The organism is Vibrio sp. OPT41 (assembly GCF_015163595.1).
In the GTDB taxonomy this organism is placed as follows: Bacteria; Pseudomonadota; Gammaproteobacteria; order Enterobacterales; family Vibrionaceae; genus Vibrio; species Vibrio alginolyticus.
The window spans coordinates 61,552-119,222 of the sequence record NZ_JADDYH010000036.1 but is presented as its reverse complement, the minus strand read 5'-3'; the positions used below and the strand labels follow the sequence as shown (position 1 = coordinate 119,222).

The 57,671-nt window shown below is 42.4% G+C and carries 52 protein-coding genes (1 of these 52 running past the window's edge); 28 read left to right on the top strand and 24 right to left on the bottom strand.

From position 1 onward, the window contains the following. On the top strand, positions 1–438 hold the 3' end of the coding sequence (locus IQP38_RS14860; RefSeq protein ID WP_017634619.1) for a diguanylate cyclase. 522 nt of this gene lie to the left of the window's left edge; only the last 438 of its 960 coding nucleotides appear in the window; the start codon falls outside the window, past its left edge; the stop codon is at positions 436–438. A 247-nt stretch (positions 439–685) separates the two neighbouring features. On the opposite strand, the gene IQP38_RS14855 is transcribed toward IQP38_RS14860, so the two are convergent. Further along, positions 686–1,921, bottom strand: a complete 1,236-nt coding sequence (locus IQP38_RS14855) for a sensor domain-containing diguanylate cyclase (RefSeq protein WP_193837697.1) — start codon at positions 1,919–1,921, stop codon at positions 686–688. Between the two features lie 253 nt (positions 1,922–2,174). Between IQP38_RS14855 and IQP38_RS14850 the strand changes: the two genes are divergently transcribed. From IQP38_RS14850 to IQP38_RS14805, 10 genes are all read left to right on the top strand, one after another. Further along, complete coding sequence (locus tag IQP38_RS14850; RefSeq protein ID WP_053303639.1) at positions 2,175–2,543, top strand: late competence development ComFB family protein; 369 nt, start codon at positions 2,175–2,177, stop codon at positions 2,541–2,543. Positions 2,544–2,584: 41 nt separating this feature from the next. After that, the gene (locus IQP38_RS14845) at positions 2,585–2,866 is read left to right on the top strand and encodes an HlyU family transcriptional regulator (protein ID WP_005376244.1); all 282 of its coding nucleotides are present in this window, start codon (positions 2,585–2,587) and stop codon (positions 2,864–2,866) included. Between the two features lie 434 nt (positions 2,867–3,300). Beyond that, a complete protein-coding gene (locus IQP38_RS14840; RefSeq protein WP_064354790.1) occupies positions 3,301–4,857 on the top strand; it encodes a Re/Si-specific NAD(P)(+) transhydrogenase subunit alpha in 1,557 nt (518 codons plus the stop codon). 8 nt (positions 4,858–4,865) lie between these two features. After that, positions 4,866–6,242 carry a Re/Si-specific NAD(P)(+) transhydrogenase subunit beta gene (gene pntB, locus IQP38_RS14835; RefSeq protein ID WP_005376248.1) on the top strand — a complete coding sequence of 459 codons (1,377 nt, stop codon included), beginning with the start codon at positions 4,866–4,868 and terminating at the stop codon, positions 6,240–6,242. 155 nt (positions 6,243–6,397) lie between these two features. Next, complete coding sequence (vxrA, locus tag IQP38_RS14830; RefSeq protein WP_025767766.1) at positions 6,398–7,852, top strand: sensor histidine kinase VxrA; 1,455 nt, start codon at positions 6,398–6,400, stop codon at positions 7,850–7,852. After that, complete coding sequence (gene vxrB, locus IQP38_RS14825; protein ID WP_005376251.1) at positions 7,827–8,489, top strand: response regulator transcription factor VxrB; 663 nt, start codon at positions 7,827–7,829, stop codon at positions 8,487–8,489. Before vxrA ends, vxrB begins: the two co-directional genes overlap by 26 nt. A gap of 6 nt (positions 8,490–8,495) precedes the next feature. Continuing rightward, positions 8,496–9,377 carry a DUF2861 family protein gene (locus IQP38_RS14820; RefSeq protein ID WP_005388048.1) on the top strand — a complete coding sequence of 294 codons (882 nt, stop codon included), beginning with the start codon at positions 8,496–8,498 and terminating at the stop codon, positions 9,375–9,377. Between the two features lie 60 nt (positions 9,378–9,437). Then, a complete protein-coding gene (locus tag IQP38_RS14815; RefSeq protein WP_064354789.1) occupies positions 9,438–10,559 on the top strand; it encodes a conjugal transfer protein TraF in 1,122 nt (373 codons plus the stop codon). Between the two features lie 41 nt (positions 10,560–10,600). Beyond that, the gene (locus IQP38_RS14810; RefSeq protein ID WP_005376257.1) at positions 10,601–10,762 is read left to right on the top strand and encodes a YoaH family protein; all 162 of its coding nucleotides are present in this window, start codon (positions 10,601–10,603) and stop codon (positions 10,760–10,762) included. Between the two features lie 873 nt (positions 10,763–11,635). Next, positions 11,636–12,025, top strand: a complete 390-nt coding sequence (locus IQP38_RS14805; protein WP_017634770.1) for a universal stress protein — start codon at positions 11,636–11,638, stop codon at positions 12,023–12,025. A 91-nt stretch (positions 12,026–12,116) separates the two neighbouring features. On the opposite strand, the gene IQP38_RS14800 is transcribed toward IQP38_RS14805, so the two are convergent. Both IQP38_RS14800 and IQP38_RS14795 read right to left on the bottom strand, forming a co-directional pair. After that, entirely contained in the window at positions 12,117–12,329 is a 213-nt protein-coding gene (locus IQP38_RS14800; RefSeq protein WP_005376260.1) for a hypothetical protein, read from the bottom strand. A 296-nt stretch (positions 12,330–12,625) separates the two neighbouring features. Next, complete coding sequence (locus IQP38_RS14795; protein WP_025998628.1) at positions 12,626–13,465, bottom strand: LysR family transcriptional regulator; 840 nt, start codon at positions 13,463–13,465, stop codon at positions 12,626–12,628. Positions 13,466–13,546: 81 nt separating this feature from the next. Here IQP38_RS14795 and IQP38_RS14790 point away from each other — a divergent pair, with 81 nt between their 5' ends. Then, on the top strand, positions 13,547–13,897 hold the full coding sequence (locus IQP38_RS14790; RefSeq protein ID WP_064354788.1) for a hypothetical protein: 351 nt from the start codon (positions 13,547–13,549) through the stop codon (positions 13,895–13,897). Positions 13,898–14,584: 687 nt separating this feature from the next. Here the strand turns inward: IQP38_RS14790 and yciH are convergent. The 4 genes from yciH to IQP38_RS14770 form a co-directional block, all read right to left on the bottom strand. Then, positions 14,585–14,896, bottom strand: a complete 312-nt coding sequence (yciH, locus tag IQP38_RS14785) for a stress response translation initiation inhibitor YciH (RefSeq protein ID WP_005376292.1) — start codon at positions 14,894–14,896, stop codon at positions 14,585–14,587. 1 nt (position 14,897) lies between these two features. After that, positions 14,898–15,284, bottom strand: a complete 387-nt coding sequence (locus IQP38_RS14780; protein ID WP_005376294.1) for a DUF3319 domain-containing protein — start codon at positions 15,282–15,284, stop codon at positions 14,898–14,900. Positions 15,285–15,412: 128 nt separating this feature from the next. Further along, positions 15,413–16,402 (bottom strand): D-alanine--D-alanine ligase, encoded by a 990-nt coding sequence (locus IQP38_RS14775; protein ID WP_193837696.1) that lies wholly within the window; start codon positions 16,400–16,402, stop codon positions 15,413–15,415. 149 nt (positions 16,403–16,551) lie between these two features. Continuing rightward, positions 16,552–17,121: an SPOR domain-containing protein gene (locus IQP38_RS14770; protein WP_064354783.1), complete on the bottom strand. Its 570-nt coding sequence runs from the start codon at positions 17,119–17,121 to the stop codon at positions 16,552–16,554. 236 nt (positions 17,122–17,357) lie between these two features. Between IQP38_RS14770 and IQP38_RS14765 the strand changes: the two genes are divergently transcribed. Next, positions 17,358–19,991: a bifunctional acetate--CoA ligase family protein/GNAT family N-acetyltransferase gene (locus IQP38_RS14765; protein WP_053303618.1), complete on the top strand. Its 2,634-nt coding sequence runs from the start codon at positions 17,358–17,360 to the stop codon at positions 19,989–19,991. 77 nt (positions 19,992–20,068) lie between these two features. Here IQP38_RS14765 and IQP38_RS14760 read toward each other — a convergent pair whose 3' ends face one another. Beyond that, on the bottom strand, positions 20,069–20,956 hold the full coding sequence (locus IQP38_RS14760) for a LysR family transcriptional regulator (RefSeq protein ID WP_033907071.1): 888 nt from the start codon (positions 20,954–20,956) through the stop codon (positions 20,069–20,071). Positions 20,957–21,187: 231 nt separating this feature from the next. On the opposite strand from IQP38_RS14760, the gene IQP38_RS14755 reads away from it, so the two are divergent. Beyond that, positions 21,188–23,326: a TonB-dependent hemoglobin/transferrin/lactoferrin family receptor gene (locus tag IQP38_RS14755; protein WP_053303617.1), complete on the top strand. Its 2,139-nt coding sequence runs from the start codon at positions 21,188–21,190 to the stop codon at positions 23,324–23,326. Between the two features lie 335 nt (positions 23,327–23,661). Here the strand turns inward: IQP38_RS14755 and galE are convergent, their stop codons facing one another. Next, complete coding sequence (galE, locus tag IQP38_RS14750; RefSeq protein WP_005376309.1) at positions 23,662–24,678, bottom strand: UDP-glucose 4-epimerase GalE; 1,017 nt, start codon at positions 24,676–24,678, stop codon at positions 23,662–23,664. A 54-nt stretch (positions 24,679–24,732) separates the two neighbouring features. Beyond that, positions 24,733–26,691 (bottom strand): diguanylate cyclase domain-containing protein, encoded by a 1,959-nt coding sequence (locus tag IQP38_RS14745; RefSeq protein ID WP_064354780.1) that lies wholly within the window; start codon positions 26,689–26,691, stop codon positions 24,733–24,735. Positions 26,692–27,010: 319 nt separating this feature from the next. Here IQP38_RS14745 and IQP38_RS14740 point away from each other — a divergent pair, with 319 nt between their 5' ends. From IQP38_RS14740 to IQP38_RS14730, 3 genes are read left to right on the top strand one after another with little or no spacing between them, the layout of a single operon-like run. Further along, on the top strand, positions 27,011–27,766 hold the full coding sequence (locus IQP38_RS14740; protein WP_064354779.1) for a 5-oxoprolinase subunit PxpA: 756 nt from the start codon (positions 27,011–27,013) through the stop codon (positions 27,764–27,766). Continuing rightward, complete coding sequence (locus IQP38_RS14735) at positions 27,766–28,449, top strand: 5-oxoprolinase subunit B family protein (RefSeq protein WP_064354778.1); 684 nt, start codon at positions 27,766–27,768, stop codon at positions 28,447–28,449. The genes IQP38_RS14740 and IQP38_RS14735 overlap by 1 nt, the downstream gene beginning before the upstream one ends. Further along, on the top strand, positions 28,446–29,381 hold the full coding sequence (locus tag IQP38_RS14730; protein ID WP_064354777.1) for a biotin-dependent carboxyltransferase family protein: 936 nt from the start codon (positions 28,446–28,448) through the stop codon (positions 29,379–29,381). Before IQP38_RS14735 ends, IQP38_RS14730 begins: the two co-directional genes overlap by 4 nt. A gap of 28 nt (positions 29,382–29,409) precedes the next feature. Here the strand turns inward: IQP38_RS14730 and IQP38_RS14725 are convergent, their stop codons facing one another. From IQP38_RS14725 to IQP38_RS14715, 3 genes are all read right to left on the bottom strand, one after another. Then, positions 29,410–30,849, bottom strand: a complete 1,440-nt coding sequence (locus IQP38_RS14725; protein ID WP_064354776.1) for an FAD-dependent oxidoreductase — start codon at positions 30,847–30,849, stop codon at positions 29,410–29,412. A 352-nt stretch (positions 30,850–31,201) separates the two neighbouring features. Then, positions 31,202–33,658, bottom strand: coding sequence for an ABC transporter permease (locus IQP38_RS14720; RefSeq protein ID WP_064354775.1), 2,457 nt, complete (start codon positions 33,656–33,658; stop codon positions 31,202–31,204). Then, positions 33,658–34,350, bottom strand: coding sequence for an ABC transporter ATP-binding protein (locus IQP38_RS14715; RefSeq protein WP_005376323.1), 693 nt, complete (start codon positions 34,348–34,350; stop codon positions 33,658–33,660). The genes IQP38_RS14720 and IQP38_RS14715 overlap by 1 nt, the downstream gene beginning before the upstream one ends. Here IQP38_RS14715 and tesA point away from each other — a divergent pair. From tesA to IQP38_RS14695, 4 genes are all read left to right on the top strand, one after another. After that, complete coding sequence (tesA, locus tag IQP38_RS14710) at positions 34,349–34,951, top strand: multifunctional acyl-CoA thioesterase I/protease I/lysophospholipase L1 (protein WP_054575991.1); 603 nt, start codon at positions 34,349–34,351, stop codon at positions 34,949–34,951. The genes IQP38_RS14715 and tesA overlap by 2 nt on opposite strands. An 82-nt stretch (positions 34,952–35,033) precedes the next feature. Then, a complete protein-coding gene (fabV, locus tag IQP38_RS14705; RefSeq protein WP_064354774.1) occupies positions 35,034–36,233 on the top strand; it encodes an enoyl-ACP reductase FabV in 1,200 nt (399 codons plus the stop codon). 180 nt (positions 36,234–36,413) lie between these two features. Next, the gene (locus IQP38_RS14700; RefSeq protein ID WP_005376326.1) at positions 36,414–38,327 is read left to right on the top strand and encodes a sensor domain-containing phosphodiesterase; all 1,914 of its coding nucleotides are present in this window, start codon (positions 36,414–36,416) and stop codon (positions 38,325–38,327) included. A 71-nt stretch (positions 38,328–38,398) separates the two neighbouring features. Continuing rightward, a complete protein-coding gene (locus tag IQP38_RS14695) occupies positions 38,399–40,054 on the top strand; it encodes an ABC-ATPase domain-containing protein (RefSeq protein ID WP_064354773.1) in 1,656 nt (551 codons plus the stop codon). Positions 40,055–40,133: 79 nt separating this feature from the next. Here IQP38_RS14695 and IQP38_RS14690 read toward each other — a convergent pair whose 3' ends face one another. Together IQP38_RS14690 and IQP38_RS14685 are read right to left on the bottom strand one after the other, a co-directional pair. Beyond that, a complete protein-coding gene (locus tag IQP38_RS14690; RefSeq protein ID WP_064354772.1) occupies positions 40,134–40,754 on the bottom strand; it encodes a DNA-J related domain-containing protein in 621 nt (206 codons plus the stop codon). Positions 40,755–40,882: 128 nt separating this feature from the next. Next, a complete protein-coding gene (locus IQP38_RS14685) occupies positions 40,883–41,722 on the bottom strand; it encodes an isopenicillin N synthase family dioxygenase (protein ID WP_005386285.1) in 840 nt (279 codons plus the stop codon). Between the two features lie 242 nt (positions 41,723–41,964). Here IQP38_RS14685 and IQP38_RS14680 point away from each other — a divergent pair, with 242 nt between their 5' ends. Then, positions 41,965–42,561 (top strand): DUF2238 domain-containing protein, encoded by a 597-nt coding sequence (locus tag IQP38_RS14680; protein ID WP_017821932.1) that lies wholly within the window; start codon positions 41,965–41,967, stop codon positions 42,559–42,561. On the opposite strand, the gene cutA is transcribed toward IQP38_RS14680, so the two are convergent. The 5 genes from cutA to IQP38_RS14655 all read right to left on the bottom strand — a co-directional run bounded on the left by cutA (position 42,523) and on the right by IQP38_RS14655 (position 45,568). Beyond that, positions 42,523–42,855 (bottom strand): divalent-cation tolerance protein CutA, encoded by a 333-nt coding sequence (gene cutA / locus IQP38_RS14675; RefSeq protein WP_054575994.1) that lies wholly within the window; start codon positions 42,853–42,855, stop codon positions 42,523–42,525. The genes IQP38_RS14680 and cutA overlap by 39 nt on opposite strands. 14 nt (positions 42,856–42,869) lie before the next feature. Next, positions 42,870–43,121 carry a hypothetical protein gene (locus IQP38_RS14670; protein WP_005376334.1) on the bottom strand — a complete coding sequence of 84 codons (252 nt, stop codon included), beginning with the start codon at positions 43,119–43,121 and terminating at the stop codon, positions 42,870–42,872. Next, positions 43,105–44,814, bottom strand: coding sequence for an SgrR family transcriptional regulator (locus tag IQP38_RS14665; protein ID WP_017821931.1), 1,710 nt, complete (start codon positions 44,812–44,814; stop codon positions 43,105–43,107). The genes IQP38_RS14670 and IQP38_RS14665 overlap by 17 nt, the downstream gene beginning before the upstream one ends. A gap of 79 nt (positions 44,815–44,893) precedes the next feature. Continuing rightward, complete coding sequence (locus tag IQP38_RS14660; RefSeq protein ID WP_005376338.1) at positions 44,894–45,127, bottom strand: DUF3389 domain-containing protein; 234 nt, start codon at positions 45,125–45,127, stop codon at positions 44,894–44,896. A gap of 6 nt (positions 45,128–45,133) precedes the next feature. Next, positions 45,134–45,568: a hotdog fold thioesterase gene (locus IQP38_RS14655; protein WP_005376340.1), complete on the bottom strand. Its 435-nt coding sequence runs from the start codon at positions 45,566–45,568 to the stop codon at positions 45,134–45,136. Positions 45,569–45,769: 201 nt separating this feature from the next. Here IQP38_RS14655 and IQP38_RS14650 point away from each other — a divergent pair, with 201 nt between their 5' ends. Further along, entirely contained in the window at positions 45,770–46,558 is a 789-nt protein-coding gene (locus tag IQP38_RS14650; protein WP_017634168.1) for a M48 family metallopeptidase, read from the top strand. A gap of 76 nt (positions 46,559–46,634) precedes the next feature. On the opposite strand, the gene IQP38_RS14645 is transcribed toward IQP38_RS14650, so the two are convergent. After that, on the bottom strand, positions 46,635–47,663 hold the full coding sequence (locus IQP38_RS14645) for a site-2 protease family protein (RefSeq protein WP_005376346.1): 1,029 nt from the start codon (positions 47,661–47,663) through the stop codon (positions 46,635–46,637). A gap of 422 nt (positions 47,664–48,085) precedes the next feature. Here IQP38_RS14645 and IQP38_RS14640 point away from each other — a divergent pair, with 422 nt between their 5' ends. The 4 genes from IQP38_RS14640 (at position 48,086) to IQP38_RS14625 (ending at position 52,943) form a co-directional block, all read left to right on the top strand. After that, a complete protein-coding gene (locus tag IQP38_RS14640) occupies positions 48,086–49,321 on the top strand; it encodes an outer membrane protein transport protein (protein WP_005376347.1) in 1,236 nt (411 codons plus the stop codon). A 20-nt stretch (positions 49,322–49,341) separates the two neighbouring features. Next, positions 49,342–51,750: a VolA/Pla-1 family phospholipase gene (locus tag IQP38_RS14635; RefSeq protein ID WP_005376348.1), complete on the top strand. Its 2,409-nt coding sequence runs from the start codon at positions 49,342–49,344 to the stop codon at positions 51,748–51,750. A gap of 136 nt (positions 51,751–51,886) precedes the next feature. Beyond that, complete coding sequence (locus IQP38_RS14630; protein WP_005376349.1) at positions 51,887–52,096, top strand: YgdI/YgdR family lipoprotein; 210 nt, start codon at positions 51,887–51,889, stop codon at positions 52,094–52,096. A gap of 289 nt (positions 52,097–52,385) precedes the next feature. Further along, positions 52,386–52,943, top strand: a complete 558-nt coding sequence (locus tag IQP38_RS14625; protein ID WP_005376350.1) for a PhnA domain-containing protein — start codon at positions 52,386–52,388, stop codon at positions 52,941–52,943. 185 nt (positions 52,944–53,128) lie between these two features. Here the strand turns inward: IQP38_RS14625 and IQP38_RS14620 are convergent, their stop codons facing one another. From IQP38_RS14620 to IQP38_RS14610, 3 genes are all read right to left on the bottom strand, one after another. Further along, positions 53,129–53,320 (bottom strand): hypothetical protein, encoded by a 192-nt coding sequence (locus IQP38_RS14620; protein ID WP_005376351.1) that lies wholly within the window; start codon positions 53,318–53,320, stop codon positions 53,129–53,131. Between the two features lie 279 nt (positions 53,321–53,599). Then, positions 53,600–54,619 (bottom strand): TerC/Alx family metal homeostasis membrane protein, encoded by a 1,020-nt coding sequence (locus IQP38_RS14615; RefSeq protein WP_062730983.1) that lies wholly within the window; start codon positions 54,617–54,619, stop codon positions 53,600–53,602. Between the two features lie 622 nt (positions 54,620–55,241). Then, positions 55,242–56,984: a bifunctional metallophosphatase/5'-nucleotidase gene (locus tag IQP38_RS14610; RefSeq protein WP_169628839.1), complete on the bottom strand. Its 1,743-nt coding sequence runs from the start codon at positions 56,982–56,984 to the stop codon at positions 55,242–55,244. Between the two features lie 268 nt (positions 56,985–57,252). On the opposite strand from IQP38_RS14610, the gene IQP38_RS26460 reads away from it, so the two are divergent. After that, positions 57,253–57,671: DUF2813 domain-containing protein (locus tag IQP38_RS26460; protein ID WP_228010074.1), on the top strand; the 419-nt coding region annotated here is incomplete at its 3' end.

The following is a 57,671-nucleotide window of genomic DNA, read 5'->3' as shown; positions in this document are numbered from 1 at the left end:
TGGCATGGCCGTCACAATATGCCAATGGCTTTGATTCTATTGGACGTCGATTTTTTTAAACCGTTTAATGATAATTACGGTCATATTGAAGGCGACCGTTGCTTGCAAGCGATTGCGAATCAACTAAAGGCGACGTTTTGTCGCTCTGGGGAATATGTAGGTCGATATGGTGGAGAAGAGTTTGTTGTGTTGCTAGGGTGTACCGACACTCAAACAGCAGAAAGAGAAGCCGAGCGTATACAAGAGGCTATGTATTTTCTCGATTACCCACATGAGTATTCTAGTGTGTCAAATAGAGTGACAGTGTCACAGGGTGTTTTTGTTTTTCAACCAACAGGGAAAGAAGTGCAATCAGACTTGTATGCAACCGTTGATAAAGCACTATATACATCAAAATCTTTGGGAAGAAACACACATACTGTAGTTAATTCTTTTTAAAACAAAGTCTTATGAATACCACTTTTTTGTTGCGTTGTCACGTTTTGGTAATTCTTTTAAAGTTAACTCAAGTAAGATAAGCAAACAGTACGAACGGATGTCGCAATCGGGCGTATACCTTATACCTTTGATTAGATAGATAACATCGGGATAGTGGCAACGATGAGTGCAGTTGTTATGCTGATGGGGAAGTTCGGTTTTGTTTTAAACCCGGACAAGCTTGTTAACTTTCACTATTGGTGAGGGTCTAACGAAGCTTTATGCAGTTACGTCCGGCCTTTTTCGCTTTGTAAAGTGCTTCGTCCGCTAATTTAATGACGTCCAGAGGAGCTTGCCCATTCCGGCTATCAGCAACTCCGAAACTTGCGGTAACAAAAACCGACTTTCTTTTCGAACTGTTGCTACCACGACGTTTTTGTCCTTGTTTATGGTTCTCAGGGCGAGATTCTTCATCGCGTAATATCATCTCGTATTCTGCAATCGATTTACGAGCTTCTTCCAAAAAGTTCTTACATTCGTCAGCGTATTTGCCTTTAAAAACGATGGTAAATTCTTCTCCGCCAAATCGATAAACTTTTGCGCCTGGGGTTTTAGTGAGGCGCGAAGCGACCATTTTTAGAACGTCATCACCAGTATCGTGACCGTAGGTGTCGTTAAACTTTTTAAAATGGTCAACATCAAGCATTGCGATCGTGAACTTCTTACCCATGTGTTTTAGATCGAGATCAAGTGCACGTCTGCTCGGAATCAGCGTTAGGCTATCGGTGAAAGCCAGTTGATGGCTAGCGGAAGCGGCATAAATAATGATAAGCAGCCCTGTTAGCGTAAACATGGTGCTTGATATGTACTGCACATCAAAGAAAATGAACGTCGCAGACGCCAATACCATGGCAGAGTAGGTCATCGCATGGATAATTTCATTCTTCTTTAAAACAAGAATTCCAAGAAAACAGACAATACCCACGCAATATAAAACAAGAATTAAAGGCAGTTTAGAGACCGTCGGTACAATAAATAAAATACCGCTTGTCCATTGTTCAAACCCTCCTTCAACGTAATATGCTAGCGTTAGATAAGACCAAAGAACGAACATTGCTAACATCAAGATGTAAGTCAACATGGCTCTGGAGTCAAAACCTTCTTTACTAAACAAAAATACCGTAAGAAACGAGACAGGAAGTAACGTGGCTAAAATGGTTAGCTCAAGTAAAGCGGTACCACTTTGAAGCGGGACTTGTAGGCGGTGCTGTATCACGAAATAGGCTAGCAACATTGCCAAGCACACCATGGACTCTCTGCCTTGCTTAAATGAATAACAAAGGAGTAGCGCACAACCTAATAGTATATACGGCAAGTTTGCGGCAATGCCCCAGTTTGCCTGAGTCATCTGAATAATGCTGTCCATGCCCGAACTCACTATGCCCAGTAGCAAAAAAGGGAATAAGAATCTGAAGCCTGATGAAGTCATTGACGATGAGGACATCTATTACAAACTGCCTGAAAATAGTTGACTATATAATTGGTTAGGTAAATCGTTTTATCAATATGGATATTTATCCGTTATTGAATTTCGAACTTTGAGAACTAGCAAGAATACGTCTATTTGTTCCTTTTCCCAAGTATTTTGGAAGACATTACGGCAAAAAGAGAGAGATTGATTAAATTAAGAGCAATCAATAAGTTGTTATAAACAAGTCGTTGCTATACTCATTTCATAGGAAAAAGGAGATTTACAGATGCAGATAAGCTCAGATGTGCACAATTACATGGAAACCTTAGTAGGCCAGGTTCTCAGTTTGCCCGAATTTTTAGAACAGTATGACAACGAACAGTTAGCCGATATTGCTTGCCTTGCGCTTATCCAGCTCAAGCCTGTCTATATCCGTCATGATATTGATTTTTTGTCTTCACTTCCTGAACAAAAATTAGGCCAGTTTAAGCAAAGCGCGGATATAGCGGTGAAAAACGCCGCAGAAATGGTGAAAGAAGACAGGCGTAAGAACCGAGAGTATGATGTGCCTGTAATTTTTTCCCATACTAGTTATGATGATGATAAAGAGTTGGATTGGTATGAAAAACCGATCCTTAACGTTAATATTAAGTAAGAGTCGCTCAGTTGACTAGTGAGCTGACCCAAGGAGGAATCGTGGGATTTTTTTCGCGTTTGTTTGGTGGTAGTGAGAAAACGGTTGAAGCCAAAAATATCGAACCAGTTGAATATAAAGGTTTCCTTATTTACCCAGAGAGCCTTTCAGAGGGCGGACAATATCGCATCGCTGGTCGAATAGAAAAGCATGACAATGATGAAGTGAAAACACATCGGTTTATTCGCTCCGATTTGCTTGGCTCAGAGCAAGATGCCAATGACCTTATGTTGAAGAAATCTCAAATGTTTATTGATCAAATGGGCGATAAAATCTTCGACTAGCAATTTACTGCAATTTGATTCCAGTCATCTTAAAAAGAGCCATTAGTGTATATGCTAGTGGCTCTTTCTTTTTAACGCTTAAATCTCTGTTAAGTCAGTATTTAATCGTTACCTGATTAGACCTCAGTCTAGTACGGTGTTGCGTTGTTATTTTTCGTGCACAGAGCGACAATCATTCATTACTTAGCGTTATATGTAATGAAATTTAGTATTTAAATTACAAAACACTTGAAGTAATGAGACGCGTTCGATACAAACAGAATAATAACAGGGCTGTTAGTCAAGGTGTTATTGTGCAAATGGGTGTCCCCAAACATCATCTTTCGTTTGCAATTGTCTTGCGTGGTAAACAGATAGAAATAAAAAAGAATTAGAGTAGAGCGACGCTCTGTTTTGGGACTAATTTATTGATATGTATACAAGGAGTATGCGTTTTGCAAATCGGTGTACCTAAAGAGATACTCGCGGGTGAATCGCGAGTGGCTGCATCGCCGAAGTCGGTTGAGCAGTTAATAAAATTGGGATTCGATGTCGCGATTGAATCCCAAGCGGGGGTGCTAGCGAGTTTCGATGATGCCGCTTATGAAGCAGCTGGTGCGAAAATCCTTTCTAGTGAAGAAGTTTGGGCATCTGGCCTTATTTTAAAAGTTAATGCGCCAATTGTGGATGATGAGCAAGGCATTGACGAAATTGCGTTACTGCAAGATGGAGCAACACTGGTTAGCTTTATTTGGCCGGCTCAAAATGCTGAGTTGATGGAACAACTTTCAAGTAAGAACATTAACGTTCTTGCCATGGATTCCGTTCCTCGTATCTCACGTGCACAAGCCTTAGACGCGCTATCTTCGATGGCTAATATCGCTGGTTATCGTGCAGTGGTTGAGGCAGCTCATGAGTTTGGTCGTTTCTTTACAGGTCAAATTACGGCTGCCGGTAAAGTACCTCCAGCGAAAGTATTGGTTGCGGGTGCTGGCGTCGCTGGCTTGGCGGCTATCGGTGCTGCAGGTAGCTTAGGTGCCATTGTCCGTGCGTTTGACGTCCGCCCAGAAGTAAAAGAGCAAGTTGAATCGATGGGCGCTGAGTTCCTGACCGTTGACTTTCAAGAAGAGTCAGGCTCTGGGGATGGCTACGCAAAAGAAATGTCTGATGACTTCAACAAAAAAGCGGCAGAGTTATACGCAGAGCAAGCTAAAGATGTTGATATCATTATTACGACCGCGCTCATCCCTGGTAAACCTGCGCCGAAGTTGATCACCAAAGAAATGGTCGACAGCATGAAAGCGGGCAGTGTAATTGTCGACTTGGCAGCTGCTAATGGTGGTAACTGTGAATATACAGTGAAAGACCAAGTTATCATGACGGATAACGGCGTAAAAATTGTTGGTTACACTGACATGGTTGGTCGTTTGCCAACACAATCTTCTCAGCTTTACGCGACAAACCTTGTCAATCTTCTAAAACTGCTGTGTAAAGAGAAAGATGGCAACATCAATATTGATTTTGAAGATGTTGTTATCCGTGGCGTTACCGTGGTGAAAGAAGGTGAAGTTACTTGGCCAGCGCCACCAATTCAGGTTTCAGCTCAGCCGCAAGTGAAACAAGAACAGCCTGTGAAGCCAGAGCCTAAAGTAGAAGAACCTACGTCTCCAACGAAGAAAATTATTGGTATGGCAGCGGCTGTTGGAGCCTTTGCATGGGTTGCATCGGTTGCTCCAGCAGCGTTTCTTTCTCACTTTACTGTATTTGTTCTAGCGTGTGTTGTCGGATACTACGTAGTATGGAATGTTACCCATGCACTTCATACTCCACTAATGTCAGTAACGAATGCTATCTCTGGCATTATTGTCGTTGGTGCATTACTGCAAATTGGACAAGGTAATGGCGTCGTTTCATTCCTATCTTTTATTGCCGTATTGATCGCGAGTATCAATATCTTCGGTGGTTTCACCGTCACCAAGCGTATGCTTGAAATGTTCCGCAAAGATAAATAGGAGTCACAATGTCTGCAGGATTAGTACAAGCAGCTTACATTGTTGCTGCATTATTTTTCATCATGAGTTTGGCGGGGCTTTCAAAGCAAGAGTCTGCTCGTAATGGTAACTACTACGGTATCGCTGGTATGACGATCGCGCTAATAGCGACGATCTTTAGCCCAGATGCGCAAGGTTTTGGTTGGATCATTATCGCGATGGCGATAGGTGGTGCGATCGGTATTTTCTATGCGAAGAAAGTAGAAATGACCGAGATGCCAGAACTGGTTGCGATTCTACACAGCTTTGTAGGTTTAGCTGCGGTTTTAGTTGGCTACAACAGTTACCTAGATGCGCCAGAAGCAGCAACACATGCTGAGCATGTTATCCACCTTGTAGAAGTATTCTTGGGTGTGTTCATCGGTGCCGTAACTTTCACCGGTTCAATTGTCGCATTTGGTAAGCTGCGTGGTGTGATTTCTTCGTCGCCACTTAACCTGCCTCATAAGCACAAAATGAACCTCGCAGCGGTTGTTATTTCTACGCTTCTTATGATCTACTTCGTAAAAGCAGATGGCAGCATGTTCGCTCTTATTGTGATGACTTTGATCGCGTTCGCATTCGGCTACCATTTAGTCGCTTCAATCGGTGGTGCTGATATGCCAGTTGTTGTCTCTATGTTGAACTCATACTCAGGTTGGGCAGCAGCGGCAGCAGGTTTCATGCTCGCAAATGATCTATTGATTGTAACAGGTGCTTTGGTAGGTTCATCAGGTGCGATTCTTTCTTACATCATGTGTAAAGCAATGAACCGTTCGTTTATCAGTGTTATTGCCGGTGGTTTTGGTCAAGAGATAGTGATTTCAGGTGACGAAGAGCAGGGCGAATATCGTGAAACAACGGCTGAAGAAGTTGCAGAGATGTTGAAGAACTCAAAATCAGTAATCATCACTCCAGGATATGGCATGGCAGTAGCTCAGGCACAATACCCTGTTCATGAAATTACTGATGTACTTCGTTCACAAGGTATTGAAGTTCGCTTTGGGATTCACCCAGTAGCGGGTCGTCTACCGGGGCATATGAATGTGTTACTCGCTGAAGCAAAAGTACCGTATGATATCGTTCTTGAAATGGATGAAATCAATGATGACTTTGCAGAAACCGATACCGTATTGGTTATCGGTGCTAACGATACGGTCAACCCAGCCGCACTGGAAGATCCGAACAGCCCAATCGCTGGTATGCCCGTATTGGAGGTATGGAACGCGAAAAACGTAGTGGTATTCAAGCGCTCAATGAATACTGGTTACGCAGGAGTACAGAACCCACTGTTCTTCAAAGAAAATACATCAATGCTATTTGGTGATGCGAAAGAAAGTGTTGAGTCTATTTTTAAAGCACTTTAACCATTCTTGATTTAAAACTATACAGGGTCAGCAATCGCTGGCCCTTTTTTGTTCCGTTTCAATGTTATAGTAATGCAAATCCTTCTGTTAGCAGATGTCAATTGCTTGTAGATTGATGTATAGTTTTGGCTAATGTAACAAGTGACGGTAACAGTTTGATTAAAAAGTTTTTGCTCGGTTTTGCAACTGTATTGCCGCTTTTTTCGGCACCTGCATTTTCCGATTCACTACCAGAAAGAATAGATACGTTTACAGAGCTATTTAACTATGAAGTAGCTCTTAAGTCGTACGATATTCGTATTCTGCAATCAAATTATCCTACCAAGTTACTTGCGCCAGATTCGCTTCTGCCGCAAACGTCTGACTATCCGTTAAAAGATATCCAACAGCTTTACAGCTTGGCGAATACTTGTCGTGGCAAATTACCATTAAGTCCTTTAATTACTGAGCCTTTAGTATTTACAAGGGCGATTTGTAAAGGGACGCAGCTGACACCTCGTTGGTTCTCGCGTAGTGGTCTCATTCACCCTGGTGGTGGGACGTATGCGGCACGTTATGTGGATAAGTATCCAGAACTCAAACCCAAACTATCTCAGTACATGCATATAAAAGAGCGTGATAACGAGGAAGGGGATGAGTTGCTAGAAAGCTTGAAAAACATGGATGACGACGCCATTAATGCTTTGATTGCAGGCGCGAGCATGTTTATTGAAGGTAACGAACTTTGGTTAAGACGTGGTGACCGTTACTTTGTTTTCGAGAAAGATATCTGGCAAGAGAACGTAGCGAATGCGGGTCTGTCATACGCTCTAGCGTCTCAAAGCAAAAGTTGCTTTGTTAAACGAGGTAATATTTGTTGGGATGTAGAAGATCACTCGCAAGTTTTGCGGATCAGTATGATCATACTGGTAATCGCCAATATTCTTTTGGTGATTGGTTGGGCGGTGTACCGTTGGAATAGTAAGCGAGAAGAACTACGTAGTAGAATGCTCGTGTTGCAAATTTTAACGCATGAGCTCAGAACACCGATTGCATCTCTGTCACTAACGGTTGAGGGCTTTCGTCGAGAGTTCGAGCATTTGCCTGAAAGTGTGTATGACGAATTCCGCAGATTGTGTGAAGATACGCGCCGCCTGCGTCAATTGGCAGAAGCGAGTAAAGATTATTTGCAATCTGATAACCAAATGCTTGCAACAGACTGGGTACCATCCGTTGCAGATTGGTTAGAATTTAAGATCGAAGAAGAATTTGATAGTGCCGTGCTTTTTAACATCAATGAAGATGTGGCTGCTAAAGTTAATGTGTACTGGTTAGGAACTTGTATCGATAACTTGCTTCGTAATGCGCTTAAGTACGGTGTCGCACCGGTTGAATTGGATGTCTCAACTAGTGAAGAAAAAATAGTATTCCAAGTCCGAGATGCAGGAGGCCTAACGGCTAAAGATTGGGCAAATTTGAAGAAACCGTTCGTAAGTAAGAGCGGGTTAGGACTTGGATTAACAATCGTTGAATCTATGGTAGGCCGCATGGGCGGAAAAATGTCCTTAATGGGACCACCTACAACTTTTATATTGGAGATACCTTGTGAAACAGACACTGCTTCTCGTTGAGGACGATAAAAACTTGGCTGACGGCCTGTTAGTAAGCCTGGAACAAGCAGGATATGAGTGTTTACATGTGGAGCGTATTGCAGACGTAGAGCCACAATGGAAAAAAGCTGACTTGGTAATTCTCGATCGCCAACTCCCAGATGGTGACTCTGTACAATGTCTCCCAGAATGGAAACAGATTAAAGACGTACCAGTTATCTTGTTAACGGCACTTGTTACCGTAAAAGATAAAGTTGCAGGCCTTGATTCCGGCGCGAACGACTACTTAACAAAGCCTTTTGCTGAGGCGGAGCTTTTTGCGAGAATCCGTGCACAGCTACGAGCACCGGATTCAGCAGAACAAAGCAACGCTGATAAAGTGATTACAAAAGACTTAGAGATTGACCGCTCGACTCGTGAAGTGACTTATAAAGACGAGCTAATTACGCTTACTCGAACAGAGTTTGATTTGCTGCTATTTTTGGCGTCAAACTTAGGTCGCGTGTTTACTCGTGATGAGCTGCTTGACCACGTTTGGGGTTACAATCACTTCCCGACAACACGTACGGTTGATACACATGTACTACAGCTTCGTCAAAAACTGCCAGGACTGGAAATTGAAACACTTCGTGGTGTTGGCTACAAGATGAAAGCATAAGTCGTAATGAAAATACTACTCCCTGTAGTTGTCTCATTAGCGTTAGTGAAACCAGTCCATGCGATGGACTGGTTTCAAACTAACACGCCTTTAACACAGGCACATCAACACTTACTTGAAGATGATCTTGCGGGTATGTTCAACTCTCTTGTTGAACTCTGGCAAACGGAACCAAGTAAAGATTTGACTCCTCACCTTAATGATCTTCTTGGTCAGTCACTATCTAAAAACTGTGGCAAGGCTCTCACTGGTGTAACGCTGCCTGATTGGATAAGTGGTGTGAACGTTATTCGTCAGACTATTCAAAGCCCTGGGCGAGATACATTTAGATTGGTGATCAAGCTAAGAGCTACAACTGACATCGAAAATATTTCATTTAATCGATGGGTGGATGATTCTATATCCGCGGACAGTTCATTCAGCTATGAACAACAGCCGAACGGGACAGAACTTGCCAACGAGCGTAGTTACTCGAAACGCTATAACTTAACAGGCAAGCTTGAAGCTGGTTTATATCACTTAACCGTTGTTTCTACTGATAAACAAGAGTATCGAACTTGGGTAATACTTGGAGATTCAAACTCTTCTCAATATGTTCGTTGGACATCTAAAGAGAATTGGAAAGTAGAAAAGAGCGCACTTCGTAATCCCCATTGTCCATTACCGCAACTTGAAGTTGGTTTGTATGACTACATTGATGGCCAGTACGAGCAAATGTGGAAAAAGACTTATGAGTCTAACTATCCAAATTCATTGGAGCTAGCGGGTGTCCCAAACGATAGATACGTATTGGCGGTAAGTATCAATAGTCGCCGTTGGCAGGGCGATATAATTGTTGAGCAGGCTCAAACTATTAGCCGAACCTATGATCTTTCCCAGGAAGAATAGTTAAAGAAATACTACTTGTGCCGATAAAGGTTCAGGACGAACTAAAATCACAAGTGTAGTATGAAAAACAAATATAAAATTCTTGCCACTTCTGTTGCTACTATTCTTTTCGCTAATGCTGCCTCTGCTGCTACTTATGCGATAGAGGCTCGTAGTGATGCAATGGGTGGCGTTGGTACCGTATCAGCAACTTATCTAACTGCGCCTTTTTTCAACCCCGCTCTTACTGCGATTTATCGTCGAAATGACGATGCAGGCATGATCGTGCCAAGTTTTGGTGGCAGCTACGATGATCAATATGATCTAGTTGATGAGATCGAACGCATCAGCAAATTAACAGACGTCGATGAAATCAAAAAATCGATGGATGCTATCGATGGGAAAAAGACAGACTTTGATCTTGGTGGTGTCGTTGCCATTGGTATCCCCAACAAATTCTTATCTGCAACTGCATACGGTAAGCTATACACTGAATCATTCGTACAACCAAATGTTGATACCTTAGGTACTAATCCATTAGATGATAGCTATGTACAAGGTGTTTCTATTGGCGTGGCTGAAGCTGGTATTTCACTTGCTAAATACACTAATTTCATGAACCAACACCTTTCTTTTGGTGTTACTCCTAAACTTCAGCGTATATACACGTACTCATACGCCACGAGTTTTCAGAATTTTGATACTAAAGACTTACGTGAAAATGAGACCGCGGAAACGATGTTTAACTTAGACGCAGGCGCACTTTGGTTCTTTGGCCCATATCGTCTCGGTATTTCAGCAAAAAATTTGATTGGAAGAGACGTTAAAACAAAATCATTCCAGTATGGCAGTGATACGATAAAATCATACGAATATAGCATGCGTCCTGTATACACTGTTGGGGCTGGGATTGTTGCCGATTACTTTACGATGAGTGTTGACTACGATCTCAACGAAGAAAAACGTTTTTCATCCTTTGATGATAATACGCAAATGATTCGAGCTGGTATTGAATTTGATATTTTGCGTCAAATGGCATTACGAGCAGGGTATATGAAGAACTTAGCTCGAAGTAATGACGAAGGAACCATGACTGCTGGTATCGGGTTGTCTCCACTTAAGTTGTTCGAATTGGATATCGCAGCTCAGTACACAAACGAGAACGCTATGGGGGCATCCATTAATTTCCTTGCTACCTATTAATTGAATCGTTATAGTCAGCTCCTCAAAATGAGGAGCTTTTTATGTTTGACGATTTACCCCCTCTATCTCACCAAGAGCAACAACAAGCTGTAGAGAGAATTCAAGAATTGATGGCGAAGGGCACAAGTACTGCAGAAGCTATCAAAATTGTTGCAGAACGGATTCGATCTGAGTACGCAGAAAAACAACAGCAACAAAACTAATCAATTCATGGACAGGGCATACGCCCTGTTTTTTTGCCTTTCTATTTTCTATTCCTTTACATTCCCAAACACCACCCTGGTTACGCTGTAACTACAATTTACTATACCTATATGATTTTAATCTTGTTCAATTACCTTTAAGACTAAATAGTGAGTTGGTAAAATTTTACCTCATTATGTTAACCTTGGTTTGCATAGTGCAGGTAATTAGGCATTTTTTAAAGAACTTATAAATTAAACTCTATTATATCAATTGTTTACCTCGGTCTTTTAATCTGCCAACCATATTGGTCGCGATTGATCTTGTAATTTAATTACAAAGCCCAAGAGAGCTTCGTTCTCAGACAGAAGATTATGCTAAAAAAAGAAAAAAGAGACACCGTAACTTATAACGATAATTAAACTAGAGTTATTAAATAAGCGATATAAGAACAGTAAGCACTCGCAGACATATGTAATAGATGAATCGAAATTCATCTTATTGAGCTGCTTTTTTAGCCGAAATACGTCTCCTGGATTTGAGCGGAGCGTTACATATTGAATATGCTTAATCTAAAGTAGTTTTACTAAACTAGGCGACGTTGAAGTGGATAATATGAATCCTCAAGAGTAGTAGAAATCAAGAGCAGTAACGCGCATTACAACGTAACGTTTCCTGGCATCCTTCCTGTTAAATAGTCCGATAATTAGAGAAGAAATTGGAAAAACATCGTTTATCTTTGGATGAGAGGAAGCAACAAGGTTGCAATGAAAACTATTTGCCTGTTTTAAACTAAACTCCTTTAACTATCATGTAGCAGTAGTTTTGATGTTGTGTTCGCTCTATGTGGACTAGACTTAATATGAGAACAAAAACTAACCTAGGGAGGAATGATGGGTTATAAGCACGTTTTGGTTGCTGTCGACTTATCTCAATCTAGCCAAGCCGTTATCGAAAAAGCAATAATGCAAGCAGATAACTCAAGCAGCAAACTCTCATTTGTTTACGTAGATGTTGATCGGATAGTCATGGAAGCGAAGGAAGAGCAAGAATTGGAAAGAAGGCTGCAAGAGCTCGCTGATAAATGCTTATACCCAGTAAACGAGACTATGGTAGTAATCGGCGATCTTCATATAAAACTATCGGGAATCGTCAAAAAAGAGGGGATAGATTTAGTTGTCTGTGGCCATCATCACAACTTATTGAGTCGCTTTTTTTCATCGATACCAAAGGTTGTGAACGAGGTTGAAGCTGATTTATTAATCGTCTATTTAGATGAGTGATCGACAACTCTTGTTCGCACTCATCATTTTTTTGTCACTAAAAAGCCGAACATAAACGTTCGGCTTGGTATATCGGTGAGAATAAAAGTTTTTAGCCAGGAATGATTGATGCCTCATGAGATAAAACAGATGCAGACTCCGCGTTTGACTGCAGATCAAAATGTACGTTAACTTGCACGCCTTCTCGCTCAAAAGTGACATCATCAAAATCGGTCATAGCGATTTTGAATCCATTTCTAGCAAAAAAGCCAGTCACCATAGTTCGCTGCTTAATTTCTAATGCAGACGCGAGTAGCTTATCCATGGCATTCTCCTTGGTTATTGTGGGGATATGGGTAGAAGATACACATAGATTGGTATGAAATCAATTTTATATAAAGTTGCTTTTGATGAAAATTTTAATGTAAGTCAATCTATCGTTTACCCCACGTGATTTATTCCACGCAAAACCTTGATAACAAGACGGCAGAGCACCTCACATTGTGATAGCAAGCATAAAGATGGGGGTGTTAATAAATACCGCCGAAACAATATGTTACAAAGATTAGCGTTAGGCCTAGTTGAGTAGACAACGCAAAATTCTAAATCTGAACAACCGCCCTAAAATGACTCACTCTTCAATACTTGTGATAACTCAGACCTAATAAAAGTAGATATCTCAGCTAGCTTTCTTGGCAAAGGGTTTTGATAAGGGTAGGCAATATACATGGAACGTTCTATATCAAAAGTTTGCGATATTCGGATGTTTTTGTCTATATAGTTACTTTTAATAAGATAGTTTGGAATGACACCAACCCCAACTCCCTCAGAAACAAAGTTTATTAAAATAGAGGTGTTATCAACTTCGATAACATCAGTATATTGATTTTTAATTGATTCCTTATTCGAATGATGTTTGTAGATTAATAGTGTTTTGTTGTTGGCATTACTTACCCTAGATATCAAAACATCACTATAATCACCAATTTTATGTGCAATAAGAGTGTCATCAATAACATTATTAAGCCTAATCGCTAAATCTACATTGCTTTCTAATAAATTTTCTACATTGTTACTTGACGATATTTCAAAATCAACTTTTGGATATCGTTCTTGTAAGTCTTTAAGAACAGAACCAAAAATAGAAGAGGCTATAGAGTTGGGCATTGTGATTTTAAACTTTCCATCAATGCATTCACTCAACGAGCTAGCTCTGTAATTTAACTCGTGCAAACTCTCTAACGTCTTGATAGCAAGCTCTCTAATGCTTTCGCCATGATCAGTTAAAACGAGTTTCCTTGTTGTCCTGTGGACGAGTGTTACACCAAGTTGTTTTTCTAATGCTGCTAGCTGCCTGCTGACTTGAGCTTTCGACTTTCCAAGTTCTTTTGATGCCTCTGTAAGAGAGAGGTGTTTACAAATGGCTGCAAAGCAGATCAACTCATTGTTCATCAATTCCATGATTGTTACCTTTTTGCAACTCTGAGTCACGTTGTCTTTTAACTGGTGGGAAAGTATAACTTGCTTCATCGGAGGGGGACAATGATATTTAAAAGCCGCCATGAAATAAAGGCAGACTACTATCTTAATAAAATCATATTGAATATTAAGTTAAACCGATATCCTGAAGAAATTAACTCAATCGGATTAAATATAGAAAATAAAGATTTAAAAATAAAGAATTTGTCTCGTGAAATTACTAAGTTGGATTCGGGTGATTTAATTGTTGATTGTGCATCATTGATAATGACTCATTACATATCGAAAAAAGTAATAATAAAAGTTGAAATTGATTTTTTAAATTATAAAGTTAAACGTGTAAGGATATTAAAATATGAAGACTGCAATACAAAATTCGAAAAGATCTGTTTATCAGAAAGATACATTGTATAGAATAATAAATAATATTAGTACTTTGTATACCAAATCACTAGTAAAATTATTTGGTGAAGAGTTGAGAATCCATCATTGCAAACATAAGATTAATGTAAGAACCACTAACGAGTTGAGTGAACATATGAAGAAAGATCTAGGTATAGATTGAAAAGTAGAGAGTTTACATCTGTTAGATTCCTTGTTCCTATAAAGATAATCTAGTACTTACACGTTAGGGTTAAGCAAACGCGTATCCATGTTGACTCATATTGAATGAGCAAGATGCAAAACCAACGTGCATGGTGTCGGACGTAACCAAAGATACAGTTCAAGTGGTCGCTGTGGTGGAATCGAAGTTCATGGCCCATACAAGACAGCTGATGAAGCCTGCAAGGTCGCAAAAGCCAAATACGGGGTAAGCAAGCTGACATCGCCACTGCTAATCTTTTAACCCTGGAGTGCGTATTATATGTGTTATGTTAAATTGTATGTCGTCGTACGCTAAATGCTGTCTGAGTATGCTCCTATTCCCCTGCAGATTTTAAATTTAAGGGCCTTACTGTGAGCATTAAACATAATCGTTATTTACCATAAAATAGCTAATATCGATCTATCAATCTACGATTGCTTGCCCTTCAATTAGCAACTTATAAAAAATGGCGTCTATTTCTTTAGACGCCATTTTTGTTTACTGGAAATATTAAATTAGCCACCGGCTAATTTGACTGTCATGCCTTTCTTTTCAAGATGTGCCTTGATCTTGTCTCTAGCATCACCTTGAATCTCGATATTGCCATCTTTTACAGAGCCACCACAGCCACAGACTTTTTTGAGTTCTGCCGCTAATAACTTTAAAGGTGCATCATCCAAGTCTAAACCTGTAACAATGCATACGCCTTTACCTTTACGGCCTTTCGTTTGGCGCTGAATCCGAACAACACCATCGCCTTTAGGGCGAGATACTTTTTCTTCTTCCGGTTTAATTCGACCGGTCTCTGTTGAATATACCAGAGTCATTCTATTGTTTCTTTTGTTGTTGAGCTTGCATCGCTTTTTGCTTTGCAACCAAATAAGCTTCGATATGGCGTTGAATAGCGGCTTTACTGCCCTTAATCAGTTTACCATTAAACATACAGTACCAAGAGTTAGGTTGGCCTGTATCGTTTTGAATAGTATAGCCGTTAAAGACCTCTGATTTTGCAACACCAGTTTGCTGCACTCTTTGCCCGAGTGAAGCAAACTCTTTGGGATCAATAATCGATGCGGTGTCACACCACCAATCAATGCTTTTCTTTACCGCCGTCAAACTGCCCTGTAAAACGTGGTTCTTGATTTTAACCTTCCAAACACTGCCATCTGATCCGACTGACTGCAGGTTAAAACCTCTATAATTTGAAATCGCCATACCACTGAGTCATCTGTTTAATGCGTTGATATAATCATAATTGCTACTGAGCAATATTCAAATACGGCTTGAATAATCCTTGCTCTAGAAAACAACTTGTATCATAAAACGCGTCTCGATAACGTTAATCACTTTGCACTGTTTATACAATCTTCCAAGAACTCATGAAATTTGTGCCCGTTGTTTTGAAGCATTTTAGGGAACATTGAGATCGGAGTCATTCCTGGAAATGTGTTTACTTCGTTTAAGTAAATCTCATCATCTTCCGTTAGGAAAAAGTCGATACGAGATAAATGACGAAGATTCATTTGTTTAAATACCGTCTCTGACGCGTGTTGGATGGAATCTAATTGTACTTGAGTTAGATTCTTCGCCTCAACTTCTGTGAGCGAGTGACTTGAACTGCTGTACTTTTCATCGTACGAGTAAAAAGCACCATCAGGCGCGATGACCTCGCCTGGCTTAGTGATATGTAGTTGGCCATTCATCTCATATGCAGCAACTTCAAGTTCTCGAGGTTTTACTGCTTTCTCAACCAACACTTGGTCAGAAAACCCAAAAGCATCATTTACTGCATTAGAAAGCTTGTCTTTTCCTGTGACACTGTAACAGCCAACGGAAGAGCCTTGGCGAGCGGCTTTAACAAAAACTTTTCCCCACTTTTCAAAGGCTTTATGAGCTTGAACGTGAGCTTCTTCATCGTTTCGCGTTAAGAATAAGTATGGCGTATTGGGTATGCCGATAGCGTCGTACCAAAGCTTAGATGTGATTTTATTGAAACTATTGCTACTCGCTTCTGGCCCGCAGCCAAGATAAGGAATACCTGCGATTTCAAACAGAGATTGAATGTCGCCTGTTTCGCCAGGAAAACCATGTATACAAGGCACGATGAAATCAATGGTTTGATTAGATTCACTTGAGCACAACTGCTTGGTATTGAGATCCAGGTAAACCAACTCACCTTGGTTGGCCATCCAACCTTCGTTTTTTATTTCTACGCGTGTAACGTGAACGTCTTCAATAAGATTTAGTTGTTGTTCGACAAAGTTTGCAGACAATAATGAAATCTCGTGCTCAGAAGAGCCACCGCCGCATAGTAAAAGAATATTTTTAATCATGAATCCATCTTTCCGTGACCTACAAAAGATACTATTTATTATGATAAACCTTTGAAGTGTGACGTACAGTAATTTTAATGTGAGGAATGTTGTTCGAATAGGATTTGAGCAAATAAATAAGGGAGCTATTCGCTCCCTTATTTTATGTGTTAATTTAATTTGTTAAGCGTTGGGTAAGCTGAGTTTTTGATCGCATCAATGCTTTTAACAAATGGCCTTAACTGCTGAAATTGAGCTGGCAAAGTCGAAATCGCTTGCTTGGCTTCTGCGCTTGTTGCGTAGTCTCCGTATAAAACTGAGAACCACTTAGTACCGTTTACAACTTTGTAGTTTTCCCAAATTGGCTGACCGTTCTGTGGCAGCTTATTTGCAAACTGATCGACTTTAGCTTGGCTACCCACAGCTGCGACTTGAATGGTATAGCCGAATCGTTGAATGCCAGCTTGCTTTTTACTTGGTGGTACGATCTTAACTGGCTTCGCCTGCTCTTTTGGCGTTAGCTTGACTACTTTCTTTTCTTCAGGCTTTGCCGTCATTTTCACAACAGTTGGTTGTATGTCTTTTTCTACTACAGCGTTTTCAGACGCCATAATTGGTTTAGAGATACGATCTGATTTGTAGTCCTCTCGGTAACTTTCTGAGGTCACATCCGTGATGTAAGTTTCAGATGCACAAGCAGAAAGCAGAACTGACAAGCCGATGATTGCGATTTTTTTCATGAAGTAACAAATGCTCTGGATAAATATTACGATAAATCATGCCGATAGCAGGGCCGTTTATCAAGCATCAAATACAATAATCTGTGATTTTGATGTGATGAATAACACAAACTCCATAAGCATCGTACACATTTTCTGCAATGTCTGGTCTGAAGATGTTTTATCAGTAAATTATTCGTTTATGATTGATATGAAACCGAGAAGCCAACGTGACTTACAAACGGCTAGGAGTCAGCATGAATAAACTAAATAAACTCTTTAAACCCAACTCTGTGGCCGTTATTGGGGCATCTCAAAAAGCATTGCGAGCAGGACATGTTGTGATGCGCAACCTTCTACAAAGTGGATTTGGTGGCGCGATTATGCCAGTAACGCCGCGATATAAAGCCGTATCTGGCGTGATCGCTTACCCTGATGTAGCTTCCCTGCCCTATACGCCAGATATTGCAATTTTGTGTACGAACGTTTCACGTAACGAGCAATTGCTTAAAGAGCTAGATGAGAGAGGCACACCGTTTGCGATTGTTATCTCTGATGACCCTAAGCCTTTAGATATCTCATCATTGAACATTCGAGTTTTAGGCCCAAACAGCTTAGGTATCATTCTTCCTTGGCACAATTTTAACTGCACGTTTTCCCCTGTCGCAGCTAAACCCGGAAAAATTGCTTTCATCTCACAATCCGCGGCGGTTTGTACCACGGTTTTAGACTGGGCAAATGATAAGAACATTGGTTTTTCTTCGTTCATTTCAATTGGGCGTGGACAGGATATCGATTTTGCAGATTTGCTCGACTATTTGAGTATGGATGGAAACACAGAAGCTATTCTGCTTTATGTTGATAATATCCAAGACGCTCGCCGATTTATGTCTGCTGCGCGAGCCGCTTCACGTAACCGACGTATATTGGTGCTAAAAGCGGGCCGCTCTAAAGAGATGAATACTTTTAAGCAGCAAGACGGAGATACACTTGACGTAATTTACGATTCTGCTATTCGCAGAACTGGTATGTTACGAGTCAGCAATACGCATGAGCTTTTTGCCGCGGTTGAAACACTCACGCATTCTGTGCCACTTCGTGGAGAGCGTTTAGCGATCATCACCAATGGCGGCGGCCCTGCTGTTATGTCCGTTGATACTTTGATTGAACGTGGTGGCCAACTCGCAACGCTTGATGACGCTTCCATTGAGCAATTACAAGCAGTACTTCCATCCAACTGGCGTGCTCGAAATCCAATTGATCTGTCTGGTGACGCAACCCAAAAACGCTATATTGATACCATTAACGCACTGATGAATAACGACTGTGCAGATGCGATATTGATTATGCATAGTCCTTCTGCTGTTTCTGATCCTCTTGAAACTGCTCAAGCCGTTATTAATGCAATCAAATCTCACCCTCGGCATAAGCATTTTAATATCTTGACCAACTGGTCAGGAGAACAAACGTCGAGAGAAGCGCGACTGGCATTTACTCAAGCAGGTATTCCAACCTATAGAACACCTGAAAGTGCAGTTGTAGCATACATGCACTTGGTCGAATACAGACGAAACCAGAAACAACTAATGGAAACGCCAACGACGGCAGAGCCATTACATTCTGGAAGTGTGAGTTCAGCAAAAGAGTGGGCAAATGAACGACTACTGGATAAAAATACAGTCACCTTAGATACGCATCAAACCAGCCCATTATTTAAGCTGTTCGGGTTTAACGTTTTGCCTACGTGGATTGCATCTGACGACATTGAAGCTGTTCATATGGCAGAAAATATTGGATATCCTGTTGCGGTAAAATTGCGTTCTCCAGACATTCCTCATAAATCGGATGTTCACGGTGTTGCTCTAAATTTAAGAAACAGTCGAGAAGTTTCCAACGCAGCGCTATCCATTTTAGATACCGTAAAGCTCAGTTACCCTTCCGCCAATGTACATGGGCTGTTGGTACAAGGGATGGCAAAGCTCGGCAGCGCTGAAGAGCTACGGATTAGTATTGCAGTAGATAAAGTCTTTGGACCAGTGATCTTGCTTGGTCAAGGCGGCTCTGAGTGGAATATCGCCCAAGATGCCGTCGCTGCACTTCCTCCTTTGAACATGACGCTTGCGCGCTACCTTGTCGTTGTTGCCCTAAAGTCTGGAAAGATTCGCCTGCAGAAACACAAAGATGCGCTCGATATTACTGAGTTGTCGAAGTTCTTGGTTCGTATCTCCCAAATGGCAGTTGAGTTACCAGAAATACAAAAACTGGATATCCATCCAGTGCTAGTGTCCGGAAGCGATTTAACTATCCTTGATGCAGATGTCACACTGTGTAAATACGAAGGAGACGCCCAAAAACGGCTAGCGATTCGCCCTTTCCCGGCAGAGTTTGTCGAAACTGTAACGCTTCGAGATGGCCAACCTATCCTGCTTCGCCCTATCTTGCCTGAGGATGAGCCGCTGCATGCTCAATTCATTAATAGCGTATCGAAAGAAGATCTCTATAAACGTTTCTTTTCTGAAGTTGGAGAGTTCAACCATGAGGCTTTGGCAAACTTTACTCAAATCGACTACGACCGCGAAATGGCGTTTGTTGCGGTAGCGTTTAATACTGACGGACCGTCTATCATAGGGGTAGCCCGCGCATTGATTACACCAGACAATAGTGACGCTGAGTTTGCTATTTTGGTTCGTTCAGATTTGAAAGGAAAAGGTTTAGGCAAAGTGCTGATGCAGAAAATAATCAGCTATTGCAAAGTTAAAGGCACAAAGCAAATGTCTGGAATGACCATGCCAACAAACAGAGGGATGTTGATGTTGGCTCAGAACTTGGGGTTTGAGATCGATATCCAGTTTGCAGACGGTACGGCAGATATGGTGCTCCCTTTAAATTGAAAAGCGCAGCATTAGCGATGACTTTTACTTCTTACATTCGGTAATCAATGGTAATCTAAGAAGTAAAAGTTACGTTGTTACTTTAGTTTCCAATTCTTTTTTAAGTACTGAATACACCAGGATTTTGCCTCACCCATAGTGTTCCGGCGCCATGCCAAAATAATATTCATCGGCTGTTCTTCAGTGCCTTCGATTCGTTTCAATACACCACTATCAATAAGAGGTTGTGCAATTTGGCTTGGTAATGTACCAATACCTAAACCTGCAGTGAGCGCTTCTACTTTTGCCGTAAAGTTGGTGACGGTCAAGCGAGGCTGTTTTTGAATAATATTAATTGAGAGCGCGGGTTGCTCACGTGCGGTATCTGCAATAGCAATGATCCGATACTTTTCTCGCGCTGCTTCATCAAACTTACCACTACGCTTGTGAACATAGTGATCAGCGGAAGCTACCCAATACATACTCATTTTACCAATTTTTTCTGACTTAACTTCTTGAGGAAGCGTATCCAGTGATGGGCAAATCAGTAAATCAGCTCTCCCCGTATTCAACGACTCCCAGCTACCAGCCAGAATCTCCTCTTGCAGCCTGACTCGAGTTGAGCTGACCTCGGCCAGCGCATCAACCATCGGGAAAAAGTTGGATATAGGAATAATGCCATCGAAGGCAATGGTAATATCCAGTTCCCAGCCATTCGCCAATAACGTTGCATCGTTCACTAACTTTTCACTGGCTTGTAAAATGGCTCTTCCTCTTTCAAGAATAAGCTTACCTGCTTCAGTAAAATGGGCTTTGTGACCAGAGCGATCGAAGATAATAATGTCTAAGTCTTGCTCGAGTTTCTGGATTTGATAGCTCAGCGATGACGGGGCTCTGTCTAACTCATTCGCAGCAGCAGCAAAGCTCCCTCTTCGATCAATAGCATCTAGAATATGGAGTGCTTCTAACGTAATTGGACTCTGCACATGGCCTCTCTTAATGTGATATTCATCACATTCGTTGTATTTGGATGAACTTATCAAGAACTAACGACAAATAATATAACATATTGATAAATAAAGACTAGGAATGCTCATAGCCTAAGAATAAGATTCAATACAAATCAATAAATGACAATGGTAATGATAGTAATTACCATTTAGATCCATTAATATCCGCGTGTTGTTACCTATTATGGATCTAAGGTATTGAAGCCAATGTATAAAAAATCAATTTTGTCAGCCTCCATTTTAGTTGCCCTTTCCCATACTGCTTATGCGGAAGAAGCTTCTAAGTTTGAAGAAGTCGTTGTGTCGGCCACCCGTACCAACCAAACCATAAACACTGTTGCTGCTTCTGTTGCTGTTGTATCAGAGAAAGACATCGAAGAAAACATGGTAAAGGACTTGAATGATCTATTCGAGTATACGCCAGGTGTTACTGTTAATGGCACTCAACGCCAAGGCGTCCAAAGTATTAACATTCGCGGGATGGAAGGTAAACGAGTTAAAATCTTAGTAGACGGTGCATCTCAACCAGGTGTATTCAGCGGTGGACCATATTCGTTTATCAATTCTAGTGCCGTTACTGTCGACCCCGATATGCTAAAGAGTGTCGAAATTGTTAAAGGAGCAGCTTCTAGCCTACATGGTAGTGATGCAATTGGCGGTGTTGTCGCATTCGAAACAAAAGATCCGAAGGATTTCCTCAAAGATGGTAAAGACTTTGGTGGTCAAGCTAAACTCTCTTATTCATCGGAAGATAACTCTTTTAGTGAGCATGTAGCTTTAGCAAAGCGTTTCGGTAATACAGAAGCACTTATAGCCTTTACACGCCGTGATGGTGCAGAGCTACAAAATTTCTCTAAGGCGCCTTACGATAACTATTCTGTGGACAACCAAGATTATTACAAAAACGATCTATTGGTAAAACTTCAATCTCAATTGAATGACGCTCATCGCTTGGAGTTCTTGGGAGAAGTTATTTACAACGAGACTGACTCAGAGATCGCACATAAAAGTTACAAAAACTTCAACGCTGAAGACACAACCAAGCAAAATCGCATTGGGCTCAAGCACATTTGGTTTGCAGATGCAGCTATCTCGGATACGATCACGTCCAAGCTTACATGGATTGGTAAAGAAGAAAACGGCGTCTCTAATCGCTTTATCGAAGCCAGCCCTGGTTACCCACCTTACGTACCGCCTAGTGGTGACAACCAACAGAAAAAAGATTACGAATATACTGAAGACAAATTTGAATTCGAAACTCAGTTAGATAAAGAGATTCAAAATCACTATATTGTTTACGGAATATCGTACAAACATAGTGACATCAGTAATACCAATCGCGAGTTTAATTCCGATCCTGGCACGCCAGATACTGTTTACGTTTACACACCGGATGCAAAAGAAGAAAGCTTTGGTTTATTCTTGCAAGATGAAATTTCGCTTCTTAATGACAAGCTAATTCTGACTCCAGGTGTGCGTTACGATTACTTCTCTACTAATCCTTCAAATACTTCTGAAGAGTCATTCGAGAAGTTTAGCGACTCTGCATTAACTGGTCGTTTAGGAGCAACTTACTCTGTATCGCAACCTGGCACGATCTTCGCGCAAGTGAGCCAAGGGTTCCGAGCGCCATCGTTCGACGAGCTTTACTACACCTACGATAATCCGGCTCATGGCTATACCAACCGCCCTAACCCAAATTTGGGATCTGAAAAGAGTTTGTCTTATGAACTTGGTTACCGTCATAACACTGCAGCGTCTGCAACTGAAGTAGCGTTCTACTACAGTGATTACAGTGACTTTATTGAGCAAACGTCATCAAACAATGGTGGTTTAACTGAATTCACAAATATCAATATTAGTGAAGCAAACATTAAAGGGGTTGAGCTCTCTAACCGTCTTGATTGGCATGCCATTGCTGGTCTTCCATCAGGCGTGACAACTCGCTTTGTTGCAGCATACACAGAAGGTGAAGATGGTGATGGTAATCCTTTGAACAGTGTAAACCCATGGAATGCCGTAGCTGCTGTAAATTACGATTCACCAAATGCACTTTGGGGGACAAGCCTAAAAGTAAACTACACGGCTAAGAAATCGAACAGTGATATCAACTCAGATGGTGATAAAGGCGGAATCAAAGACCAAGTTGCTTTGCCGTCTGCGACAGTCGTTGACTTAACGGCGTACTACAAACCAATGAAAGATATAACCATTCGTGCTGGTGTTATGAATCTAACGAATGAAGAATACCATCTTTGGAACGATGTTCGCGGTAAGACTGAGTTAAGTCGAGACAAAACGCAAGCTGAGCGTAATTATAACATTAGTGTTAAATACGAGTTCTAAACCTTAAAAACACAAAAGCCAGCGTAATGCTGGCTTTTTTTATGGCTTTCATTTCAAAAATGTAAAGAAAAGTATGAAAAATGAAAGTTTACTGTTTTGCCATCTCTTTTTTCACCATTACTGCTGCTGCAATGATGAAAGTGATGATCAGACCGAGTTCCATGAACTACCCCAATAGCTATGAGAAAATTTATAACCCAAATTAAGAGTCGGGCATAGTTTAACAGCTCTATATATACTTGCTACCTTTTAACCAGTAATTTACGATTTTTTCCGATTTGGATCAAAAAAGACGCAATTATGCGCCTTTTTGTTACTATTATGTAAATTAAAGATTAGGCATCTGGATAACCTTGAGGGTTAGTAGACTGCCAGCGCCATGTATCGCCAGTCATTTCTTCTAGAGTGCGAGTTGCTTTCCAACCTAACTCATTCATCGCTTTTGATGGATCCGCCCAACACTCTGCAATATCACCTGGACGACGCTCAACAAGTTGGTATGGGACATCTTTACCACTTGCGGCTTCAAATGCTTTCACCATGTCCAGTACACTGTAGCCGTTACCAGTACCGAGGTTATAGATATGAAGGCCAGCTTTGCTACCTACTTTTTCTAATGCAGCAACGTGACCATCGGATAAGTCCATTACATGAATATAATCACGTACGCCTGTGCCATCTTTGGTCGGATAATCACTACCAAACACAGAAAGGAACTCTCTGCGCCCTACCGCAACTTGAGAAACAAACGGCATTAAGTTGTTTGGAATACCTTGAGGATCTTCACCTAGCTCGCCTGTTGGATGTGAACCTACCGGGTTAAAGTAACGAAGAAGTGTAATGCTCCAGTCAGGGTTCGCATTTTGGAAGTCGGTTAAACACTCTTCTACCATTAATTTGCTGCGCCCATATGGGTTAGTTGCGCTAGTTGGAAAGTCCTCTGTGATGGGTACAGATGCAGGATCACCATATACAGTCGCTGATGAACTAAATACCAACGATTTAACTCCGGCTTCACGCATTGCATCAACCAATACTAAAGTGCCATTAACGTTGTTGTCGTAATACTCTAAAGGTTTTGCTACAGACTCACCGACGGCCTTTAAACCTGCAAAATGGATAACAGCTTCAATATTGTGCGACTTTAGTGCTTCTACCATCGCCAATTTATCTCTGATATCGGCTTTAATGAAGGTTGGCTTTACACCACATACCTTTTCAATTCGATCTAATACCGTAGATTTACTGTTGTACAGGTTGTCTAGAATCACTGGCGTCATGCCAGCTTCGATCATTTGAATACACGTATGACTACCGATATAGCCCATACCACCCGTAACGAGTACTTTCATTTTATTATTCCTTCTGACGCGAATTGGGTTAGTTTAAAGCTTTGACGTTACGATTTAAACTGTCTCTTGTAATTCGCATCCCATTAATATTGCTTGGCCTTTTCCGGCTTTCTTTGCTTGATACATTGCCGTATCCGCACTTTTTAAAACTCGAGTAGCATCGCGCTCATTTACGCCGACTAATTTTACGCCGATACTAACGCCAACTTTGAGTAAGTGACCTTTGTACTCAATTGGAGCACATATGCTCTCGAGCAACTGTTCTGCTATTCGGGTGACCACTTTTTGATTGGCGGGATTTACCAACATGACAAATTCATCACCAGAAAGTCTTGCGATTAAATCACTATGTCTCGTCGCAGATGTTAGACGCTCGGAAACTTTTTTCAAAACTTCATCACCTGCATCATGACCGTAGGTATCGTTAACTTCTTTAAATCCATCCAGATCGAGGTACAAAACTGCAAATTCGTCACGCAAGTATCCAGAGCGTTGTACTAGTTGTTCCAACTCTAAATGGAACTTAGATCGATTGGCTAACCCCGTTAAAGCATCGTGATGAGCTAAATGCTCTAATCGTTCCATCTCTTTTGCGCCGGAAAGGTCGGTAAGAACAATAACCAGATCATAGAAACCATAGTCTTCACACTTAACGATACGATTGACTCGAGCAAACATCGGTACAAACTGACCAATATGGTTCTTCTCGATAACTTCACCTTGCCAAACGCCATAATTTTCTATCGACTCGATGATACTAGGCATCATTTCCTGTAACTTGCGCCACTTTAGCGTTTGGATGAATGACTTCCCAATAAGCTGATCCACCTCTAAGCCGACTAACTTAGTGACGGCAGGGTTTGCCATCGTAATGACACCGCGATGATTAAGAACAATGAGACCATCTTGGCTGCTTTCAAAAACACGTCCCGCAACACGTTGCCGGTTTATGGCTTCTTCAATTTCGGTGATATCTTGAATCGAAAACAGTAAGTATTCATGTGTCGAGAGGCGACGACTGGTTAGGCTCAACTGCTGTTCGTTATCTGCATTTTTGAGGTGAATATCATCGCACTCTAGGCCTCGACTCAGGATCTGACTCAGCTCATTCGGTATTTTGGTTTTAATTAGATCACGAATATTGGCGTATTTAAGTTCATCTAATTTTTTTTGAAATATTTGCTGGGTCGCCGTATTACAATGAATAACACGTCCGGAATTGTCTGTAATAACTAATGCATGCTGAACAGATTCGATAACCTCTTCTGAAAATGCGCGCTTTTGTTCTAGTGTGTCTAGCGAATGTTGCCGCTGCTTCTCACGTACTGTTAACCTATTCATCATTTGATTGAAAGATCTCGCGAGCTCTCCAATTTCATCGTTGGCGTAATAGCGTGCTTGATTTTCCGTGCTTCGTCCGTGTGTCACATTCTCTATTACGCGGCTAAGCTCCATAACGGGCTTGAGAACAAGCCTCTCTATACTTATGTAAAAAACAGTGCCACCAGCGATCAGAAACAGAAGAAGTAAAGCGCTATCTTGAAGTAAAGATTGCATGGCTTCTACGATTGGACGATGAGAAAGCGTGACTCTAATGCTACCAATGACATAGCCATCATGGATAATCGGCTCTAGAACATAAAGAAATTTGGTTGATAAGGCATAGCCTAGAGCGTGCAACCTACTTCTTTCGGTTTGACTGGGAACGGGTGCTAGTGCCCCACTTATCTCCATAACAGCGAATGGTTGGTCATCTTGGTCATAAAGTTTGACCCGCGTTACATTTGGCTGGTTTAAAAAGTTGGCGAGAATAGTTTGAGCTTTTTGCTTGTCCTTTGTCGTCAGCGCATCTTTAATTGAGAAAGAAACGTTGTTAATCAACTTTCTTGTCTGCTCGACCAGTTCATGCTTAGACGATTGGTATACAGTATACGAGGTGTAACCTTTTGAGATAACAAAGATAGCCGTTAAAAAGACCAGAAGAGGCCAAATAAGCTTCGCTCGTAATGACATATATATTCCTGTCGCAGACAACCACAAAAATGACAGAAGAACCATTATGCAATCTATCACCCATGAAGGGCGACAAGATTAACACGATGCTAATGCAAAATAACCTTAAATTCTCAAAAATTGGATGGAAAAGAAACGAAATACCTTAAAATTCGGATCAACTCAAATAACGGCAACATCTTTATGGACTAACGTGATCTTTTTCGTCAGCTATCTGCTCAAAAAGCTTCGTTTTCATGATAGAAGAATGAAGTGAGTCACTGAACCTAGATGCATTTTCCTGCATCGTAAACCCATTGCTTGTGTAGAAATAAAACGTATGACATTGAATAAACAGCAACTTACATTGAACTGTGATATGGGCGAGAGCTTTGGCTCTTGGAGTATGGGCGCAGATGAAGACGTGATGCCCCATGTTGATATGGCGAACATCGCGTGTGGTTTTCATGCCTCCGACCCTAATGTCATGCACGACACCATCACCCTAGCGAATGACAACGATGTTGATATTGGCGCACACCCAGGTTACGCCGACCTACAAGGCTTTGGCAGACGAAGCATAAGCATGACGGGTGATGAAATTACGAACATGGTTATATATCAGGTTGGTGCTTTACAAGCATTATGCCGGGCGCAATACACAGACATCAGTTACATAAAGCCTCATGGTGCTCTATACAACGACATGATGAAAAGTGATGCGATATTTAGAGCGGTAGTAAAGGCGGCAGCACTGTTCAAAGTACCGTTAATGATCCTAGCTTCACAGGAAAACGAAAAATACTTAGAAATCGCAGACGATTATGATGTTCCCTTGCTATTTGAAGCATTTGCAGATCGTTTATACCAAGATGACGGCTTACTGACTCCTAGAACACAGCCCAATGCCGTGTTAAAAAGCGAGCACGCGATACTTGAGCAAGTCCGGACCTTAGCTGACTCTGGGCGTGTCAAAACCGCTTCAGGCGGTTACATATTATTGGAAGCCGATACAATTTGTGTTCATGGTGACAATGAAGAGTCGATCGCGCTGCTCCAAAAGATCCGCCAAAGCCTATACGCTGGAGGAAATTAATGCATAAAGAGAAATTTAATATCTCTTTGATCTCCGAGTGCAGTATTTTCATTAAGTTTGATGAGAGTATTTCTGAAAATGCAGTCGGAGAGCTTGCTCGCAGCATAAGAGAAACTTTCGCTTCAATTGTTATGAACGTTGTCCCCTCCTATCAAACTATTCTCATTGATTACTTACCTTTTCGAATCAACGAAAAGAACTTAGTCAATGAGCTGCAACAAATCGTGAGCCAGTTTGATACTCAATCACTTAAGCTTTCCCAGCCGAATCACATTACTATCCCTGTATATTACTCTGAAGAAACCGCGTTAGATCTATCTCGTTTTAAAAAGCGAGGTCTGTCATTAGACGATCTTATTACCCTGCATACGAAAACCGAGTACGCGGTTTCTGCAATTGGCTTTGCTCCAGGCTTTGCATTTCTCTCTGACGTTGATACTCAATTGCACATGGCAAGGCTTGCCACACCAAGAACTCACGTGCCGGCCGGAAGTGTCGGAATCGCAGACTCTAAAACGGCCGTCTATCCATCAGATAGTCCTGGCGGATGGAACATTATTGGTAAAAGCCCGCTTGCGCTCTTCTCCGACTCTCCTCCTTTTATACCGTTTGAAGTGGGTGACAAGGTCACCTTTAATGCTATTTCAAAACAAGAGTTTATCGATTTAGGAGGCGTACTATGAGTTACGGTGGATTACTGGTGGAAAAGCCAGGACCGCTCTCTTTAGTTCAAGACTTTGGTCGTTTTGGCTTGGCGCATGTCGGTGTGACTCAAGGTGGCCCGGTCGACGACTATGCTTACAGTTGGGCCAACCATTTGCTTGGTAACGTAGTCAATTGCGTTGCGATTGAAATTACTTTGGGTAACGCTTGTTTTATTGCCTTGCATAACTGCCACCTTGCTATATGTGGCGGTGATTTAAATGCAAAAATAGATGGTGAACCTATTTCAAATTGGTCTGACTTTACGTTGAAAAAAGGACAGAAGCTTCAGTTCGGAGTCGCAAGGAATGGACTTCGCTCCTACCTAGCGGTTAAAGGTGGATTCAATGTTGCTCAGCACTTAGGAAGCGCATCGACCGTCTTGCGAGAATCTCTAGGTGGTTATGATTCAAATGGTGGCGCTTTGAAAGCTGGCGATATTCTTCCCTTTGTCCCTCATAACTTACCGAAACGTAAACCAAGGCAAATGACGTTTCGCTTTAAGCCAGATTACAACTTACCCATTAAGCTGAGAGTGATTGAAGGCTATCAGAACGAGGACTTTGATGAAGACGCTCGCCAAGTATTTTACAACAAAGCATTCATCATCTCCCCCAATTCGAATCGCATGGGCTACCGTCTTGAGGGCAATAACATTCGTCCACCTTACGAAGGCGTCCTATCAGAGGGAATTGCATTAGGTTCAATTCAAGTACCTAGCGATGGTAACCCTATTGTGCTGCTCAACGATCACCAGACTATTGGCGGGTATCCTAAATTTGGCTGCGTAGCCCGTATTGACTTACCTAGACTGGCACAGGCGAAGCCCGGACAAAAAGTCAATTTTGTGAAAGGAGATAGGCTAGGCTTGCAAGAAGTATGGTGCCAATGGGCTCAGTTTTTTGGGTACTAATACAACCACTGAGCCCAAACACAGCCGATTATGTAGGCATACCATAACGCACTGCTAAAGCTTGTGGATAGCCTCGCTCTTGAGTGAGTTTAATCGCGTACTGCTCGACCTCTTGTTCAGACCACTTTACAGCGACCGGATGCTGTGTTTCCACATTTTGGTTAGGATCGATGTCAAACCAGAATTGAAGCATTTTTTGCGCTGCGAGTAGTGTCGATGACGCTTTTACCACCTCTATTCTCGCATAGTGGTTATCTTCAAAAGTCACATCTGCCGCTCTGAGTACTGGGTCTGTTCCGGGAATTTGCTGAGCGCCAAACAATGCTTTTCCTCCTTTTACAGCAGAGTGATAGTCGGGAATAAACTGCGCCATGTGTTTGATGGCATTGTTCGTTCGCTCTTCTAACACTTCTTCTCTCCAGCCGTTACGGATCTTCGAGAGTAAAGGCATAGGCAGTTCAGGTTGAGCAGATGAGTTCGTGCTCTCCACTAAACCATCTTCAAACAGCGTGATTCCTTTTGTCATACCATGAAGTTGAAAGTAACCATCGCCATAAGGCGTCAATTGAGCCATTCCTTTATCGGTTCCACGCGGGCCATGAAAAATAACTTCTGGCCATTGTTGTTGACAGTCTGCCCACCTCGTAACGTAAGCGGCTTTAAACTCCACCAACCTGTCACGCTTGGCACCAACTGTGTTGTCAATTGAGCCTGTTTCAAAGCCACACGCGTTAACCAAGTAGTCGCATGTCATCAGGTAATCGATACCTTCACGTTCATAGCCAAGTTGCCAGTGTTCCCCCATCCAATCGGCTTGCTTAAACGTTGCTTGTGTGAAGACCGAAGCATTAGGAAGCGTATCTAGTGTTAAGTTGGCAATTGCGGCGAGGCGAAAAACACTCCAACCATATTCTTGAACTGCGACAACAGGATACTTTAGCGCTTCAAGATCAGCATGTTGAGCAAAAGGAATGCACCACTCATCGAAGTTTGTAGGATGACTTGGTTGAGTACGTTGCGCGAGAGCTTCTAGCTCCGCTTTTGAATACAGTTTGTAGTATTCGCTTGGCTCGCCGAGCACTTTATTACTCTCATCTTTATCAACGAGCGTCTGATAAGCACTTTTCACAACCTCTAATCGCGGAACTAGTGTGGATGGGTCTCCACCATCGGAATGAGGAACCGCGATGATTGTCGGACGAATATTCAGTGAAAGCGGATACAGGCGAACAGTATCGATAGATTGTGCTAACAAGTCTAAGCATTGTTGCTCGGAAATCTCTCGATATAAATTACCACCAGCATGCAAATGACAAATGGGTGGACCATTTACTAGTGATACGCCCTTCTCTATTACGGAAACTTTAAAACCCAGCTCCGCAAAATGAATTGCTGCTGTTGCACCTGCTACACCGCCACCAACAACAGCGATATGCTTATCTTTATAACTTGGAAACTCAGACTTCATTGCTTCACTAAAAATTTTATAAGGAAAATTCTTTACTAACGGTGGATTCTACTCGTGTTTGGACTTGATTAAAATCACAAAAAGTTCATGGGTTTGCGAAATATCCAACAGCGCCTGTAAAGTGCATTAAAGTAGAAAAAATTTGCGAAAAAGTACTTGACGACATGGTTAAGAAGACACTTTTTTGTGTCTATGTGAATAAGAATTTCACTGTAAGACCCATGGCGCAAAGCCTGCAGAAACACCCCACTTTTTACCCCATTTAGTTATCCCAAAAGTTATCCACTGTTTTTGTGGATAACTAAAATAAAAGTGTCATGGAGTGTTCCAAACTTGATAACACTCGCTGCGATTAAGTGTTTACTGGCGTTAACAATCTTTTCAACAAACTCATCACTACAAGTGCCAACGTAACAAATGTTGCAAGCGGTAAAGCTATCCACAATTCGGGGTGAATTTGTGCATTGAGATCGAATCCATATGTCATGACTGCGGCCACACAAACTTCCGCAGCGAATACCGCAACACCACTAGCAATCAACGCCATAATTCCGTACTCGGCCCACAGGGTTGTGTTGATCCGTTTCTTACTTGAACCTAATGTGCGATACAAACGAATCTCTTGTTGGCGTTGGGACAAGCTTAACCTCAGTAGCGTAAAGATGAGCAGCAGACCAGCAACAACGCCTAAAAGAGCAAGGATGGTGATTGCTGATACGATTTGCTGAATCAAAGCCTGAATTTTCTCGCCCATAGTTCGGATATCTAAAACAGAGACCGTTGGGTGAGCACGTGACATTGACGTCAACAACGCTTCATTTCCTTCTTCAATCCTATAACTGATGAGGTAAGAACCAGGTAAATTAGCCATCACGTCAGATGAGAAAATAAAATAAAAGTTAGGCTTCATGTCACGCCATTCGACATAACGGATGGTATCTACTACTGCATCGTAATTCTGACTGTTTATTACAAAGCGCAGCGTATCACCGAGTTTGATGCCTAAGTCATTTGCTACATCCGCTTCTACAGATACACTCCCTTTGTTTGTCCATTCACCCGAAAGCACATCATTATATTCTGGTAGGCTATCTCCCCATGTCAGGTTTAGCTCTCGACGTATCGCGTCAGAACCTTCTCCTTCGTAATCAATCTCCTTGACGTTTTGACCGTTGATCTCTGTTAGTCGTCCACGAATTATTGGATAAGCTTGTGACCGCGTAACTCCATTTTTATCTAGGGTTTCTAGGTAGTTATCGAGTTCATAATCACCAATGTTCAATGCGAACACATTTGGCGCATCTGCAGGTAAGGTTCTCTCCCAATCAGCGAGAATATCGCTGCGCACAAGCCAAATGATAGACAGCAACATTAAAGATAATGCCAAAGCACCAAACTGTAGACCGCTGGTTACTGGCGTCCGGTTGATACGACTCAACGCAAGCTTCATTGCAGGATGGGTTGAAACACGTGCAAACAGCTTTGTGAGTATGACGCTAACTGCTGCGAGTACCACAAACAGTACCGCTATACCAGTGAGCACGATCCAAACTAAGGTGTTATCTGCATACAGTAAAAGCAGTGGAACAACGGGAACTAGAACAAGTAACATTCGCTTCCAAGAACGTTGCGCTTTACCCTGCTGTAGCACTTCTAACGCGGGAGTTTTAATCAAGCCTAACAATGGTATACCGAGAGCAGGCACCGTAATCAAGACTGCTGAGATAAATGCCACCAAAAATGGTGTGACACCGTAACCAGGGAGTGGATCGGGTAATAAGTCTTTGAGTGGAATGCGTAATAAATATTCCAGCCCGCTCCCTAACAATAGACCGACGACACTGGCACTAATGAGAAGGATTGTGACTTGAATAAATAACCACTTTTCAATCCATCGGCGGCTCGCACCAAGACTTTTCAACATCGCAATAGTTTGTGTCCGGCTGTTCACGTAATTTTGACAAGTAAGAACCAATGTTGTCGCCGCCATAATGATGACAATCGCTACGGTCAAAGACAGATACTGCGTCGTGCGTTCAAAAACCTCATTACTACGACTGGCAGTATCTTGCGTGCGCCAGCGATCGCTCGGAGAAAGCTGCGTATCATCTTGTAAGCTCTTTAGTATTTTATCATCGGCTTGTAAAAACAGACGGTATTGAACTCGGCTCCCAACTTGAATTGCTCCTGTTTTATCTACGTCACTTTGATGAATGTATGCAGAAGGCATTTGCCGAAATGGATTAAAGCTCAAGCCAGGTTCCATCAATACTGCGCCTGATACAGTAAACTCGGCATCGCCTATCGTGACACTGTCACCTGGCTTTACGTTTAGTTGAGTCATAATCCGCTCATCAAGCCAGAGTTGGTTCTCTTTAACGCGACCGGCCGGATTATTTTCGAGAACGAGCTCTCCCATTAAAGGGTAATTATCATCCACCGCCCTTACCGAAATAAGCTGCATACCATTATCGCTAAATGCCATAGTGGCAAATCGCGTCATCATCGAACGTTCAAGGCTTTCAGTCGAGGCTAACAACGTGTCCGGAATGGGATTAGCAGACACAAACACCGCATCTGCCGTTAATGCGTCCTTCCCTTGCTTGACGATCACCTGCTCCATTCGTTCTGCTAATGCAGAAAGCGCAAAGATACTCGCAATCACGAGAATAAGAGCAACGCTAATAGGCCAAAGGTTCCCCTGCCTTATTTCGCCGAAACTCCAACGTATCAAACTTTTATTCGGCGAGTGCTGTGTTGTACTGTTTTGTTCTGTGGATGTGGCTTCACTTGATGATACTGCAGACATTATATCTCCTCCTTAAGCTCACCCGCCTCCATACGATAGATACGGTCACATCGGCTTGCTAGATGACCATCGTGTGTTACTAAAATCAGAGTTGTCCCGTGCTGTTCATTAAGATCGAATAGCAGCTCAATCACTTTGTCTGCGGTTTGATGGTCAAGATTGCCGGTAGGCTCGTCTGCGAACAACAGCTCAGGCTGTGTCATAAATGCACGCGCTAGCGCAACTCGCTGTTGTTCACCACCAGATAACTGGCTTGGTAGATGGTCGACACGTTTTTCTAACCCAACAGCAGCTAACAATTCCGCTGCTCTTGCTTCATCTTCGGCTTCACCACGTAAAAGACAAGGAAGCGTGACATTACGTAATGCACTCAAACTCGGGATTAACAGGAAACTTTGGAAAACGAAACCTAAAGAGTCAGCCCGAATTTTCGCACGTGCTTCATCGTCCAGTTTTGATAATTCATGACCTAATAAAGTAATTTCGCCTGATGTCGGCGTATCAAGACCAGCTAGCAACGTCATCAATGTTGACTTACCTGCACCGGAAGTTCCGACGATGGCGATTTTTTCTCCTTTTCGGATGTCAACATTTACGTCTTTGAGGATTGTTAATTGTTCTTGATTAGTAGAGACTTGTTTAGAAACCAAATTGGCTTGAACAATAGGTGCATTAAGTACAGGTGTTTGCATGATTCGTATACTTTCCTTAGTTCTATTTTTTTGTTTTTCCGCTACTTCACATGCGAGCGAAAAGCTACTTGTCTTGGGTGATAGCTTGAGTGCAGGCTATCAGATGCCGATCGAAGAGAGTTGGCCTAGCTTACTCCCTGATGCGTTGTCAGAACATGGTCAAGATGTAACAGTTATTAATGCCAGCATTTCTGGCGATACAACCGGCAATGGCTTAGCACGGTTACCTCAGTTGCTAACTCAGCATAGCCCTGACATGGTACTTATTGAGTTAGGTGCCAACGATGGCCTAAGAGGCTTCCCTCCTAAACTTATTACGTCGAATCTTTCAAAAATGATTACCATGATAAAAGATTCTGGTGCGGACGTTGTCATGATGCAAATTCGGGTTCCACCTAATTATGGTAAGCGCTATAGCGATATGTTTTACGATATCTACCCTAAGCTTGCACAGCATCAACAAGTTGCCTTGATGCCATTCTTCTTAGAGCATGTTGTCACCAAACCAGAATGGATGATGGATGATGGCCTTCACCCAAAACCAGATGCACAACCTTGGATCGCTGATTTCGTTGCTCAAGAATTAATTAAACATCTCTAATTTTAATGGTCTAGCTCAATAAGTTTTACGTAACTTTACGTTAATCTATTTTCAATTCCACTCATCGAGGATAGATAACAACATGCGAATAGAACCGTTAATTCAAGGTGTTGTTGCTCGCTCTGCGCACCCCAAAGGGTGTCATGCATCTATTAAAGAGCAAATTGAATACGTAAAGCACGCCCCACAGATCAAAAAAGGCCCAAAACGGGTTTTGATTATTGGTGCCTCCTCTGGTTTCGGCCTAGCGGCACGAATAGCCCTAACGTTCGGTGGCGCTAACGCCGATACCATTGGCGTCTCATTTGAGCGTGGCCCTTCAGAGAAAGGGGTTGGGAGTGCGGGTTGGTATAACAACGTCTTTTTTAAGCAAGAAGCAAATCAAGCCGGGCGTACCGCAATAAATATTGTTGGCGATGCATTCTCTGGTTCGGTGCGCAATCAAGTGATTGAAGCCATTGAAACGTACTTTGAAGGTGAAGTTGACTTAGTCATCTATAGCTTGGCAACCGGTGTTCGACCTAAACCTGAATCTGATGAGTTTTGGCGCAGTGTCATTAAACCTATTGGTGAACCTGTCACTGGCGCTTCTATCATGCTGGAGAACGATAAGTGGATAGAAACCACCTTAACGCCTGCAACAGAAGAGGAAGCCAATGCCACCATTAAAGTAATGGGAGGCGAAGACTGGGAAAGCTGGATTGACACACTCATCAATAACGACTCTATCGCAAACGGCTGCAAAACCATCGCCTTTTCTTACATGGGCCCTGACATTACGCACCCAATTTATCTCGATGGTACGTTAGGTCGAGCGAAAATCGATTTACACCAAACCAGTCATTCATTAAACCTCAAACTCGCCAACTTTGACGGCGGTGCTTACGCAACCGTGTGTAAGGCGTTGGTGACGAAAGCCAGTGTATTCATCCCTGCGCTAAGTCCCTACCTGTTAGCGCTTTATAGAGTGATGAAGGAAAAAGGTACTCACGAACGCTGTATTGAACAAATGCAGCGGCTGTTTACTACGAAGTTATACGATCAAGAGAAAGTGCCAGTTGACGGCGAACGCTTGATTCGAATAGATGACTTGGAACTTGAACCGCAAGTTCAACAAGAAGTCCACGCTCTTTTAGAACAGATGAATGCTGAAAACTTTAAAGAGATTGGTGATTACCAAGGTTTTAAAGATGAGTTTATGAAGCTCAATGGCTTTAACTTTGAAGATGTCGACTATTCGCAAGACATTTCTATTGAATCGTTAATGTCGCTTAAGCCTTGATACTTGTTACCTGTTTCAAGGATGAGATATGTGACAACTATTCCTAGTCCTGAACACTTTTCAGGACTTTTTTTTGTTTCGAGCCCTAGCCACCCTATACTTAATTAAAAAGCGAGAACAAAATAGAGCAGTCTGCATTTTTAATTCACAGGAAGTGAAACCACGTAAAGGATGACCTATATGGGGAGATTGCAAACATTAGACTACGAAATCCCTGAGTCTATGCGAAGAAGTTGGCAGGAAATCGTCAACTTACTGGCTCAAATAACACACGTACCCACCACATTAATTATGCGTATCCATCCGGATCGCATAGAAGTAAATACATCTAGCGAAACTCTAGGTAATCCTTATCGTACTGGCGATGCAGAGCTGCTTGGTAACGGTTTGTATTGCGAGCAAGTTATAGAACAGAAAGGCGAGCTTGTAATCCCCAATGCGCTTGAAGATGAAGAATGGCAAAATAACCCAGACATCAAACTAGGCATGATTTCTTATTGCGGCTTACCGCTATTCTGGCCAAATGGGGAGACATTTGGAACAATCTGTATGCTTGACTCTGAGAGAAACGAGTACAACGATAGTTACCGTCAGTTGCTTGAAACTTTCAAAGATTCAATCGAAGCACAGCTTTCAGTTGTGTACCAACAACATAAACTTCAGCGACTTAACACCGAGCTAAAGAGTCGAATTGAAAATCGTACCACGGATTTAGCCCAGTTAAGTTACTCCTTAACACAAGAAATTGATCGCCGTAAAGCCGCGGAAAAACAAGTGAGCTACCAAAAAACACATGATCAGGGGACTGGGTTTCTAAATCGCTCTGCACTTGAGAACATTGTCCAATACACCTTACAGTCCCTTGATAGTGATCAGCAATCGCTTGTGGTCATCAACATTGGTTTTAGTAACGCTCGCAGTATTCAGACCAGGCACGGGTTCGAGGTCTTTGACAACATTTTAAAAGAATTTCACTCCAGATTAACCAGACACGGTGCTAGCGGATTTATCACTGGTAGACCAAGTTCGAATGACATGGTTTTATTGATTTGGGGAGAGGATATTGAAGCTCGGTTAAATCAACTATTAGATGATATCACTAAAATTAGCGTAGATGGATTTGTCTTCAACAAAACAGAAATACATTTGCACACGTATATCGGTATAGTTCAAGCTTACAAAGATTGCAGCAATGCTAAGCGTATCCTTCAACATGCATGTTACGCGATGCTTCTATGTAAAGAATCCGGCGAACCTTTTAGTTATTTTAGAGAAAATCATTCGGCGGATCTCAATAGTCACAATGAACTGGAAAGTTACCTTTTACAAGCAGTGCGTAACGACGATTTAGTGTTGTACTTTCAACCTCAAGTAGACTCCAAAACACGTAAATGGATTGGCGCAGAAGCCTTGCTTCGCTGGAGACATCCAATACTTGGCGACGTTTCCAACGAAGCATTGATACATATGGCCGAACAAAACGGGCTTATCTTTGAAGTTGGCTCTTTTGTTCTGCGTACCGCGATAGACAAAGCGAAACAATGGTCTGAGTTAATCGATAACTTCAAAATTGCCGTCAACGTTTCTCCCATTCAATTACAAAACGTAAATTTTGCAGAACAAGTGCAACACCTACTCGACACTTTCCATTTGCCAGCACACTTTCTCGAACTCGAAGTAACCGAGAGCGCTCTAATTGCCGATGAAATAGTAGCACGCACAACGTTAAATAAGTTGCACAAACTAGGTGTGACATTGTCACTTGATGATTTTGGTACAGGATATGCCTCGTTCAGCTATTTAAAGAAATATCCATTTGATGCCATCAAAATTGATAAAAGCTTCGTCCAGCAAATGGAAAAGTCGGACGATGATCGCGCGATAATTTGTTCTATCATACACATTGCGAAAAAACTGGAACTCCAAGTCGTGATCGAAGGCATTGAATCTCCCCAACAAGAGCAGTTTCTCATTGGTGAGGGCTGTGATATCGGACAAGGTTTTCTTTATGGTAAACCTATGCCTTGTAATGAATTTGAGCAAAGTTTGTTTAATCAGCGCCTTTCTGGCGGGCAATACGCCTACTCTTCCTAAGCATTCTCTTTACTATGAGGGCGGTGGTTTCTATAATCGCCGCCCGCTTCTATTAAAAGGCTAATATCTTCATGGATCAGTTGACTGCCACGCTTAAGAAAATTGAAAAGCAGAACTATCGAGCTTATCAGCAAATCAAAGGTCAATACGACTTCACTGATTTCACTTTGTTTATCGATCATGTACAGGGTGACCCTTATGCATCGGCGTCACGTTTTCGTGCGACTCGCGCATGGTCTTTGACTGGTCTTGAGTGGCTAAGAGACGAGTCTCCTGCATTTCAAAGAGCTGCACGTGATTTTATTGCGCGTAGTTTTGAACAGTTTGCTAAACAAGAAAACTCAGTATCAATTTCACTGACAGGCCAAACTGTACTGGATAGCACCGCGGTGTTGTTTACTGAAGAAGGTATTGAACTGCGTTTTCGAGTTAACTTACCAGCCGAAGGTCGTTCAGTATTGGGGAAAAAAGCCAACAACATACTGACTTTCCACCTGCCTAAGTTTATCCGTCGAGCAACTTTAGAGCGTGAACTCGACAAAGCCGCTTTAATTAAGCACTGCCAAGTTGTTGAAGACCAAGATGCCCTGCGAGAACAGTTGGAGGCCAATAACTTAGTCGCGTTTGTCGCAAACGGCAGTATCCTTCCTCGAATTGCAGGTAATTGCGACCTTCCTATGAAAGAAGCCGTTGAGTTTAAAGCCCCTGAATCTCTACAAGTCACTTTACATGCGCCAAACAAGGGCCATGTCACAGGATTAGGAATTCCAAAAGGTATCACACTGATCGTAGGTGGCGGCTTCCACGGTAAATCTACCTTATTAAATGCAATAGAGCGTTCAATTTACGATCATATTCCAGGAGATGGTCGCGAATACATTGTTGCCGATAACAAGGCTATGAAGATTCGTGCCGAAGATGGCCGATGCGTACACCACTTGAACCTGTCGAACTACATCAACCATTTACCAATGGGTAAAGATACGGCGGACTTTTCTACTCAAGACGCATCAGGCTCAACGTCGCAAGCCGCTTGGCTTCAAGAGTCTATTGAAGCGGGTTCAAGCACATTATTGATTGATGAAGATACTTCTGCTACCAACTTCATGATTAGAGATGAGCGTATGCAGGCATTGGTGGCAAAAGGTGATGAGCCAATTACTCCTCTCGTCGACCGCATTGGTCAATTACGAGATGATCTTGATATCTCTACCATTATCGTTATGGGTGGGTCGGGCGACTACTTAGACGTTGCCGATACCGTCATTCAAATGCACGACTACCAAGCCGTTGATGTGACTGAAAAAGCGAAAGAAGTTATCGCTCAGCACCCTACTCAACGCCATAACGAGTCAGAAGAACGTTTACAGACCTTCCCACCTCGAGCACTGAACCGCGTTGCGTTGATGAATATTCTGACTGACGGCAAGTTCCGTGTGAATGCGAAAGGCAAAGAGTCACTTCGATTTGGTAAAGAGTTTACTGATCTTAGCGCTTTGGAACAGATAGAGTCAGCCGATGAAGTCAACACAATTGGCTGGTTATGGTTCCAAATTGCTCAACTTCCAGGTTGGTGTAATCATCCGGCGAAGGAGATTGAAGAAATGCTGTCTGGTGAGTGGCATGCCGCTCTTCCTAAGCAAGGCGACTTAGCCAAACCACGCACACTAGACGTTATGGCTGCCCTCAACCGCATGCGAAAATCTCAGTTTAAGTCATCATGCTAGTTTTGATACGCTGACAGAGACAGTTCAATCAAAAGGCAGCTATAGTTAGCTGCCTTCCTTTATCTTTATTCTTAGCGAATCATTCGTTTCTCAGTACATTCCACGCTTCACAAAGAACTCTAAATCTTTCTGCATCGCCATTTTCTCGATCAGGATGCCAACGAAGCGCGAGTTTTCGCCATTGTTTTCTAATTTCCGCAGGCGTAGCGTCAGTGTTAAGTTCAAATAGTGACAGTGCCTTTGTCTTATCTACGCTGGCTACTGACGAACCACCGATGAACTTTTGATAAGTTGTCCAAAATTCATTCAACAGTCGACGCACTTCATCTTCATCCGCTTCGTAATTGCGCCAATCTAAGTAATACTCACGCAAAGGATCATGAATATCGATCTTATGCCTCAAAGCTTCCATCGAAGACATGAGCTGAATATCCATGGCTTCGACTCGAAGCCAACTATCCGGATACAGAGTGTCTTGCAGTTGATATAATGCATTCATGATCAGGAAATTTCTTTTGAATAAATCCTTATCGGGAGAGTCGTCCAGCTTTGAAATATAACCTTGTTCACCCAACGAGCTTGCCAAGGTGTGCACTTTCCAATTAGAGGGCTGTTTTCTCAGAATTTCTAGCATTGGCCAAAGCAGCGGATTTTCTATTGCATGAGGCTCAATACTATTGACAGTACGTTGTCCTTCCATTCATCCTCTCTGACACGAGTTTAGGGCCCCATTCACGGCACAAAAAACATAGTTTCCACTTTGTAGCATAAATGCAAAAAGGCCGATAGTCATTCACCATCGGCCTTTGTAAGGAGATCACGTAAAGGTTAAATAACCCCTAGCTCACGTAAACGTTCCATAAGGTAGCTATGTGCAGTGTAGCGCTCAGATAACACCACTTCCGGCTTTGGATGCAGGAACAACGGTAATGAGATACGTGACTTTTCTTGACGGCCACCCGTAGGGTTGATTACACGGTGAGTCGTTGAAGGGAAATAACCACCTGACGCTTCTTGAAGCATATCACCAATGTTGATGATTAAGTTTCCGAAGTCACATGGTACATCGATCCAATCACCCTCTTTACTCTTTACTTGCAGTCCAGGCTCATTGGCAGCAGGCAAAACCGTTAGCAGGTTAATGTCTTCATGCGCAGCAGCGCGAATAGCGCCGGGCTCTTCTTCGCCTGTCATCGGTGGGTAGTGAAGCACGCGTAGTAATGTTTTGTCGCTGTTATTGATCATTTCTGACAACGCGATAGAGAACTTCTCTTGAACGTCCTTAGGTGCGTACGCTTCAACCCAGCCTAATAGCTCTTGAGCAAATGCATTGGCACGCTCGTAGTACTCTAAGATTTCAGCTTTAAGCTGCTCTGGGATCTGCCCCCAAGGGTAAACATGAAAGTACTCTTTGATGTCTTTCACTTTGTGCCCTTTCGCCACTTCAGACACAGAAGGTGGGAAGTAGCCATCTTGGGTGTCTACGTTAAAGTGAAAATCATTCTTTTGTTCTGAACAGAAAAACTCATGCCAGTTTTTGTAAATTGACTCTACAAGCTCTTGTGGAATCGGGTGGTTTTTCAACACACCGAACCCCGTTTCGCGTAGAGAGGTAACGAACTGTTGAGCAGCATCGTCAGCAAGATAATCGACAGTTTCCAGTTTCATGGCTTTACTTCTTTTTTATTAGACTGAATCATGGATTCTATGGATGGGCATGTTGTAAATCAAACTTTAATGAAAAGTGCACGCGCAAACGTTTTAATGTTGAGCAGTTTGCCAATAAATCAACATTTTCAGTGATCAAAAAACCCATTAAAATATCAATTGCACACCGTTCAATTAAGTGCAATCATTAACACAATCTATGGAGTCCCACTGTAAGATAAATTGAAGGATCAAATAACTCTATGAAAAGCACCTCGACACTCTTAGGATTAACGATTTTTTATGCCATCGTGTTTTTATTTTCTGCGTTGGAACCTAACTCACGTGCAGTTTGGTTTGCGGAGATTATCCCGGCGATTGGTATTCTTGTTGCTATTTGGGCGATTTCGATTCGCTATCAGTTCAGTAATACGGCTTACTTTTTAATGTTCATCTGGCTCTGTTTGCACACTATCGGTGCGAAATATACGTTCTCCGAAGTGCCGTTTGACTGGTTTAACGACATGATTGGTTCAGAGCGAAATAATTTTGACCGCATTGCGCACTTTTCAATTGGCCTTTACGCATATCCGATCGCTGAATACTTGATAAACAAAAAACGGTTCAACAAAGCGTTCTCTTGCTGGTTTGCTTTGTTTGCTATCATGTCACTTGCTGCTGGCTATGAGATTATCGAATGGTGGTATGCGGAGTTGGCTGGTGGCGATGAGGGAATTGCCTTTCTGGGCTCGCAAGGTGACATATGGGACGCCCAGAAAGATATGTTGTGCGATACCGTTGGTGCAGTGTTGTCGTTATTCTTAATGTCGGCTCAACGTCGATTCTCTCAACCATTCTAAATAAGGGTTAAACCCATCAACAATTGGAACCTGTACGATTTGAGCGACCTCGTATTCGTGCAGGTTTTCTATTTTCTCTTCCACCAATTCATAGAGCTCTCGACGAGTTTTGATCACCAGCAACCATTCGTTGTCAGTACAAACCTCCCCTTTCCAAACGTAGTGGCTTTCAATAGGCATTGTTTGAATACACGCGGCTAATTGTGCATCTAGCAAACCTTTAATGATCTGATCTCGATTTTTTTCATTACTGGTTGTACTTAAAACCATGCAATAGTCATGTTTAATACTCATTTTCTAGCCCTTTATTATTTCATCGTCACTTTGCCGCCAATCATTTTGTAAGCGGGGGTTCCTCTTACTAAAGTATCTCTTGCAAACTCTTGTCCGCAAGCGGGGCAAATACATGGGGTTTGTGTGAAATCGTCAACAATGCGCTCTTTGAAGCATTTAACCAGTGCGCCTTTCCCGCCTTTACGGTACTTAAATAGTTGAGTTTTACATTTAGAGCAAAAGATATCGACGGTTTTCGTCGGTTGTTTTTTATTCGGTTTCGCCATGGTTACTTTCTATATCCGGTTTGACCCATACATTATTAAAATCAAACCAACCTAAGGCATTACACTTTGCATTTTGTAACGCACCGCTGTGGTCTTTATTCACGCCTAGCCAGCAGTGAAACATAGGAATCACCTGACAGCTTTTTACTAACTGTCGTCCTAGCTCACGCGCAGGAAAGTCTGTGTGCATGCCGGCACGCCATTGATCGACAAGTTTAGCCCATTCACTAAAATCGTAACCTGAACTGAACTTCTCAATATCACTGTAATCCAGGAGCCAGCCCGCCAACGCGTCATTTCGGTTCGTTGCAATGCCCATAGCTTTCACCCAGATATCCACTTCCTCCGGTGCGGGCGGTTGAGAATCATAACGAATAAACTCAACCTCTATACCGTGCGGTTTTAAGAGTGTCTTGATGGCCTTGGCAACTACTGGAAACATCGGATGCTTTTTCTGATACGCTACGGAAATTACCTTATTAGCCTGTGGTACGCTGCCCGCTTCTGCTGGCCTAAGATCAATCCAACCAGGCTTAAGGCCAAAGGCTTGCAATACTCCCAGTTCCATCACTTTATCTTGTGGAACATGCGAGTAAATCTGGTGACTGTTGAGGGTTTGCGAGAGGAACTCTGCCCAACGTGGATCTTTTGCAATCCCGGTGTTTTTGTTTAGTAATAGGAATGTACAGCCAGGGTCCAGCTCGACTTCATCGGATGAACCTTGTTTATCCATCTTCGGCTTTGACAGGCTTGGATAAACCATTGAAGAATAGGCTTCATCGATTACCCACACCTCCACTTGGTCAAGTAAAGGGCGAAAACCAAAGTAGCCATCAAAAGCAGTCAAAATAAGACGCTTATCATCATTCATTTTAACTTGGAACGGCCCTGTCCCTATCGGTTGTCTATCGAAGCTTTCAGAACGCAAAGCACTCGGTAGCAAAATTTTTGCTTGCGACTCACTCAGAGCCAGAGGAAGGTAGCGATCAGGACGGACGAGCTCAATATCAACGGTCCACTCTTGTGGTGAAGACACCCGCTTTATGTGAGAAAACAAGTTCAAGCCATTTAACGCAAGCACACTCTCAAGAACACAACTGGTTGTTAACGGTTCACCATTATGAAAGCGTACTCCACGACGAAGATAAAAACGCCAATGTGTATCAGAAATTGCTTCCCACGTGTGGGCTAAATCTGGTTGAAGTTGTTCATTTTCATCAAGGCGAGTGAGTCCGCTAAAAATTTGTCTGGCGATGTGCTGTTCAGAACGCCGCATCGGTTTCTGCGGGTTTAACATCGACAATGGTCGATAATAAGGCAAACGCACGACCTGCTCGCCCTGCCGATGTTGAAGCCCTAAATAACCTTGGATAACCTGCGTCAATCGTGCCGCATCGTTATCAAGCGCATCTAGAGCCTGACCGATTTTCCCTTCATCGAGATAACGCCTGGCGAGGTTTTCGCTGACATCGCTTCGATTACGTTTAAAAACGAGTTTCGAAAGTTTTCCTCGACCCGCTGCCGGATGCCACTCAATCCAGCCCTCTTCTTCAAGTTTATTTAGAACAATACGAGCATTACGACGTGTACAAAACAACGCTTCGGTGATGTCTTCGAGCTGAACGTCCGTATCGTGACCGGAAAATTTTTCAAACAGTGTTTCGAACTGAACACGTAAACGAGGGCTACTCATAAAGAGGAAATTCTTATCTTGTTGTCGATAAGCTAAGTTTCCTCATTTTTACCAAAAAGTGCAAACATCACACTATAAATTATTGAATATCGATACCAATTTCTCGCGAAAGTTCAGCCAGTTGTTCCTCGTTGTCTAGCTTGATAGACCATTTACACTCTGCTCCATGAGATAAAACAACGTTCGCTCCTCTACCCAGCAACTGAATTGCATCGGTTTGCGCTTGCAAGGTTACCATTGCACTGCCGGAGAGCTTAATCACTATTTCACGCTGGGTTGCAATGATTTTTCCTAATGAAAACTCAATCACCATCTTAGTTTATACCGACTTTGTTTTGTGTTGTTTCACAGCGATGGTCAAGCGACTGGTACACACTAAACGGCCTCGCTCATCAGTGATATCGATTTGCCACACTTGCGTTGAAATACCCAGATGAAGCGGTTTTGCCGTACCAATCACATGACCACTTCGCATGGCTCGCACATGGTTCGCGTTAATATCTAAACCGACGCAGTAGCTGCCCTCATCGACAGAGAAGTTTGCAGCTAATGAGCCTAATGTTTCTGCGAGCACGACTGATGCACCACCGTGAAGCATTCCTAAAGGTTGATGAGTAAAGCTGCATACGGGCATGGTTGCTGTAAGGGAGTCGTCAGTGAAATCTGTATATTTAATTTGTAGGTGCTCGATCAGGGTATTTTTTGACGTGGCATTCAGAATCTCTATGCTTACGGGCTTTTTCCATATACTCATTGTTTTACTCTTAGTTTCACAAACTGGTTTGTTAGGTTGTAACGATGTGCTAGGAAGCTAGCATAGACGCTACTTGGGCATAACTTCAAGACGTAACATCTCACCTTCTTTATTAATCAGATGAATAACTTGATCCATGCATCATGTTACTATTTGGGTATATACTATTGCTTCAAAACAAAAAATTAAATGGAGCCTGTTATGAAGGTATGGATGAAAGCCTCTGCTCTTTTAACTATCGCGGGTTTAACGGCGTGTAGCGCATCACCGACGGGTCGCAACCAGATCCTGATGTTTTCAGATCAGGAAATGTCATCGCTTGGCGCTAAATCTTTCGAACAAATGAAGAAAGATATCCCAATCAGCAAAGATCGCAAAACGAATGCCTACGTTCAATGCGTTGCCAAACACATCACTGACACCATTCCCGCTCAATCTGGATTTAAAGACTGGGAAGTCGTTGTTTTTGATAGTGAACAAGTCAATGCGTTTGCTCTACCAGGTGGGAAGATCGGCGTGTATACCGGGCTTTTAGATGTCGCGAAAAACCAAGATCAGTTGGCAACAGTCATTGGTCACGAAGTCGCTCACGTCCTCGCTGACCACAGTAATGAACGTCTCTCACAAAGTCAGTTAGCAAATGCCGGGTTGTCTCTAGCAAACGTTGCCATTGGAGCTTCCGAGTACAAACAGTATCAACAAATGACGATGGCGGCACTTGGTGTCGGTGTTCAATACGGTGTTATCTTGCCATACGGTCGTACTCAGGAATCCGAGGCTGATATTGTCGGGCTGGAATTCATGGCAAAAGCAGGTTTCGACCCACGTCAAAGTGTCGATTTATGGAAAAATATGAGTGCTGCATCAGGTGGTTCTCAACCACCTGAATTCTTCTCAACCCACCCATCGCACAGTACGCGCATTAAAGATTTACAAGCAACCATAAATAAGCTGCCTGCGTATAACGCGAAAGCACCAAGATGTGGCTAATTCATTGCTACTATCGTCTACTATACTTAAGCTTGCCAAATAAAAAAGCTCCCTAGGGAGCTTTTAATGATTCTAATCAAGTGCCCAATATCTGTAGCGGCAAACTTAACAAACTATCTCCGAGAGTGGCAAAATACCAGATGATAGAAACAAAACCTCCGACAGAGACCAAGTACCAAGCCAGTGAGAATAGCTGCCCATAACGGGTTAATGGCAATAAATGGCTTTGATGTCGAGCTCTCCATTCCATCACCACTTCCAACATTCCCATTAACAATAAAAACCCTAGCAACGTCAGACCGAAATAGTAACTGATAAAAATGCCTAATAAAGCGGTCGCAATACTGCCAACTAACCCGACCCAAGTATTCATTGAGAAGGTAATACTTTTGAGCACATGGCCACCATCTAATGGTAAAATAGGCAGCAGATTAAATAGGTTTAGCAAGGCGTTAAACACAGCAAGCCCAGCGAAGATCACCTCACCAGTCATCCAATAAAGCAAAGTAAAAACAATACTAAGTACTAAACCGAAAAATGGTCCCATGATTGAGATAACCACATCCTGCCAGCGCGTGTTTATCTTTTCGTCACTTAGCGCCAAACCACCTAGGAATGGAATCAAATAGATTCCTTTGGTCTTCATTCCAAAATACTTCATCGCTCTAATGTGACCATATTCATGGAAAACCAAACAAGCGATCAACGCTAGCGCGAACTCGATGGAAAATAGCCAAGAATATGCAGCGAGACTTGCAGACGCTAACGCCACTTTAATAACTTTCGCACTTTTAAGTGCTTTCATCCCAAGAGATACGAGGCCTATTACACTTAAACGCTTTTCGGATGGTGGCGTAACTTCTGGCACTTGGCGCTCGATGTCTTTTTCATTTCGACAACCTTCATTGATGAGCTCACCGTTAATTGTGACCTTGTAACTCAATTCAAACGGTTGCCATGTTAAAGAACACTCCAAATGACAGTTCAGGATTTCCTCACCCGCAGAGAGCTTAAACTGGTGTAGACAAGTCTCTGCGGTATTGTCACTGGCATCGATTTGAGACACCAACGTATTATCCCAATATAACTGCTGCCACCCAGCCATCGATCCTTCGAGCCTTAGCGAACGACCTAAAAATTCAACATTCAGTAATTCCAATGCGGTTCCTATTGCGTCTATTGAATAACTACATAGCGAGCGCGAATTATGCCTGTGAAGTGAAGAAACCGCAAAGCGAGCTATCTCTTGATTTGATCGTTATTTAACTATAAAGCTCGCAAAACAATTCTGGTCGTACCATTCTCTTCAAAAATATAACGATAATACATGCCCTTACAAGCCATCGTTTGACCTATGCATCATATTTAAAACGCAAAATACGCTCAAACTTTGACAAGTTATTAAACATACAATTAACATTACATTTACATCACCGTTGTATTTCGCGTATTAACAATTGGTGTAAGTACCACACAACAATTACAAGGACTTCGGTCCAGCATTATGACACCCTAGGAGGGTCAAGGATGAACAAGAAGCACTGCTCTCTGCTTACAATTTCAATATTGTTTGCGTGTAATGCCCACTCAGCGGGCTTCCAGGTAGCTGAACATTCGGCATCTGGTCTTGGTCGAGCATTTTCAGGTGAAGGGGCTGTCGCAGATAATGCCAGCGTCCTTGCCCGTAACCCTGCAGCAATGACACTTTTCAAAGAAGCTCAATTTTCGGGCGCGTTATCTATCATCGACCCTGAAGTCGATGTGTACGACACTGTAAACAATGAACACGCGAAAGATGTCGCTCCTTTACAGATCGTGCCAGCAGGTTATTACATCAGCCCTATCAATGATAACTGGGCTTGGGGTATCGGTATGTTCACAACATACGGTGTTGCTACCGACTATCCAAATGATATTTCCGCAGGTGATATGGCGGGTGACACTTCCCTACTTTCAGTAAACATCAACCCTAATGTCGCTTACCGTATCAACGAGTCTTTCAGTGTCGGTGGTGGTATCAACCTCGTATACGCTGAAGCAGAGCTGACTCGTCACAAAGGCGCACTCGCCGGTATTTTAGGTGGTAATAAGTCCGATAACCTTGTCGGCATGGAAGGCGAAACTTTCGCTTGGGGTTGGAATGTCGGCGCTTTATTTGAGCTAAATGAAAACAACCGTTTTGGCTTTGGCTACCGCTCTAAGGTTGATCTAGATTTTGATGACGGTGAGTTTAGTAGTTACGACTCTGGTCGAGCTTCATCACCAAAAGTTGATGGCCGTTTAAAAATCTCTCTCCCTTCAATTATCGAATTATCGGCTTTCCATCAACTGAATGAACAATGGGCTGTACATTACGGCTGGCAACAAACCGACTGGAGCACATTTAAAGAACTAAAAGCGACCAGTAACGAATGTAATGACGGAGTATGTTTCTTTAAACCTGAGAAATATGAAGACAACAATCGCTACTCCATTGGTGCAACTTACATACTTAATACAGACTGGACATTCCGTGCAGGCTTTGCGTACGACGAACAAGCAGGTGAAGCGACATTGAGTATCCCTGACAGTGACCGTTTTTGGTACAGCGCGGGCCTAACTTACGCAATGAGTGAGAATTTAACTTTCGATGCAGGCTTTGCACTTGTTAAGAGTAAATCAGGCTCTTTCACTGAGACAAATGCTCTGGGTGAAGAGATTAAGTTTGACTCAGAAGGTACTGCTTACATCAGCGCGGTACAGATGAACTACACCTTCAAATAATGGGATTACGGAGTAAACCAATGAAACACACGTTTAAATTATCAATGCTTTGTTCTGCAATCCTTCTTGCTGGTTGTGGTGATGATACCTCCAGCTCTGGTACTTCCGACAAAGTTCAATTTGAAGATGAAGTCCAAGCATTGCTTGATCGCGAAACATCCATCAGTTTTACGCTTCAAGGAGCGAACGCAGATGTACCGGCACCGTCTTACTTATTAATGGACACAAGCGATGGTACGCTTGGTCTGCCAACTGATGGCGATGATGCTTTAACCAACCCTAGAGCCTCAATGAACACGATGGATGGATGGTCAACGTCTATGCCAATCGTTCTTAACTTCAACGGCGACGGTTTTGCAACGGGCATGCTGTCGTCTGGTGTTAAAGTCATCAAGATTAACCAACGCTTAACCGAGTGGGACGGTAAATCTAACCCAATCGAAGAGGTACTCGTTCAGAATCAGGACTACGTAGTTCAAGCAAAAGGTAGCTCTCTATACATCCAGTTCTTGGCTGCACTTGATGAGTCAAGCGAGTACATTTTTGCGGTTACACAAGATGTTACTGACGTGAATGGTGAGCCAATTGGTACATCAGCAAGTTATGCGACTGGTAAATCGAAAGAAATCGTTTATGAAACTGGCGACCTTGCTTCTGTTCAAGCAGTCACTCAGGCGGTTGAAGGCATTTTTGGTCTAGCTCAAGTTAATCCTAACGACATCGTTTACTCCTCATGGTTCAGTACCCAGTCTGTAGGTGATACGTTAGCGGCAGTCAAAGGAGTAACCGCTACTGGTTTTTCTACTGGCGCAAACACACTAAATACCGTTTACAAAAATGACTCAAACGAAGGTTCAGTAGACTTATCAACGGCCTACACAATAACGCTCGGTGAAACCCAAGACTTTAGCACTGCGCTAGACTCTGACGATGACTTTAGTAAATACATTAGCGATCTAGACGCAGCTAAAACGGCAATTAAAGGCCTTTACATGCAATCAGGTGCCGATGTAAGCGTGACACAAGGTGTGGTAAGACTGCCTCATTACTTGGAAAAAGGCGCAAGCTGGAACATGCAACCAATGGTATCTGCGATGCCAAGCCTAGCGAAGCTAAGCGCAGCATTAGCGGATCCGAACGAGCAAGCAAACATGGTTCAGCAGCTATCAACAGGCGTTTTTGCAAATGATCCTGTTGATGTGACAAAGCTTGCTACAGATCCTACAGAGCAGCTAAAACTTGTTGGAGCTAAGCTTACTCTTACCGATGGTACCCAGCTTGATAGTGAGCGTATTATTACTCGCTACTCGCCTGTTCCCGTAGTGAAATCGGTTGAAGATGTCGAAGTACTGGTCTTCACACCTAAATCTGGCGTCGCGACAGACGTTGTGATTTATCAACACGGCATCACCTCAGCGAAAGAGAATGCGTACGCGTTCGCGTTCAATATGGTAAAAGCTGGTGTGGCAGTTATCGCTATTGACTTACCTATTCATGGTACGCGCAGCTTAGATGAACAACGTTCCGCAAATGCGAATGTACTGGCTTATCTAAATCTTTCCAACTTAGCCGTTGCGCGTGACAACCTACGTCAAAGTGTTCTGGATGTGTTAGGTTTGCGCGCTAGCTTGGTAGTATCTGCTCAAGGCGGTCTTTTAGCTGGAGGTCCTCTGCAAGGCTTCAACCCAATGACGGGTTCAAAAGTCAAAATGCTAGGTCATTCACTTGGCGGTATTGTAGCTACATCTGCCGTCGCAGCAGCAAACAATACATTGGGCAGCCCTTCTGCGGATGCGCTGTACACCTTTAGTTCTGCATCAGTACAGAACTCTGGTGGGCAAATTGGTAATTTGTTACTGGGTTCAGACAATTACGGCCCTCAGATCAAACATAACCTCGCTTATGCAGCATCAAAAGACTATGCGAATTACGCTGATGCATCATGTGCGGATCTAGAAGATAAAACATGTTACGAAGCTTTTGAGGCTGCGGCAACGGAAGCTCAAGTAGCAGCGCTAGAAGCAGGTTTCTCACAATTTATCTATGCAGCACAGACTACACTAGACACTGTCGATCCGTTCACAAACGCTTCAGATTTAGTGGCATCTGGCTCGCTAACGACACCATTCTTTATGACAGAAGTGGATGGCGATAGCACAGTACCAAACAGCGTTCCAAATGCACCATTCGCGGGTACTGAACCGCTTGCTAATAAGCTAGGGTTGAAGACTGTGAACAGTACGGACACTACTGTGAATGCAACTGCGAGCTTTGTACAGTTTAATGCTACTGCATCGCACAGTACTTTTGCTTCGCCAAATGGCACTTTGTCTGATATTGATCATCATGTAGAGATGCAGATGGAAAACACTGACTTCTTAATGGATGACGCACTAACAGGTGTCACTAACACTTCTGTTTTGAAGTAATCGCAACACCCTTCCTACCAAAGCCCAGTTTCTACTGGGCTTTTTCATTTCAATTGTATTCAAACCCACTCATATTTCCTCTGCTATAGTTAAATCGATGTCTTTGCCTAACTCACTTGTTTAAAAGGAAAACTCTATGCGCGTATTGACTGTTATTGCCACTGTATTACTTCTTGCTGCATGCGGAAGTAGCCAATATCTGATGTCGACAAATGAAGGGAAAATTATTACCTCTTACGGTAAACCAGACCTGAACGAGGAAACGGGTATGTACGAGTATGAAGACATGGATGGTAAAGAAATGAGCATTTCAAAAGAGCAAATTGTCCAGATTGTCGAACGTTAACGACAGGCCCTCTGTAAATTAGAGGGCTATGTTCTAGCCACCCTCTCTCTACATTTACCTCTTTTAGGCTTGTAATCGTTGTAGAAATTGACACAACCAATTCATAAGCCAAAACAATTAATAGTGTCTTTTATACTTCCGTATTATTTATTTAGCGAATATTTTACATCTTCACCTTAATCAGGTTGGAGTATTGTAAAATCTAGTCTTTAATTCGCTAACACCCTTTTATTTCTCAGGATAAAGTGGATAATACCGCCACAAAATAACATTACTAAGGTGAGTCCTTATGTCTATTGAAGCTACTCTGCTTGCGCGCTGCGAGTCAAAATGTGAACTGTGTTCTTCTGAATCTCAACTAACTGCATACGCTGTCCCACCTCACGGTAATGTGACGGTTGATACTGCCATTATGGTTTGTGATAAGTGTCTGGGTGAGATCGATGAGCCAAAAGACATTAACCACTGGCGTTGTCTAAACGAAAGTATGTGGAGCCAGGTTCCTGCTGTACAAGTGACTGCATGGCGCCAACTCACTCGCCTAAACACAGAAAGCTGGGCTCAAGATGCTCTTGACATGATGTACATGGAAGAAGAGCAAATGAACTGGGCAATGAAAGGGATGTCTGCTGACGATAAAACTGTTGACTGTAACGGCACTGAACTTAAGAAAGGTGACGATGTAACAGTAATTAAAGACCTACCAGTAAAAGGCACTAACCAAGTAATCAAACAAGGTACAGTGATTCGTGGCATTAGCCTTGGCGATGATCCAAAGCTAGTTTCGGGTAAGGCAAATGGTGGTCAGTCGATGTACGTGATCGCAGAATACTGCCGCAAGAAGTAATATCGCACTTCAGTCATGTCAAAACGGGGCACCAATGGTGCCCCGTTTTTCTATACAACACTTAATCTACTCTCATGTCTACCTCCTCTAGAGTGTTTCTTTTCTAGGGCGTAGGTTGAGTAGGCATGTTTTACAAATAAAAAAATACCGGCTCATAGGCCGGTATTTCTTACACTATTTCAATATTAACGGTACATACCGATGTCTTTTTGAATATGTGCTGACAAGTCTTCTGCGTAGTAACTGCGTGGCGCAGTGTTATCTACAAATAGAATGTCCAGTAAGTGAGCAATCAGTCCTTTGAAGTTAACCGCGTAGGTTTTCTTATCCATAGAGGTTGGTAAAGCTACATTTGTCATTTGCATTGCTTGTGCCATGATTGCCTCTCTTTAAAAGCAGTAGTCTGTTTAGTTGGTTGTATATTAGTCAGTTTCTTATTGTTTAAGAAATGACAAATTTTACCCATTCAAATTAGAATTTCTAATAAAACAAACTCATTACAAAACTCAAAAATACAAATGAATAATAACGGCATAAATAATCACAATTGCTGTAATTACATTGAATAACTGAACATTACCTGCATAATCGCCCCTTAAGCAACAACATATATTTAACAATATTTTTCGTTATTTCTTTTGATTTTAGTGCTTACTTTATATTTTTTGATTAGTAATATTAACGCTAGTTTGACGCTTCGCTTTATTTTTTAGGAGTGATGCAACCACTGCCGATGTCATCACAACAACTAAAAATGTGAGAGACCATGCTGTCGGAATCTCATATTCTGTTCCAACCAATAGCATTTTTACCCCGATAAACATCATGATTACTGATAATGCTGGTTTTAAGTATACAAACTTGTCTAACATTGCTTGAAGAACAAAGTACAGCGATCGCAAACCCAGTAATGCAAATACGTTCGCGGCTAAGACTAAAAATGGCTCTCGTGTTACCGCGAATATAGCTGGTATAGAATCCAACGCAAACATAACGTCCATTACTGCAATGACACCAACAACGATCAGCATCGGTGTTGCCACCCACTTACCAGCTTGCTTTAAGATTAAGCGATTTCCTTGGTAGTCATCTGTAACTGGCAATACCTTTCGAATCAACTGCTCCGGATATGGATTAACCTCTTCTGCTTCGCCTTTGTCGCGAGCTAGCTTAACACCCGTCCAAATAAGGAAAGCAGCAAATAAGTACAATACCCAGTGATACTGTGAAAGTAACTGAGCACCAACCGCAATCATGACAGCGCGTAAAACTAGCGCACCTATCACCCCCCAAAGCAATGCTCTCGGACGCAAATGCTCCGGCACACTGTATTGTGCAAAGATGATGGCAAACACAAACAAGTTATCCACGCTTAGCGACTTCTCTAGTAAATAACCAGTTAAGAATGAAATCGTTGCTTTGTCGTTCGTATAAGCGCTATGTGGCGCGTAAAAGTCCCAGAATAAATAAATAGAACCTGCAAAAACAAAGGCAAGCAAGAACCAAAAAACACTCCAAACGATGGCTTTTTTCATCGTGATAACGCCACCACGTGTTTGATAGATATCAAGCGTAACAAGAACAAGGGTAAATAAACCAAAAGCACCATACATCGCTAATGATTCTTGAAGAGGCACCGATTGGCTCAATTGGGTGGTATTTTCGATAAGAGACATATTTCCTCCCATGGCGGAAGGACTTCGTTTGGTGACCTTCCGCATACAATAACAACCAACAGCCACATAACGATTATGTGCTGCTAGTCAATGAATGCGTTGGTCTCGTTGAAGTGTTGACGTGAATAAACCACGTAACACCTTTACTTACCGGATAAGCTGATGCTTAACGAGATGACGATAAGTAAACTTGCGCTAACTACTCCCCAAACGTCGACATAATAACGCCGAGCGTCAGGCTTTCCAACAAAAAAACCTTGTCTTATCGAAATAAAATTCTTATTAAAAATCAGGAAGCACTATAAAAAGAAAGAAATGGATTCAACCACCTGAACTTTATTAAACAGACAAAAAGCAGCAAATGGCTCAAGACAAACTCTTCATTGGTTAGAGCCCTAACGGGGAAGATAGATACAAAAAAGGAGCATTACTGCTCCCTTTTGTAACATCCACATTCTTAGCAATTCAAAAGCCGCTTAGAGGCACAAAGTAGACCAGTGTTGACCAAATTGCGATCCAGGCAACCACGACTGCCGTATCTGCCCAATCTTTATTCCACATACTGCCATCCTCATCAACCCATGTAGTAAGTGGAGAGCAGCAAAATCAATACCAGTATCTATTATCGACGTCGCTTTGTGTAAAGTTTGTGACTTTGATTCAAACAGTTTGGCTCATCGGTCAGGAGTTCAATAAAACAATCAGCCATGGACAAACTGGTCACACGCCCTTCTCCTTTCATCTCCTGCAATGCGTCGTACCCCTCTTTCCCTTTCATCGTATAGGCAGAAGAAGTCCCTCGATACCAAACATCATCTTGAACACCTACCCATTGTTTGCCATCAAAAATCACTAATGATTGAACTCTTTCACCTTTTGGGGTATCTGCGTGGTACTCGAAGTTTAAATTGTAAGTGTACGGATAACTGCCAGATCCAGTGCCTTCTACGCCATTGTTGAGTGCATTATTTATCGCGCCTTCAAGTGCACGGCGAATAGCGCTGCCTTTTACATCGTAAAAGCCGATAGGAACGGCAAAAGGCAACAGTCGTCCGGCAATGTCTGCCACTGTGATGTTGCCAGGGTTCAAAGAGGTTCGCACGCCACCCGCATTATGAATTGCAAATTGAACGTCATATCCACGTTTGTTTAAACAGTGCAGAAATGATCGGGCAACGGAGGAAGCCAACTCACTCTCACCAAATTCATCGGGAATTCTCACATGACGCTTTTTGGTGTCAACACTAGCAATGACTTGTGACTGTAACTGCCTAACCTGAGGAATATATTTATCGCTCAGGATAGCTTGAGTTTCCGGGTGTTTCTTACAAACCACGACATTCGGTTGACCATGGATGAAGTCGCACGCGGTTTCGAATACACCTTGGTCGAGCTGTTGGTTTAGCGTCGAGTCCCAAAAAATACGTCGGCCAAGCAACAGTTCATTTTGTCCACTCAACATCGTTGCTTTACCGTGTTCATCAAACTCAATGACGCAGTGCCCCATTGTCAAAGCATGGAAACCCGCTTGCACCACATAGGTATCATTAATTTTGATACCGTAGGGATCGTCTTGTCCTAACCCTATTGATGAAAAATCACCTTGCAACCGGTGGCTGTGTCCACCAACAATTATACCAATACCTGCGACTTGCTCAGCTAACTCTAAATCACCTTCATAACCTAAGTGGCTCAGAAGAATAATATTTTTTATACCTGATGAATGGATTTGTTTTACGGTCGCCTTGGCGGTTTCAATTGCTGAGTGAAAAGGCGTGTCTGCATCAGGGTTTGCGATGTCGCTCATTTTATCTATGGATAATCCGAAAACCGCGACCCGCTCACCATGGAATTCTTTAACAATGTATTGAGCGCTCTGTGTATCCGGTTGGTAACTATATACATCCTTACAATCACTGATACGGTGAGGTTTTTTAAGTGATTCATTGGATAAATCCCAGTTGCCAGCAAGCAATGGGAACTGAGTACGTTGGCAAAACAATGCAACTGGCTCATTCCCCATATCTAATTCATGGTTACCTAACGCCATTGCATCAATCTTTAATGCGTTCAATAAGTCGGCATTGGCTTTGCCTTTAAATAGTGAGAAATACAGCGTACCTTGGAAGCAATCTCCGGCATGGAGGAACAACATCCCATGACCTTGGCGCTGAGCATCATCTCTTAACTGCTCGACTCTGGTTGCGATACGAGAAAAGCCGCCGGCGCTGACATAGGGCTCTAGCGTCAGTTCATTGTTTATCTTAAGCTTTAACTGTAATGACGTTGGTTCAAAGTAGGAATGTGTGTCATTGATGTGTGCCAGTTTGATTCTCACTGGCTTATGATTGTTATTCATCTTCATCTTCTCTTTTTTCATTCCTTATAATAATAAGAAGTGAATCATGACAGAATCATGAATTTTATGAAACTGCGATTTAGGATTTCATGTTTAAGTGATCACGATGCTGTCCCCCAGCTTTGAAAGCAAGCCTCGCTTGTAACGGTCTCTATTCAGTAAGAGGCTCTCGTAATTTTGTGAACTGAGCTTAACTCAAAAATTCCGAATTCATATATGCTTAGGAGTAGCAAAATAACTCTCGATAATTCAAATAATTGCAAGGAGGATTGAGATGAGACTAGAACGCATCGAAATCTCCGGGTTTAGAGGCATCAAACGCCTTTCACTCTCTTTTGACGAACTCACCACGCTTATCGGTGAAAACACGTGGGGCAAATCATCATTACTCGATGCCCTTTCCATCGCATTACCTGCCGATGGCTCATTGTATCAATTCAAACTGAAAGATTTTCACGTTGACTACTCAATTTCTCATCCACAAACACAACACTTACAGATCATTGTTTGTTTTAAAGCACAGGATAAAAACGAAGTAAAAGCGGGACGCTACAGACGCATAAAGCCTACATGGTGCACCAACGAAGATGGTGAGCAAGTCATTTACTATCGTATTAGTGCGTCTCGCGATGAGCACGGCATTAATACAGAGTACGCGTTTTTGGATCATAACGGCAAACCCAAAAAACTTCA

Bases quoted from the DNA above. Each gene is read 5' to 3' on its own strand.
- IQP38_RS14720 (WP_064354775.1), bottom strand. From the start codon at position 33,658: ATGTCTGCAGTATCATCAAGTGAAGCCACATCCACAGAACAAAACAGT.
- IQP38_RS14620 (WP_005376351.1), bottom strand. From the start codon at position 53,320: ATGGCACAAGCAATGCAAATGACAAATGTAGCTTTACCAACCTCTATG.
- pntB (WP_005376248.1), top strand. From the start codon at position 4,866: ATGTCTGCAGGATTAGTACAAGCAGCTTACATTGTTGCTGCATTATTT.
- IQP38_RS14795 (WP_025998628.1), bottom strand. From the start codon at position 13,465: ATGGAATTGATGAACAATGAGTTGATCTGCTTTGCAGCCATTTGTAAA.
- IQP38_RS14685 (WP_005386285.1), bottom strand. From the start codon at position 41,722: ATGAAACTGGAAACTGTCGATTATCTTGCTGACGATGCTGCTCAACAG.
- IQP38_RS14645 (WP_005376346.1), bottom strand. From the start codon at position 47,663: ATGGCTGGGTGGCAGCAGTTATATTGGGATAATACGTTGGTGTCTCAA.
- IQP38_RS14725 (WP_064354776.1), bottom strand. From the start codon at position 30,849: ATGAAGTCTGAGTTTCCAAGTTATAAAGATAAGCATATCGCTGTTGTT.
- IQP38_RS14615 (WP_062730983.1), bottom strand. From the start codon at position 54,619: ATGTCTCTTATCGAAAATACCACCCAATTGAGCCAATCGGTGCCTCTT.
- IQP38_RS14735 (WP_064354778.1), top strand. From the start codon at position 27,766: ATGCATAAAGAGAAATTTAATATCTCTTTGATCTCCGAGTGCAGTATT.
- IQP38_RS14740 (WP_064354779.1), top strand. From the start codon at position 27,011: ATGACATTGAATAAACAGCAACTTACATTGAACTGTGATATGGGCGAG.
- IQP38_RS14850 (WP_053303639.1), top strand. From the start codon at position 2,175: ATGCAGATAAGCTCAGATGTGCACAATTACATGGAAACCTTAGTAGGC.
- IQP38_RS14700 (WP_005376326.1), top strand. From the start codon at position 36,414: ATGGGGAGATTGCAAACATTAGACTACGAAATCCCTGAGTCTATGCGA.
- IQP38_RS14745 (WP_064354780.1), bottom strand. From the start codon at position 26,691: ATGTCATTACGAGCGAAGCTTATTTGGCCTCTTCTGGTCTTTTTAACG.
- IQP38_RS14730 (WP_064354777.1), top strand. From the start codon at position 28,446: ATGAGTTACGGTGGATTACTGGTGGAAAAGCCAGGACCGCTCTCTTTA.
- IQP38_RS14680 (WP_017821932.1), top strand. From the start codon at position 41,965: ATGAAAAGCACCTCGACACTCTTAGGATTAACGATTTTTTATGCCATC.
- IQP38_RS14815 (WP_064354789.1), top strand. From the start codon at position 9,438: ATGAAAAACAAATATAAAATTCTTGCCACTTCTGTTGCTACTATTCTT.
- IQP38_RS14765 (WP_053303618.1), top strand. From the start codon at position 17,358: ATGAATAAACTAAATAAACTCTTTAAACCCAACTCTGTGGCCGTTATT.
- IQP38_RS14610 (WP_169628839.1), bottom strand. From the start codon at position 56,984: ATGAAGATGAATAACAATCATAAGCCAGTGAGAATCAAACTGGCACAC.
- tesA (WP_054575991.1), top strand. From the start codon at position 34,349: ATGATTCGTATACTTTCCTTAGTTCTATTTTTTTGTTTTTCCGCTACT.
- IQP38_RS14755 (WP_053303617.1), top strand. From the start codon at position 21,188: ATGTATAAAAAATCAATTTTGTCAGCCTCCATTTTAGTTGCCCTTTCC.
- IQP38_RS14630 (WP_005376349.1), top strand. From the start codon at position 51,887: ATGCGCGTATTGACTGTTATTGCCACTGTATTACTTCTTGCTGCATGC.
- IQP38_RS14665 (WP_017821931.1), bottom strand. From the start codon at position 44,814: ATGAGTAGCCCTCGTTTACGTGTTCAGTTCGAAACACTGTTTGAAAAA.
- IQP38_RS14660 (WP_005376338.1), bottom strand. From the start codon at position 45,127: ATGGTGATTGAGTTTTCATTAGGAAAAATCATTGCAACCCAGCGTGAA.
- IQP38_RS14625 (WP_005376350.1), top strand. From the start codon at position 52,386: ATGTCTATTGAAGCTACTCTGCTTGCGCGCTGCGAGTCAAAATGTGAA.
- IQP38_RS14790 (WP_064354788.1), top strand. From the start codon at position 13,547: ATGATATTTAAAAGCCGCCATGAAATAAAGGCAGACTACTATCTTAAT.
- IQP38_RS14695 (WP_064354773.1), top strand. From the start codon at position 38,399: ATGGATCAGTTGACTGCCACGCTTAAGAAAATTGAAAAGCAGAACTAT.
- IQP38_RS14810 (WP_005376257.1), top strand. From the start codon at position 10,601: ATGTTTGACGATTTACCCCCTCTATCTCACCAAGAGCAACAACAAGCT.
- IQP38_RS14670 (WP_005376334.1), bottom strand. From the start codon at position 43,121: ATGGCGAAACCGAATAAAAAACAACCGACGAAAACCGTCGATATCTTT.
- IQP38_RS14640 (WP_005376347.1), top strand. From the start codon at position 48,086: ATGAACAAGAAGCACTGCTCTCTGCTTACAATTTCAATATTGTTTGCG.
- IQP38_RS14715 (WP_005376323.1), bottom strand. From the start codon at position 34,350: ATGCAAACACCTGTACTTAATGCACCTATTGTTCAAGCCAATTTGGTT.
- IQP38_RS14800 (WP_005376260.1), bottom strand. From the start codon at position 12,329: ATGGATAAGCTACTCGCGTCTGCATTAGAAATTAAGCAGCGAACTATG.
- IQP38_RS14635 (WP_005376348.1), top strand. From the start codon at position 49,342: ATGAAACACACGTTTAAATTATCAATGCTTTGTTCTGCAATCCTTCTT.
- cutA (WP_054575994.1), bottom strand. From the start codon at position 42,855: ATGAGTATTAAACATGACTATTGCATGGTTTTAAGTACAACCAGTAAT.
- IQP38_RS14770 (WP_064354783.1), bottom strand. From the start codon at position 17,121: ATGAAAAAAATCGCAATCATCGGCTTGTCAGTTCTGCTTTCTGCTTGT.
- IQP38_RS14775 (WP_193837696.1), bottom strand. From the start codon at position 16,402: ATGATTAAAAATATTCTTTTACTATGCGGCGGTGGCTCTTCTGAGCAC.
- yciH (WP_005376292.1), bottom strand. From the start codon at position 14,896: ATGACTCTGGTATATTCAACAGAGACCGGTCGAATTAAACCGGAAGAA.
- fabV (WP_064354774.1), top strand. From the start codon at position 35,034: ATGCGAATAGAACCGTTAATTCAAGGTGTTGTTGCTCGCTCTGCGCAC.
- IQP38_RS14805 (WP_017634770.1), top strand. From the start codon at position 11,636: ATGGGTTATAAGCACGTTTTGGTTGCTGTCGACTTATCTCAATCTAGC.
- IQP38_RS14690 (WP_064354772.1), bottom strand. From the start codon at position 40,754: ATGGAAGGACAACGTACTGTCAATAGTATTGAGCCTCATGCAATAGAA.
- IQP38_RS14655 (WP_005376340.1), bottom strand. From the start codon at position 45,568: ATGAGTATATGGAAAAAGCCCGTAAGCATAGAGATTCTGAATGCCACG.
- galE (WP_005376309.1), bottom strand. From the start codon at position 24,678: ATGAAAGTACTCGTTACGGGTGGTATGGGCTATATCGGTAGTCATACG.
- IQP38_RS14650 (WP_017634168.1), top strand. From the start codon at position 45,770: ATGAAGGTATGGATGAAAGCCTCTGCTCTTTTAACTATCGCGGGTTTA.
- IQP38_RS14820 (WP_005388048.1), top strand. From the start codon at position 8,496: ATGAAAATACTACTCCCTGTAGTTGTCTCATTAGCGTTAGTGAAACCA.
- IQP38_RS14855 (WP_193837697.1), bottom strand. From the start codon at position 1,921: ATGTCCTCATCGTCAATGACTTCATCAGGCTTCAGATTCTTATTCCCT.
- IQP38_RS14780 (WP_005376294.1), bottom strand. From the start codon at position 15,284: ATGGCGATTTCAAATTATAGAGGTTTTAACCTGCAGTCAGTCGGATCA.